Genomic DNA, 57,671 nt, shown 5'->3' with positions numbered 1-57,671 from the left:
GCCCGCTGAAGATGCGCGAGCAAGGTGTCGAGCGACAGCGCGCGCGGGTCGACATGCACTTGCAGCGAGCGGATGCCCGGCGTGAGATCGACGATGCCGGGCAGCCGGTGTGCATCGAGCCAGTTCATCAACGCATGCACGCGAAAGCGCAGGTTCAGGTCCAGCATGAGCGGGCCGTATTCGACCAGCACGTTCTGGTCGCCGGAGCGGCGGTAGACCACACCGGTGCCCCCGCCGGCTGATGGATCGCTGTAGAGAATGCAATCGTGAGCGTCGGGGGGTATCGTTGCTGCGGTTGCTGCGGTTGCTGCGGTTGCTGCGGTTGCTGCAGTCGCTGCAGTCGCTGCGGTTGCTGTCGGCGCCCCAGACGCCGTCAGCGCCGGTCGAGCGCGCACCGGTTCGAACTGCACCGTATCCCCCGGCCGCAGTTGCCCCAGCTTCCACAACTCATCCCCCACCACGGTCACCGGGCAGACGAAACCGCCGAGGCTCGGGCCGTCCGGACCGAGAATCACTGGCATGTCGCCCGTGAAATCGACGGCGCCGACCGCATACGCATTGTCGTGAATATTCGACGGATGCAGCCCCGCCTCGCCGCCGTCGGTGCGCGCCCATTGCGGCTTTGGACCGATCAGCCGGACGCCCGTGCGGCTCGAGTTGTAGTGAACCGTCCAGCGCGTGGCGTACAGCATCGCGATGTCGGCAGGCGTGAAGAAATCCGGCGCACCGTGCGGACCGTCGAGCACGCCGAGGGTCCAGTCATGCGTGAGCGCCGGCACGTGCGTGGGATCGAGCTGCGCGCCGGCTTCGCCATGGCCCGTTTCGGCGGCGAGATGCAGCACGTCGCCCTTACGCAAGGCACGCCCCGCGTGGCCGCCGAACTGACCCAGCGTGAAGGTCGCCTTGCTGCCGAGATAGTCCGGCACCTGCAAGCCGCCCTTGAGCGCGAGACAGGCGCGCATGCCCGCGCCGGTCACGCCGCCGAGCTTGAGCACCGAACCCGCCGCGGCGCGCGTGACCTGCCACGGCGTGACCGGCTGAGCGTCGAGTGTGGCGGCGAGCGGCGCGCCGCCCAGCACGAACAGCGTCGCGGTGTTAAAGCGCAGCGTCGCGCCGACCATCGCGCATTCGAGTCCCGCCGCGTCGGCCGGGTTGCCGAGCAGTTCGTTGGCGAGCCGGAATGAGAGATCGTCCATTGGACCGGAGGGCGGCACGCCGATGTCCCAGTAGCCGACCCGTCCCGGCGTCTGCTGCACCGTGGTCTGCACGCCGCCGTCGAGCACGTCGATGGTGTGCGGTGCAAACATGAAACGCGTCAGGAAGGCGGTGGTCTGCTCGCCTCGCGCGAAGGTCGCCGAACCGGCGATGGCGCGCAGATAGTCGAGGTTCGTCTCGATGCCGTACAACTGGGTTTGATCGAGCGCGGCGCACATGGCGGCGAGCGCGGCATCGCGTGTTGCGCCTTTAACGATGATCTTCGCGAGCAGCGGATCGTAGAACGCGCTGACTTCGGTGCCTGCATCGACCCATGTGTCGACCCGCGCATCGGTGGCGAACGCGACATGCGTCAGCACGCCCGCGCTCGGTTGGAACTGCTTGTGCGGATCTTCGGCGTACAGACGAACCTGGATGCTCGCCCCACTGGGCGTCGGCGCCAGCGTGTCGAGCGGCGCAAGCCCACCCTCGGCCTGACGAATCATCCACTCGACCAGGTCGATACCCGTCACCTCCTCCGTGACGCAATGCTCGACCTGCAGCCGCGTGTTCACTTCGAGGAAATAGAAGCGCCGCGTGTCGGCGTCGAAGACGAACTCGACCGTGCCGGCGGATTCGTATTTCACGGCCTGCGCGAGGCGCACGGCGCTTGCGTGCAATGACGTGCGTTCCGCTTGCGTCAGCCCCGGTGCGGGTGTCTCCTCGATCACCTTCTGATTGCGCCGCTGCACCGAGCAGTCGCGCTCGCCGAGCGCGATCGCGCCGCCCCGGCCGTCGCCGAAAATCTGCACTTCGATATGGCGCGCGTTGTCGACGAACTTCTCGATGTAGACGCCCCCGTTCGCGAAATTGGCCTCGCCGAGCCGCGCCACCGACGCGAACACGCTCTCCAGTTGCGCCGCGTCGCGGCACAGCGACATGCCGATGCCGCCGCCGCCCGCGGTGCTTTTCAGCATCACGGGATAGCCGATCGATTCGGCCTCGCTCAACGCGATGGTCACGTCGGGCAGCAAGCCGGTGCCCGGCAGTAACGTCACGTCGTTGGCGCGTGCCAGCTCGCGTGCGGTGTGCTTCAGGCCGAATTCACGCATCTGTGCGGGGCGCGGTCCGATGAAGCGGATGCCCGCGTCTTCGCATGTCTGCGCAAAAGCCGCATTCTCCGAGAGAAAACCGTAGCCGGGATGCACGGCATTCGCGCCGGTCGCGCGCGCCGCCTCCAGAATCGCCGTGCCGTTCAGATAGCTGCCGGCGGCCACCGCCGGGCCGATGCAGACCGCTTCGTCGGCGAGCATCACGTGCATGGCGTGGCGATCGGCTTCCGAATAGACCGCCACCGACGCGATACCGAGACGCTTGAGCGTGCGAATCACGCGGCAGGCGATTTCGCCGCGATTGGCAATCAGGACTTTGTCGAATCTCATTGGGCGTCCCAGATAGTCAGCCGCACGGGCGTCGGGTTGTAGCCGTTGCAGGGATTGTTCAGCTGCGGACAGTTCGAGATCAGCACCGTCACGTCCATCTCGGCGCGCATCTCGACGTATTTGCCCGGCGCCGAGATACCGTCTTCGAAGGTCAGTTTGCCGAGCGGCGTCACCGGCACATTCATGAAGAAGTTGATATTGCTGACGATGTCGCGCTTGCTCAGTTGCGTGCCCACGCCGCACGTGCAGTGCGTAATCGCATGCAGAAAGCTGTCGCGGCAGCTGTGCATGTGGCGTTTGTCGAGCGCATAGCGCACGGTGTTGCTCTCGGCCGCACAGGCGCCGCCGAGCGTATCGTGGCGCCCGCAAGTGTCCGCGACGATGCTCAGCATCGGCTTGCCGAGGTTCGACATCAGCACGCTGCCGGCGGACAGATAGAGGTTGCGCTGCGCGCGAATCGTGTCCTGCGCGCTGTAGCGTTCGAGTGGATCGGCGCTGTTGTAGAACAGCGTGTCGACGGCCTGATTGCCTTCCAGGTCGAGAATGCGGAACAACTGGCCGCGCTTGACTTCATGCAGCCACGGCTCGCCGGACGGCAGCGTGAGGTCGTACACCGCGTGACGGAAGTCGAGTGTGCTTTCGATGACAGGCATCGCGGGTCTCCTTAAACGAACAGACGATCGGTGTTGACGAAGCCGCGCCCGTTCTCGGGACAGGCCGAGCGGCAAGGATCGTCGGCCGGTACGGAGGCATCGGCGGCATAGGCCCGGTACGCGATCAGCCTGACGGGCTTCGGTTCGTATTCGGAGGACGGGTTCAGCGGATGCGGTGCGCTCGAAAACGCGGCGAGCGTGTCCATTTCGAAACGCAGATCGAAGGCCGCGCCGGCAGCGGAGTGTTCTGCCACGAAGTCGAGCGAGCCATCCTCACCGATCGCGAGCTTGCTGAAAAAGTTGATATTGGCGACGAGATCGCGCGTGCCCAGACCGTGCTTGGCCAATTCGAGCAACAGGCTGTCGCGTCCGTTGCGGACCATCGCATTGCGATGCTGCTGATAGCGGGCCGCGCCGTACTTGCCGGCGAACAGTTCGGCATCGCCGAGGCCGCCTAGCGGATCGTGCCAGCCCAGCGTGTCGGCGGTGATCGACGCCATCACGCGGCCCATATCCGAATAGAGCACGTGGCCGCGTGTCAGATGCGCGGTGTGCTGCGCCTTCAACGTATCGGCCATGTTGTAGCGTTCGAGCGGTTCGTCGTGCCGGTAGAACACGGCAGCCAGATTGGCCCCGCCTTCAGGATCGACGATGCGCAGCGCAATACCGCGGCGCAGCACGCCGGACCAATGTGTACCGGCGGGAATCACGGTTTCCCACAGCACGTGCGGGATCGGTGCGAGATCGACTGGGGTTTGCGTCGACATGGAGGCTCCAGGTATCGGTTGGGAAAAAGCATGAGAGGGCGATTGACCGACATCGCGACCTCCCGGGCTTTTATCCCTCCGTGGAGCCTCGCCGGCGCCTTGGAAGAAGGTGAACGGCAAGACCGGATTGCTCTCGGACCAGACATCGTGTGCGCGCTTTGAAGCCTTCTGGAAGTCTTTAAAGCGGTACGACCGGAACCCTAGCGATCCTGAAGATGATGCAAATTACTTCGCACCTCTCGCTACATGACTAAGCGAGTTGTGTGCCAGCGCGGCGTCGCGAATGCCGCAAGCGCATCGTGGCAAGGCATTGAATGCCGTCGGCCTCACCAGGCGGCGGCCGGCAGTCGATCGGATTGATGACGCACGCACCACGTGCGAGGGCGAATCGGCACCAGTTGAATGCGCAAGGCACCATGATTGGGCCGCGTGCCCGCCGGTCTGACGCTGCGCAGGGGCCTCGCGCGGTGGCATGCTGTGTGCGTGACATGGCGCCTACGCTCATCACCTCCACCATCCGACCATGCTCACGTTTGCCACGCTTCGCCGCACGCTCTACACGCTGATGTCGGCACGTTTCATCGAACTGCAAAAGCAACGGCGCCGCTCGTGAACGAGGCGGCGCTATGGTCTTCGGCGTGTCGTGCTTTCCGCAAAGTTCTACTGAACACCATCCTGCTCAGCGCATCGCACGGTTCAACTGGCATATTTCTCGCTAGATAAATCGCCGAGAGGTGCGGCAGCGTCGCATCTTAGGGATGCTAGGGTTCCGGTTCGCAAGAATGTCTGGTCCGAGAGCAGCCCGGTGCGCCGGTTCGTTCGATTCGAGCTTGACTCGAAGGCGAACGCCGGCCGCACTACACGGCGGGACAAAAGCCCGGGAGATTGGCGATAGCGATGCCTATCGTGCCTCTCCGTGGCCGGCGTTTGTCTCCCGCAGGTGTTCGCGCAGTGTCCGCACCGTTCGGATTCTCGCGGGAACCGGTCATGTTGTTTTGTCGCGCAGTCGCCGCGCGATCCAACTCAACTATCGCAATTGACCGGTCTCCTGGAGAAAACGATGAAACGCTTCGAATCCGCCCGTACGTCCCCTATCGCCCTCATCTCGCCTAGCCGTCTTCGCTCGTCACGCCGCGTGCGTGGCGCGCTCGCCGGCGCTGCCGCCGCGCTTGCGATTGGCTTCGCGGGCTTCGCCGCCGCGCCCGCACAAGCGGCCACGCCCCTCGCCATCGGCTATAGCGACTGGCCCGGCTTCGTCGCGTTCCAGATTGCCATCGACAAAGGCTGGTTCAAGGAGGCCGGCGTGGATGTCAATTTCCAGTGGTTCGACTACTCCGCCTCGCTCGACGCCTTCTCCGCCGGCAAGCTCGACGCGGTCGGCGCGACCAACGGCGATGCGCTGGTCACCGGTGCAAGCGGCGCCAAAAACGTGATGATCCTCCTGACCGACTACTCGAGCGGCAACGACATGATCGTCGCCAAGCCGCCCATTCGCACGGTGGCCGGACTCAAGGGCAAGAAGGTCGGTGTCGAAATGGGTCTGGTCGATCACCTGCTGCTGGACACGGCGCTCGAAAAACATGCGCTGAAGGAATCGGACATCACGCTCGTCAACGCGAAGACGAACGAGTTGCCGCAGGTGCTGGCGTCGTCCGGCGACGTGGCCGCGGTCGGCGCATGGCAGCCGAACGCGGGCGAAGCGCTCAAGCGCGTGCCGGGCGCGCGCCCGATCTTCACCTCGGCCGACGCACCGGGCCTGATCTACGACGCGATCACCGTCAATCCGGTCAGCCTGCAATCGCGCAAATCCGATTGGGCCAAGGTGATCAAGGTCTGGTATCGCTGCGTGGCCTACATCAACGATCCGAAGACGCAACCGGATGCCGTCAAGATCATGTCGGCGCGCGTCGGCCTGACGCCGGCCCAGTATCTGCCCTTGCTGAAAGGCACACACCTGCTCGACGCCACCGCGGCGAGGAAGGCCTTCGTCAAGGGTGACGGACTGGACTCGGTGTACGGTTCGAGCGTGAACGCGGACAAGTTCAACGTGCGCAACGCGGTCTACAAGCAATCGCAGAACGTGAGCGCCTATCTCGATCCGGCGCTGACCAATGCACCATAAGTCACGTCGGCCGGGCGTCGATAGCCATACACGGTAAGATGGGTGGCAGCACGCTCCGCCGCTGCGGACATGCGATTCGTTGCGGCGACGGAGGACGGCAACAAGGAGGCAATCGTGTATAAAAACCGCTCTTGCTATCACGTCCTGCTCGCGCTGGCGCCCGTGCTGGCGCTGCTTTTGTCGCTTCTGCTGCTGGCCCAGCCGCGCTCCGTGCTGGCCAGCGAAGACAGCGCCAACGCCAGCGCGGAAGCCGCGGGCCAACGGGCCCGCTTTGCGACGGAACTCTGCGGAGTATCCGCTCAGGACACGGACGAGTACAAGGAAAAGCTCAGAAAGCTCCTCACCGATGCCAGCCAGTTCGACACGCGCTGGCAGGCGGGTTGGCGCCGCGGGGATAGCGATGCGATGCAGATGCGCTCGCTGCAACTCAACTCCCCTGAGGAATTCGCGGCGCGGGTCAAAAGCAATTGCGAACGCATCAAATGGCAGGCCGACAACTTGCTGCACGCCCACACACCCAAGTAACCCGCCGCGCGAAGCTGTTATTCTTCTCTCTCCCGGCCATCGCCGGATCGCCTGCCGCCTCCGGGCGGCATTCCAGGCGGCGCGCTCACGCGCCCCGGCATCAGCGAGACAGGAACCTGCATGTTCGGTTTTTTGCGCGGCTATTTTTCAAACGACCTGGCCATCGACCTCGGCACGTCGAACACGCTGATCTACATGCGTGGCAAGGGCATCGTGCTGGACGAACCTTCGGTGGTCTCGATTCGTCAGGAAGGCGGCCCGAACGGCAAGAAGATCATTCTGGCCGTCGGTCATGAAGCCAAACAGATGCTCGGCAAGGTGCCGGGCAACATCGAGGCGATCCGTCCGATGAAAGACGGCGTGATCGCCGACTTCAACATCACCCAGCAGATGATCAAGCGCTTCATCCAGATGGCGCACGAAACGCGGATGTTCGCGCCGTCGCCGCGCATCATCATCTGCGTGCCGTGCGGGTCGACCCAGGTCGAACGGCGCGCGATCAAGGAAGCCGCCCATAGCGCGGGTGCCTCGCAGGTTTACCTGATCGAAGAACCGATGGCCGCGGCGACCGGCTCCGGCCTGCCGGTGTCGGAAGCAACCGGCTCGATGGTGGTCGATATCGGCGGCGGCACGACCGAAGTGGGCGTGATCTCGCTTGGCGGCATCGTCTATAAAGGCTCGGTGCGCGTGGGCGGCGACAAGTTCGACGATGCGATCGTCAACTACATTCGCCGCAACTACGGGATGCTGATCGGCGAACAGACCGCCGAAGCCATCAAAAAGGAAATCGGCTCCGCGTTTCCGGGCTCCGAGGTCAAGGAGATGGAAGTCAAGGGCCGCAATATGTCCGAAGGCATTCCGCGCAGCTTCACGGTGTCCAGCAACGAGATTCTCGAAGCGCTCACCGATCCGCTGAACCAGATCGTCTCGGCGGTAAAGATCGCGCTGGAGCAAACGCCGCCGGAACTGGGCGCCGACATCGCCGAGCGCGGCATCATGCTCGCGGGCGGTGGTGCGTTGCTGCGCGATCTGGACCGCCTGCTCGCGGAAGAAACCGGCCTGCCGGTGTTTGTCGCCGAGGCCCCGCTGACCTGTGTGGTGCGCGGCTCCGGGATGGCGCTCGAGCGGATGGATAAGTTTGGCGGGGCGTTTTCGTATGAGTGAGTGACGATGGCGTGGCGGCTGCTTTGCCACGCATCTCGCTACGCGCGTCGCCGCGCGCTCAGGTCGCTCAGGACACGAACGGCAACTTGCTATCGCGCGCCGCGGCTAGCATGGAAAGCGTAATCTTGCGCACTTCCAGCTTGCTTTGCGTGATATGCGCGCGCAGCAGGATGATCGCTTCCGTCACCCGGTTGCGTTCGATCAGGTTGAGCATGGTGGAATGCTCGTCGTAGGTGGCGCTGGTGCGGTGCGGTTTGAGGAAGTCCAGTCGACGCACGATGCGGATGCGCTCGGTCACTTCGTTATGCACGCGCAGCATCTCCGCATTACCGGTTGCGGCGACCAGTTGGCGGTGGAAATTCTCGTCCATGCCGAACATCTTCACCGGATCGCTTTCGCGCAATTCGGGCTCGACGCACCATATCGCTTTCAGCGCTTCAACGGCCGCATGCGCGACGTCGCCGCCCGCCCCCACGCGTTCGACGGCCGCCACTTCCAGCACGATGCGCAAATCGTAGAGCTGATCGAGCTGGTCGAAATTGATCGGCGACACTTTCCAGCCACGCCGGAAGCCGACTTCCAGATAGCCCTCGCGTTGCAAACGAAACAGGCCGTCGCGCATCGGCGTGCGCGACACGCCGTAGTGCTGCGCGATACCGTTTTCGGAAAAACGGTCGCCGGGAAACAGGCGGAAGCTGAAGATATCGTTCTTCAGCTGCTGGTACACCTGCTCGGCGAGCGGATTGGCGGCGGCCGGTATGCCCGGCGTCATGACATCGACGTCCTGGTCGAGCGATAGCGAGCGTTGGCGTTCAGTTGACATTCAGGCTGTCGAGATAAGCGAGCCAGCCGCCGAACGAGGTGATGTTCATTGCGCCACTGCCGTCGCCGACTGCCGACGGTTCGCAAATGAAACCTTTCACTGTGAGGCCGCTGGCGAGTTGCACGGTGCCGATGCCGAGCGGCGCGGGCACGTCGGCGACGAATTTGCCGAAGGTGCGCAGCGGCATTTCCCAGACTTCCACGGCGATGGCTGCGCCCTGCCGATCGGTGCCGCGCACAAGACCTGGTTTCGGCGGCTGCGTGTTGGCAAGCGCGTAAAGCGAGTAACCGGAGGCGGTCTGGGTCGCCCTGACAAAACGCGCTCCCGCCTCCTGAAGTTGCCAGTTCAACGGCTGGCCACGCAGATGCGCGCCGACCACGGCGAGCTCGACAGTCGGTTCCTGAAACGGCAGCGGTTCGATCGTGCTTGCGGCGGCCGTCGTTTTCCTTTCGGCCACGGCCGCAGCGTCGCGCTCGTTCTCGCTCAGCGCCTCGGTGGCGCTTGCGAACAGCGCCTGGATTCGCGCGCCCAACTCGGCGAGACGCTGGTCCGCGCCGCTCGGCCCGATCAGCGTGACACCGGCCGGCAAGCCGTCATGGCGGCGCCGGCACGGCACGGCCAGCGCGCACAGATCGAGCAGATTGACGAAGTTCGTGTAGTAGCCCAGCTGACTGTTCAACTCGACCGGATTGGCCTCTACGTCGACGATCAACGGATGCGTCGGCGTGGTCGGGACGATCAGGATGTCGATCGTCTCGAAGAGCTGTTCGGCGTGGCGCTTCAGATCGGCGAGTGCGTACTGGCCGTTGAACGCGTCGGCGGCGCTGTAGCGATCCGCTTTGCCGATCACCGTTGCGACGACCGGATTGATCGCTTCGTGATGCGTCTCGAAGAAGGCACCGAGCGCGGCGCGCCTTTCCGCCACCCAGGGGCCGTCGTAGAGCAGCGCGGATACCTGCCTGAGCGGCTGGAAGTCGATCGGCGTGGGATCGAGATGCAGATGGGTCGAGAGCGTATCGAGTGCAGCGGAAAACGCCTGATTCGCCGCTGCGTCGCCGTAGAACTCGACCTGATCCGGCACACCGATCCGCAGCGTGCCGCGCTGGAGACCGAGACCGGGGATCTTGCGCGAATGACCGTCGAGCGGATCGAAGCATGCGATTTCGCGGAATACGCGCCACGCATCGTCGACGTCGTGCGCGAACACCGAGATCGTGTCGAGGCTGCGGCAGGCCGGCACCACACCGCGCTTGCTGACGAGTCCAAGCGACGGCTTCAGGCCGACGAGCCCGTTGAACCCGGCCGGCACGCGCCCTGATCCAGCCGTATCGGTGCCGAGCGAAAAAGCGACGCAACCCGCAGCCACCGCAACCGCCGACCCGGAACTCGACCCGCCCGACACGCGCTCCGGAAACTCGGTGTGGCGCACCGCGCCATATGGCGAACGCGTGCCGACGAGACCGGTCGCGAACTGGTCGAGATTCGTCTTGCCGATCAGGATCGCGCCGGCATCGATGAGACGTTGTACGGCGAATGCCGACGTGTCCGGCGTATAGCTGAAAGGCTCGCAAGCGGCGGTGGTCGGCAGGCCGGCGACGTCGATATTGTCCTTAACCGCGAACGGCACGCCGAACAGCGGCATGCGTTCGAACACCGCGCTGCCCTGCTCGGCGTAAAGCGTTTCGAGCGTATGCGCGCGGGCCAGCACGTCTGCTGCGGGAACACGCAGGATCCAGACTTCCGGCCGGTCGAATTCGGCGATGCGGGCAATCGCCGACGTCACCACTTCAGTGGGCGTAAGACGGTTGGCGGCGTAAGCCGCGAGAAGACTGCGAACCTTCAGGGGCGAAGAAATAGGCACTGTTTTTTCCTTGAGTTCAATCTTGAATACAAGTTTGGACTCAAATTAGCAGGAGCCATGCCACATGCGTTCCGAGCTTGCCTGAACCGGCAGTCGTAGCTGTCGGGACTGGCTTTGCGGCGATTCATCGGCACGTCCGTCCGGAAGCCTCGTTGCTCGTCGCTCAATGCCTCGTGGTGCAGCGCTCCCCAACTCGGGGCTCGCGCGCCCCGCATTCGCGCTCCGCAACCTGCCCTGCATCCCGCCCGTCTGCGAGCCGGGTCGCGATCTCCAGGACCGGCTGACACGGCTCACCCGCGGCGCCGATCGCACGGCGGCCTTGCACTCCGATTTCTTTCGACGCCGCGCGCGAACTTATACTCGCTACTCCGACGACCTCCATCGCAGCTCATTCCCCGTAGCGGAGTATCGATGCACGACACGCGACTCGCCCGATCGAGCGCCGGCATGGTCACCAGTCCTCATGCGTTGGCAAGCGAGGCGGGCCGCGACGTCTTGCGTGCCGGCGGCAATGCGATCGAAGCCGCGATCGCGATCGGCGCAGCGCTCTGCGTGACGTATCCGCATTTCACCGGACTCGGTGGCGACGCATTCTGGGTGATCGGCGATCGGCAAGGAACGGTGCGCACGGTGTCGGGCATCGGCCAGGCCGCGCAGCAACTGCCTGCGTTCAGCGGCGCGATTCCAGTGCGCGGCGCCGCCTCGGCACTGACCACGGCCGCGACCGTCGATACGTGGCATCAGGCGTATGAAATCAGCAAGAACGCGTGGGGCGGCGCGCAATCGTGGTCGTCGCTGTTCGACCGTGCGCTCGACTACGCAATCGACGGTTTTCCCGTCACGCCCTCGCAGCATTTCTGGCAAAGCATGCGGGCGGACGACCTGCACGCCCTGCCCGGCTTTGCCGCGACTTTCGCGCCACACGGCCGCATTCCCGCCATTGCCGAGCGTTTCATGCAGCCCGCGTTGGCGAAGAGCATCGAGCGCATTGCCCGCTACGGCGCCCGCGAGTTTTACGATGGCGAACTTGCCGAGCGCATAGCGCGCGGTTTGCGCGACGCCGGCTCGCCGCTCACGTTGACCGATCTGACGCGAACGCACGCGCGTAATGAAGCGCCGTTGCGCGTCGCTTATCGTGGCGGCGAACTGGTCAGCATGCGGCCGCCGACACAAGGCGTGACGACGCTGCAGATCATGGGCATCCTGGATCGTTTCGACGTCGCGCGGATTGCCGAGGGCAGCACCGATTACTACCACCTGCTGGTGGAAGCCGTGAAATGCGCGTTCGTGGACCGCGACCGCTTCGTCTCCGATCCTGAGTTCAACGCCGTGCCGGTAGACGACATGCTGTCACCCACCACACTCGATGCGCATGCACGCTCGATCAATCTCCATGCGGCGCGCGCATGGCCCCACGTGTTTCGCCCGGGCGACACGGTGTTTATCGGCGCAACGGATAGCGAGGGCCGCAGCGCCAGCGTTTTGCAAACGGTGTACTTCGACTGGGGTAGCGGCGTGGTGGCGGGCGACACGGGAATTCTCTGGCACAACCGCGGTGCGTCGTTCAGCACGAATCCCGCGCATCATAACCTCGTGCAATCGTGCAAGCGGCCCTTCCACACGCTCAACCCCGGCATGTATCTGAAGGACGGCCGGCCACATCTGCTGTTCGGCACGCAAGGCGCGGACGGTCAGCCGCAAACGCTGGCTGCGATTCTCACGCGCCTGATCGACTATGGGATGGACCCGCTCACCGCCCTCTCCCGTCCGCGCTTTCTGCTCGGCAAGACCTTCTCCGATACGCGCGATGCGTTGAAGCTCGAAGAAGACGCCGGCGCCGACGTGTTCGCCGGACTCGCTGCGCGCGGGCATGAGGTGAGTGCTATTGCGGTGCAGAGTCCACTGGCGGGCCATCCGGGCGTGATCCGCATCGAGGCGGACGGCGCGGCTTCCGGTGCGCACGATCCACGTAGCGATGGTCGTGCGCTCGGGGTTTAGAGGGTGTCAGGCATTTTTGTAAGGGCCGCAAAGTGGACAGGCATAAGCACGGAGAATACGACGAAGTGCAAACTAGCCAGGATTTCGGGCAACTGCTCGTAGTCTCTGGCCAGCCGACGGAAGCGGCTGAGCGCAGCCGAAGCTGCGCTCGACTACCCAGCGGCGCGGCAGCAGCACGAAGCCCTTTCTTCGACGTCGAATCCTTCAGCTTGCTGAAAGCGTCCTTTCGAACGCGTACGGATGAGTCGTTGGCCGTAGCGGCCGGCCATGCTCATAGGTCCGTTTTGGCCGTCTACACGGGGCACGAACTCTGCCACAGTCGTCGGTAGGTTCGCCTGAACTGAAATCCGTCTGCATGTCCATAATCTGACGCCAACGAATCAGTCCAGCTATTTGATCAGCACCTCGTCGTTCGGGAAGTATTTCTGGATTAGAGCGCGCAGTGTGCCGTCGCCCTTGATTTTTGCGATCGCGGCGTTCAGGCTTGACTTCAGCTGGGTGTCCCCTTTGCGCAGTCCGAAGGCAACGCCGAAGCCCAGGATTTTTGGATCGATCAAGGGTTTGCCGACAAAGGCGAAACCATGGCCGTCAGGTTTGGACAGGAACCCGTCCTGCCCAGCCGGCGCGCTAACCAGCGTTGCATCGATACGGGTTGTAGCAAGATCGTTGTAGACCTGGTTCTGGTCCTGATAGGAAACAACCGTGACGCCATAGGGTGCCCAACGAGTCTTTGCGTACATTTCCTGAGTCGATCCCTGAAGGACGCCTACTCGCTTGCCCTGCAAAGATTCCACGCTAGACTGCAATCCGCTGTCAGATCTGGCAATCAAACGATCGGCATTTGAATAAATCAGGTCGCTGAAGTCGATCACCTGGAGACGTTCGTTCGTCACGTGCATCGAAGAATTGATTGCATCGAACTTTCTCGCTTCTAGCGCTGGAATCAATCCGTCGAACGAATTTTCCACCCATTTGCATTTTATTCGCGCGGCCGCGCACACAGCGTTGCCGACGTCGATATCAAAGCCTTTCAGCGTTCCGTCGGTTCCTTTATATTCAAAGGGCGGATATTGCGCTTCCAGACCAAAGCGGATCGTACCTGCCGTGTCGGCGAAAGCATAGTTAGCAGCTGTCAGCGTAATGGCGGTGACAACCAAATGAATTAATTTCATAGCAGATTCCTACATAGTGATAGACGACGAATCCCTGAAAATATCGGGTACCCAAAGCTTCCGAATAGAAATATTCCGCAAACCGGATTTCGAGTTGATCCTGGTGTCGTCACAGGTGGCACAAGCGGCCCATGACTCAACGGGGGTGTAAGCACTTCGCGCAACGCACTACCCAGACCGCCAGTTGAAAACATGACACGAATTGAGGAACACGCTGGACAGTGGTACTTCCAGACGACAAGCTACTCCCGCTGAGAAATCTATCCGGGGGCTACGTCGCCAGATTCTTGTAGGGGAATTTCTTCTGCTTCGCGAGGCGGGTCCAGTATGCGAACGAGTCGTTCACAATAGATGGCAGCATCAATACGCGCCGTCCTTCAATGGCAAGATCCGGATCAATCTCCTGAATTGTGCCAGCCGCCATAGCCCGCAAAACCGCATCGGCAGCGTGCTCAAGCGATATCGCGCGATAGACCGTGTCCTCGATAGATGAGCCGACACAAATATGGCCGTGGTTCACGAGAATAGCCGCGTGAAGTTCACCCAAAGCCTCACTGATGAGGCGCCCTTCCTCGTCTCCAAACGGTACGCCTGGCCAACGTGCGAGGAACCCGCAGTCGTTGTAGAACATGCAGGAATCCATGTGCGCAATCGGCAGCGGCTTGCCGAGCATGGAGAACGCGGTTATGGCTGGCGGGTGGGTGTGGACGATCGCCTTGATGTCGGGGCGATTCCGATATACCCATAGATGAAAGCGGACAGCCGGATTGGGTTTTCCGTTACCCTCCAGAACGACCATGTTATCGTCGATCAGGAGGAGGTCATCCGACGTAATCTCGCCAAAACCGGAACCAAGGCGCGTTGTCCACCAACCCACCCCCATTTCGTTCCGACACGATACCTGGCCGGCTGTATTTATCGCGTGCCCTTGCGAAGCAAGGATATGGCAAGCGTCAATCAGAGTACCAGGATTTCCTGAGGTATTGTGCAAGTCTTCAATTGAACAGATCTCTTCGCATGACCGCATGTCTGCATTTCCTGAAGTCTGACGTTTTACACCCGTAAGATCATTACCTTCCGGTGCGAGTGAAGTGATCGTACGAAATTGACGCCAGCGAAGGTAGGCATTTTCAGGAATAGCAGACTTAACGAAGGTTTATCGGGCGTCCCCACGCCGAGCAAACGCTATCGCTTCCCGAAGAGCGTCGGTTTGAATCGAATCCCTGCGATGGATAGCAACGATGCGGTTAGTCGTGTAGTCGTTTCCGAGTGGCATCCGGCACAATCCACGGTCTTCGACATGGCTCCGTGGAACGTCATCGGGCATGACGGTTAGCCCCTGGCCAAGCTTGACGAGTTGCAACATGAGTTCAAGTGAATCGCACTCGATCGCCGGAGCAAGTGGGCCGCCTGAAGCACGTTCCAGCGCACGACGCAAAACAAATTGCCGGGGCGGCAGGATCAATCGGTCGGACAAGGCATGAAGAGACTCGGACGACACCTTTCCGGCGTCAGAATCGTCAGGACGCGAAACGATCACAAGCCGCTCTGCATAGAGCGGGACCGCCTCGACATCGATCGAATCGACAACCGAGTCGTATACAAAGCCCAAGTCGACCTTTCCACGTTGCACCGCCTCTACGACGTCGAGTGCGCTACTGTGATTTACGGAGAGGTGTATCTTCGGATAGACATCGCGGATATGACAAACCAGATCGGGCAACAGATTCAGCATGTGAACTGTCGCAATCCGCAGCGATCCGCTCTGTTTTCCCTGCTCGGTGTAGAACCGTTGGACAGTTGCGTCGATGGCATCGAATGCGCTACCGATTTCGTCGTACAACTGGCGCCCTTGCGGCGTGAGCGCCATGCCACGACCATGCCGGGTAAACAGCGTTTGTCCGAGTTCGGACTCAAGCGCGCGAATCTGTCTGCTAAGCGCCGGTTGCGACACCCCAACCAGATCCGCGGCGCGACGCAAGGATATCGACCGTGCAACGATGACGAACAATCTAAGTTGGTGATCAGTGTAGTTATTTTGCACGTTTGATCAGTCTCCAGGCGGTGGCCACTATCAATGAATAGATCTCGCCAGATTTGAAATCGGGACCATGGTGTGTCAAACGACGACCCTAGTCTCCATGGCGGTGTCACCACGCCGGCTTCACGACGACCACAGCGTCGGAGAATCGCTCCCAAGCATATCTGCATAGACTTCGAATGATCCTAGGTCTGAGTGGCGTAGCCGGTAATGCCGAGCAACTGGCCGAGGCTCTTCTCGCCGCGCATCCGCGACGTTTCGACCCGCTGCTGGATATCGCGAAGATGCGCTTCCATATGGGCCATTGCGCCGGCGGCATCGCGCGCCTCGATGCAATCGACGATCGCCGCATGCTCCGCGTGCTCGCACGGCGCATGCCCCGGCGGTTCATACACGCCGACAATCAGCGAGCAGCGCGACACCAGCTCCTTCAGATAGTTTTGCAGAATCGAGTTGCCCGCAAGCGCGGCGATGCGCATATGAAAGCCGCTCGCTAGCGTGGCCCACGAAGGCTGGTCGAAACGATGCATCGCCTCGTGCTCACTCGCCAGTTGCTGGCGCAGCGCCTCGATGTCTTTCGCACTCGCACGCTGCACGGCCAACTCGACCAGCATGCGTTCGACGGAACGCCGCGCCTCGAAGATCTCGCGCGTTTCCTCCGGCGTCGGCTCGGCGATCACCGCGCCCTTGTTGGGACGCAGCACGACGATGCCGTCGTAGGCCAGCTTTTCCAGCACCCGCCGCACGACCGCGCGGCCCACGCCGAACAGTTGGCACAACTCGGGCTCCGGCAGCTTCGTGCCGGGCGTCAACCGATGGTTCAGCACGCCGTCGAAGATCGACTGATAGATAAGCGCATCGACGTCCGCTTCGTCATTCGGCGTTCTTCTGGCGGTGACGGTGCCGGCTTTCCGAGTCGTGCTCATGCGATCTCGGGGCGCAGCATGCCGCCCCGCTCCAGTTCGTCCATATGACGCGCGATTGCGCCTGGCGTCGTCACCCATACATCGCCTTTTGCTCGCGCCGCGGCGATATGGCCGAGCGCGCGGCGCAGATGCCGCAGCCGATAGGGCTGCCCGACCAGATAAGGATGCAGCGCGATGCCCATCACCAGCGCCTGTGGCTGCGTGCCGCGATTGGCCTGTTCGAGCATCTCGTCGAACTGATCGACGATCATGTCGGCAAACGCGCGGCCGTCCATATGGCGGCCTACCATCATCGGCAGATCGTTGAGTTCCTGCGGGTACGGAATCGACCATAGCGGGCCGCCGCGTGTGGCCATGCGTACCGGGCGATCGTCGTGACACCAGTTCAGCGTGTAGCGATACCCGGTCTCCACCAGCAGATCGGGCGTCAGGTGCGATTCGGAGATCCAGGGCGAGAGCCAGCCCTGCGGCGGCGTGCCGGACGTTTCAGCGATCCGCTCGCGGCAATGCAGAAGCAGTTCACGTTCGCCGTTTTCGTCGAGATCGCTCTGCCGATGCGCATTGGTGTGCCCATGGCCGATCAGTTCGTCGCCACGCGCCACGCATGCCGCGATCAATTCCGGGCAATGGTCGTAGAGCGCGGTATTGATGAGCATGCCCGCGGGCATGTCCAATTGATCGAACAGTTCGATGCAGCGCCATGCACCCACACGGTTGCCGTATTCGCGCCAGCTATGGTTCAGCACATCCGGTTGCGGCGAAATCGGGCCGAGCGCGGCGCCCAGTCCCTCGCCAAACGCAAAGTGCTCAATATTGAAGCCGAGATAGACCGCGAGTCCGCAATCGCCGGGCCAGCGGAACGCGTCGCTGTCGGTGATCGGGCGATACGCAAATCGGCCATGCGTGGCGATCGATTGACGGGCGCGATTCTCTGCTGCGGGCATGTTCCGTGAGTCGTTCATGTAAAGAAGCCGTGAGTGACGACAAGCGCTGCGCCGCGTCCCGCATGAACCGAGTTGGCCGGATCATGCCCCGGGACGGACCGAAGACGCACCGCGATTGCGCAAAAAAATCTCCTGGATCGCTGACGATCGACGTCGCGGATCGTTTGCAATATGTGCGCCAACTCGTCGACGTTAAGCACACCGGCGCGTTTGCAATCGGTGAACGTCGCGACGCAGCGGATGGCACATGTCTTGCATTTGGATGGTTTCGCCATGGCGCCGCGTGTAGTTTTGCGGGCACCCGCTCTTCGCCGTTCACGAGGACATCCACTTCATGATTCAGCCTGCTTCAACGGTGCTCGAAACCACGGCCGCCGATATCGAACTGGTGCACGTGTCGAAGCAGTACGGCGACTCGCTTGCCGTCGACGCCATCGATCTGCGGATCGCCGGCGGCCAGTACTGCTGTCTGCTCGGGCCGTCGGGATGCGGCAAGACCTCGACCTTGCGCATGATCGCTGGGCATGAATCGGTCAGCGAGGGTGACATTCTGATCGCGGGGCGCAATGTTACGCGCGAGGAGCCCGCTGCCCGCGGAACCGCGATGGTGTTTCAGAACTATGCGCTGTTCCCGCATCTGAGCGCGGTCGATAACGTTGCGTTCAGCCTCAAAATGCGCGGCATCGCGAAGGATGTGCGCCGCAAGCGCGCCGGCGAACTGCTGGAACTGGTCGCGATGTCCGCGTATGCCGAACGCAAGCCGGCGCAACTGTCCGGCGGCCAGCAGCAACGGGTGGCGCTCGCGCGCGCATTGCTCAATCAACCGGGTTGTCTATTGCTCGACGAGCCGCTATCCGCGCTCGACCCTTTCCTGCGCGTGCAGATGCGTGCCGAGCTCAAGCGTTGGCAGAAAGAACTCGGCATCACGTTCGTGCACGTCACGCATTCGCAGGAAGAAGCGATGGCGCTTGCCGATCTGGTGGTCGTGATGAGCCATGGGCACATCGAACAAAGCGGCACACCGCACGAAGTCTTCAACCGCCCGCGTACTGAATTCGTCGCGCGGTTTCTCGGCGGTCACAACGTCTTCAATACGAACGGCCGCTCGTTTACCGTGCGCGCCGATCATCTGCGCGTGGTGCCGCACGGCGTCACACCCGTCCAGACGGCAACCGGCGAGAGCGGCCTGCCCCGGATCGGCGGCGTGCCTTGCAAGGTGCGCGAAGCGGAATACCAGGGCACCCATTTACGCATGACGCTCGATCCGCTGGACGGATCGCCGGAACTGATTTCGCTGGTGAGCGACGGCGACTACGACCCCGCGCGGCTCGGTCCCGACGCGCGCGTGGTGGTCTGGTGGAACGAGCAGGACGCGCATCCGCTGGCGGCCTGAGCGGGCGCGGTGAATGGTGTGGCATGACCTGGCAGCGAGGAAAACGTCTGCACGACATGCGTGAACCAGGCTTCAACCGAACGACAAACAAGCATCGATTAAAGATCAAGCGAACGTCAACTGAGGAGAAAGCAATGAGTGAAGCGAACGAGAGCCCGGCAGCAGCCGCATCCGATCTGAAGGAAAAAGGCCTGTCGCGCCGCACGTTCATCAAGGGCGCCGTGGCGGCGGCCGGCATTGCCGGTTTTCCGTATGTGCATGCGCAGGAGAAGATCACGTTGCGCTACCTCGGTACGGCGGTGAATCAGAGCGCCGACATCGCGAAGAAATTCAAGGAAGACACGGGCATCGAGATTCAATACGTGCCGGTGACGACTGACGATGTGGCCAAGCGCATCATCACACAGCCCAACTCGTTCGACATTGTCGACACGGAATATTTCGCGCTCAAGAAGCTGATTCCGGCCGGTACGCTCGCAGGTCTGGACGCGAAACGCATCAAGCTCGCCGACAGGATCACCCCGGTGCTGACGCGCGGTGAAGTGAACGGCAAGAAGATCGGCGATCAGGGCACCGCGCCGAAGAAGGTCATGTTTCTGACCGGCCCGCGCTCCACCGAATTCTCCGCTACGCCGACCGAATGGATGACGCTGATCCCCACGACATACAACGCGGACACGCTCGGCATCCGTCCCGACCTCATCAAGCGGCCGATCGACAGTTGGGCCGAACTGCTCAATCCGCAATTCAAGGGCAAGGCCGCGCTGTTGAACATTCCGGCGATCGGCATCATGGATTCGGCGATGGCGATCGAAGCGATGGGTCATGTGAAATATGGCGACAAAGGCAACATGACCAAGGCCGAAATCGACCAGACCATCAAGATCCTGATCGAAGCCAAGCGTGCCGGCCAATTCCGCGCGTTCTGGAAGGACTTCAACGAAAGCGTGAACCTGATGGCGTCGGGCGAGGTGGTGATCCAGTCGATGTGGTCGCCGGCTGTGACCAAAGTGCGCACCATGGGCGTCGCCTGTAAATTCCAGCCGCTCAAGGAAGGTTATCGCTCGTGGGCGTCGGGTTTCGGTTTTCCGCGCTCGCTGCAAGGCAAGAAACTCGACGCCGCGTACGAGTTCGTCAACTGGTTCCAGGACGGCTGGGCCGGCGCTTACCTGATGCGCCAGGGCTATTACTCGGGCGTGCTCGAGACCGCGAAAACGCACATGCAGCCCTACGAATGGGACTACTGGATCGAAGGCAAAGCGGCCACGCAGGACATCAAGGCACCCGACGGCCAGTTGCTCGAAAAAGCCGGCACCGTGCGCGACGGCGGTTCGTACAACCAGCGCATGGGCGCGATTGCCTGCTGGAACGCGGTGATGGACGAGAACATCTACATGGTTCAGAAGTGGAACGAGTTCATCGCGGCTTGAACGGGCCCATGGCAACGATCGATCTTTCCTCTCACGCGCAGGATGAGCCCGCAAAACACCGGCGCGCGCCGGCCTGGTTGCAGGCGACGCCGCTTTCGCTCACGTTCCTGCTGTTTTTCATCGTGCCGTTGGTCATCACGTTGATCGTCAGTTTCTGGGACTTCAACGAATACCAGATCATTCCGGCTTTCACGCTGAAAAACTACGCGGCGATTTTCAATGGCTGTTCGTCGATGACGGACGTCTGCGTGACCTTCAAGACGTACTGGTCGACGCTCAGGTTTTGCGCGATCGTGTGGGCCGTGACCTTGCTGCTGGGGTTTTCGATCGCGTACTTCCTTGCGTTCCACGTGCGCACGACGAGCATGCAGACAATATTGTTCCTTGTCTGCACGATTCCGTTCTGGACGTCGAACGTGATCCGCATGATCTCGTGGATGCCGTTGCTCGGCCGTAACGGACTCGTCAATCAGGCGCTGCTGGGCGCGCATCTGATCGATCAACCGCTCGAATGGTTGCTGTATTCGAACTTCTCCGTCGTGCTGGCGTTCGTGCATCTCTACACGTTCTTCATGATCGTGCCGATTTTCAACGCGATGATGCGGATCGACCGCTCGTTGCTCGAAGCGGCGCGCGATGCCGGCGCAAGCGGCTGGCAGGTGATTTGCGACGTGGTCTTGCCGCTGTCGAAGACCGGCATCGTGATCGGCTCGATCTTCGTGATCACGATCGTGATGGGCGATTTCCTGACCGTCGGCGTGATGGGCGGCCAGCAGATCGCATCGGTCGGCAAGATCATTCAGGTGCAGACCGGTTACCTGCAATTTCCCGCCGCGGCGGCCAACGCGATCATTCTGCTGGCTGTGGTGTTGATGATCGTATGGGGTTTGACGCGGGTGGTCGACATCCGCAAGGAGCTGTGACGATGCAGGCCATTCGCCTCAAACATCGGGAGCGCCGGCCGGCCAGCTTTTACTGGCTCGCGCTGCTGTTCGGCCTGTTCGTGCTGTTTCTGTATGGACCGGTCATTACGATCTTCATTCTCTCGTTTCAGGGACCCGAGGGCGGACTGACGTTTCCGATGCGTGGCGTGTCGTTGCACTGGTTTGCGGTACTGCGCGACGGCGTCGGCGATGTCGATATCTGGGCCGCCTTTGGGCGATCGGTGCGGCTCGCGCTGGCGGTGACCGTGTTGACGGTGCTGTTCTCCGTGGCGGCCGGGTTGGCGTTTCGCCGCCGGTTTCGCGGAGCTACGGCGGTCTTTTACGTGTCGGTTGCCAGTCTGATCATGCCGTCGATTATCGTTTCGCTTGGGATCGGGTTGACGTTCCGTTTGCTTGACAACGGCGTGAAGTACCTCGCTTCCGCGTGGGGGTATCAGTCGTTTGCCGACAGCTATACGACGTCGATGGGTTTGTTCACGTCGGCGCTGGGGGCGCATTTGACGTGGACGCTGCCGTTCGGTTTGCTTGTGATGTTTGCTGTTTTCAACCGCTTCAATCCTGCTTATGAAGAGGCTTCGCGGGATCTGGGCGCCACGCCGTGGCAGAGCTTCCGGCATGTTGTTCTGCCGATCATCGGGCCTTCTGTCGTTGGCGTCGCGATGTTTGGGTTCACGCTTTCATGGGATGAGATTGCGCGTACCTCGCAGGCGATTGGGGATCAGAATACCTTGCCGCTCGAGTTGCAGGGGCTTACCACGTCGGTGACGACGCCTGTCATTTATGCGCTTGGGACGATGACTACGGTTTTGTCTTTTACTGTTATGGTTTTTTGTTTGCTCGCGGTGCGGGGGTTGGGGAGGCGGCGGGTGATTTAAGGTTGTGTTTTTTGCCTGCTCGGCGTTTGTGTTTTTTGCTTCTGGGGGTTGGTGTTTTTGCTTGATCTGGGTTTTGGGCTGTGTGGCGATGGTTTTGGGCTTTCCTTGATCTGGCTGCCTGTTTTGTGCTTCTTGTCCTTGTGCCTACGGCTTTGGGCTTTCCTTGAATTGCTAGTGGTCTATTAGTGTCGCCCCTGTGCGGGGCAGGCACTTACTTCTCTTTGCCGCCGCAAAGAGAAGTAAGCAAGAGAAAGCGGCTCAAACCGCTAATTCTAAGTGGGCGCCGTAGCTCGCACACGGTAGTGGTGCATCTGGAATCCGTGCTCGCGCCCCTGCATGCGCCAGTGACAAGGGGTTCATCAGCTCCCACTCCGCACTGCGTGCGTCGCGGACGGGTCTGCCAGGGAAACCAGGGGCTTCGGTTCAAGTCAGTGGAGCCATCGGCTTTGCCTCGGCGACGCACCAAAGCGACAGGGGTGGAACAACCGGCCACTGCGCCGAAGGAGGCGTCAGCGCTAAAACGCAGCGATCGGTTTTGTGAAGTACGCTTCGGCGCGCGCAGCGCCGCCGGAAGTATGACGCCCTTGTCACACGCGCAGGCAGGGGCACTAACACAGATTCCAGATGCACCACTACCCGTTGTGCGCTACGGCGCCCGCTTAGCAGGATCGGTGTGAGCCGCTTTCTCTTGCTTACTTCTCTTTGCGGCGGCAAAGAGAAGTAAGTGCCTGCCCCGCACAGGGGCGAACGCTAATAGACCACTAACAATACAAGGAAAGCCCAACACCGTAAGCCCACAAACAAAGCACTCAAAAACAATCAAGCACACAAAAAAACCGCCGCACGGCAAAAACAAAACCATTCCACCAACCCTTCTAAGAATCAACAAAATACTTCGTTGCCGGCACCGGCCCCCTCCCGTACCGTTCCCAGATTGCGCCCGGGCGCCCGCCCCGCTTTGGAGAACTCATGCCAGCATCCGAACCATACCCAACCACAAATCCCATAACAGCAGACGCCGCCGACCTGTTCGGCGAAACCGAACTAACCCACCGCTTCGCACCCATATTCGCCCGCATCGCCGAAGGCGCCGTGGAACGCGAACAGAATCGGGAACTGGCCTACGCGCCAGTGGAATGGTTGCGCGAAGCCGGCTACACCAAACTACGCGTGCCAAAGCGCTACGGCGGCGAAGGCATCTCACTGAAGGCGTTCTTCAAGTTAGTCACGCGCCTGGGCGAAGCCGACTCAAACCTTCCGCAAATCCTCCGCGTACACGGCGGATTCATCGAATCGCTGCTGGAAAACGGCGACGAACCGCTGCGCGACCGGTGGCTCACGCGTATCGCACAAGGTCAAATCGTCGGCGGCGCCATTTCCGAACGCACCGGCGTCACCAACAACAGCGTACGTCTCATCCAAACCAACGGCGCGTGGCATCTCGACGGCGAGAAGTACTACACCACGGGCACGCTCTACGCCGACTGGGTCGACGTTACCGCGCACGATGGCGAAAGCGACCTCCGCATACTCGTCAAAACCGATGCGCCAGGCCTCGCCCGCATCGACGATTGGGACGGCTTCGGGCAGCGTCTCACCGGCAGCGGTACGGCACGCTTCGATCACGTGCCGGTCTCGCACGACAATCTGTACCGCCGCTACAACGCCTCAGAACCACGCCGCAACAGTCTGCTTACCGCGTACTATCAGGCACTGCATGTCGCGAACCTTGCCGGTATCAGCCGCGCCGCGCTACGCGATGCGGTGGCCTTCACGCAGGGCAAAACGAGAACCTTCGGCATCCCAGGCGAATCGAGCCCGCGCGAGAATCCATTGGTGCATCGTGTGGTCGGCCGGCTTGCGAGCCTTGCTTACTCGACACAAAGCATCTGCGCTTCGCTGGCCAGCGCGATCGATGATGTGTCAGTCGCGCGGCAGGAAGGCCGCACCGACGAGCAGACCTATGTGCGTCTCGACATCCAGACTTTCCAGGCGCAGCAGATCGTCATCGAGCAAACCCTGCAAGCGGCGACCTTGCTGTTCGAAGTGGGTGGCGCCTCGGCAACCAGCGAAACGCGCCGCTTCGATCGCTACTGGCGCAACGCGCGCGTGCTGGCATCGCACAATCCGGCGATCATCCGCGAAGCCGCTATCGGTGACTTTTATCTGAACGGCACGGCGCACAAGGAGAGGTTTGGCGTAGCGCGGACTCCGGATGTGTCCGCGGTGTCCGCTCATCGGTAGATAGCACGCAGAACACGGCGTCCGCCCATGCCGCGGCGCCCGGTACGCTGAAAGCAACTAAGGCCGCTCACGCGGCCTTAGAACGTGTTGTCCGACAGGAGTCCGGTTTGACGTTGGAAACCACGGGTTCGTCGAATCACTTCGCCGATGGCGTCCAGATGCGGATATCCGTCGCCTTCAAGGTGGCCGGAATGAGCCCGGCCGCGCGATAGGTGTCGGCAATGCGCTGCTGTTCGGCCAACTGGTCGCGTTTCACCGGCACGATGTCGTAGCTGCGGCGGCTGTTGGCCAACTCGACAGTCGGTTCCGGAATGTTGCCCCACACTGGACCGAGAATCTGTGCGGCTTCCTGGGGATGCGCCTTGACCCACTTGCCCGTCGTGTTCAATTCGTCGAACACGATGCGCAGCACGTCTGGATGCTTATCGGCGAAGGCGGTTGTCGCGGTGTAAAAGCGGTTGTATTGCGCGACACCTCCGCTGCCGTCCGCGATCACGCGAGCGTGCGCTTCACGCTGCTGCGCAGCGAGGAACGGATCCCAGATGGCCCATGCGTCGATATTGCCGCCGCGAAAAGCGGCGAGCGCGTCGGGCGCCTCCAGATAGCGCACCTGTATGTCGTTGATCGTCAGACCGGCTTGTGCCAAAACGCTCAGCAACAGGAAGTTGCAGCCCGAGCCCTTCGACACCGCCACGCGTTTGCCCTTCAGATCCGCCACCGAATGAATCGGCGAATCCGGCGGCACGATGATCGCCTGGGCAGTCGGCGCGGAAGTTTCTTCAGCGTAGTAGGTCAACGGTGCATTGGCAGCCTGCGTAAAGAGCGCGAAGGCATCCGCGACGTCCGCATGCAGATCGACGCTGCCCGCGTTCAGCGACTGCAACAGGCCGGTCGAAAACTCGTGCCAGCTCACGTCGTAGCCGAGTGCATTGAGTTTCTTCTCGAGAGCGCCGGTTCGCTTCAACAGAATGAACAGCGTCGATGAACGCTGGTAGCTGATCGACACCGTTTCGTTGGCGCATGCCACGTCGGCCGACAGCACGCCGCCGATCAACGTCAGGTATACGCAGAGGTATCGCAGGCTTCGGGTGCCGGAGAAAAAAGCGAGGGGCATCGATCGGGATCCAGGTGGTGTGGGGAGGCGTAATCGCTGAATATATAAAAGAACGGCATGCGGCCAAAGACCGATTTCATCGATCGATATGGGCAGAAATTGGAACGCGTGGCGGCGGCATCGCTCATCATTCGAGGTTTGATGCGAGCTGAAGCGCACGCTTTCACCGTGGAGATTTCCGCGTTATGTCGACACTCCCTCCCCGCTTCGGCGTCTGGGCGCTGGTTCATGGCAGCCGCGCCGCGCTGCAGGACCCCGATGAACCATACGACGCGTCGTGGGCGCGAAACAAAGCCCTCGTTCTCGACGCCGAGCGGCTTGGCTACGACGCCGTGCTGGTCGCGCAACATACGATCAATCCGCACAATCCCGACTTCGATCAGCTCGAAGCGTGGACCGCCTCGGCCGCGCTCGCGGCGTTGACCGAACGCATCGAGATCATCGCCGCCATCAAGCCGTATCTGTATCACCCGGTGGTGTTGGCAAAGATGGCGCAGCAGATCGAACACATCAGCGGCGGGCGCTTCGCGATCAACCTGGTCAACGCGTGGAATCGTCCCGAACTGGAGCGCGCGGGCATCGGCTTTGCGGAGCACGACGCGCGCTATGCGTACGGGCGCGAGTGGATCACGGTGGTGGATTCCCTGCTGCGCGGCGAACGTACGCGTTTTCGCGGCGAGCATTTTAATTTGGATGACTATCTATTGCGCCCCGCGGATCCGTTTCGCAACCGTCCGCGCATCTATGTCGGCGGCGAGTCGGAACCGGCGCGGCAACTGGTCGCCGACAAGGGCGACGTGTGGTTCATCAATGGCCAGCCACTGGATGACGTCAAAGCGTTGATCGCAGATGTTTCGGGACGCAAGCGCCCCGCGCCGCACGAACCGTTGCGTTTTGGTTTGTCGGCCTTCGTCATCGCTCGCGATTCCGACGAGGCCGCCGATCGGCACCTCGCCCATCTGTTCGCACTGGCCGCAAAAGATGCCCCGCTACGTGAGCAGCAGAAACCGAACATCGACCCGAAGGCGGTGATGTTCCAGACCTTCGCGCAAACGCCGCGGGTGGGTTCGAACGGCGGCACAGCGGCTGGACTGGTCGGCAGCTACGACACGGTCGCGCGGCGGATCGCCGGCTTTCATCGGGCCGGGATCGAGTTGTTCATGCTGCAATTCCAGCCGTTCGAGACCGACATGCGCGTTTTTGCCGAAGAAGTCATTCCGCGGGTGCGTCGCCTGCTTGGCTAGTCCGGGCGATTTCAGGGGCTTTAAGGAGCTTTAAGGGGCTTTCCGCCGCTTTCAGCGCGTCGCACTCATGTGGCACAGTATCGTCAGACGCATGCGCCACGTTTGCGATACTGGACAGACCTGATGAGCGACATGAAAAACCCGACCGCATATGAGCCCCCCGTCGACGAAGACCAGTTGCTGCTGAAGTGGATCCGGCGCGCGCGTGAATCCCAGATGAGCCATTACGACATGGCCGACCTGCTGTCGGCGCGAGACCGCAGCGTCGGCTGGCTGGTCACCGCATTGACCGCGTTCGTGGGGACCGCCGTGTTCGCATCGCTGAGTTCGACCGCCGTCTCTCCGGCGCTCAGGATCTTCGTGGGCTTCGTGAGCGTGGCGGCCGCCGTCTCCGCCGCGCTGCAGACGTTCCTCCGATACGCGGAGCGTGCGGAAAAGCATCGCGCGGCGGGTGCGCGCTATGGCGCGGTGCGGCGCAGGCTGGAAGCGATCTTCGCAGGCGACGCCGATGCCCGCAACGGCCACTATCTCACCGCGATCCGCGACGAACTCGACCGGCTCGCCGAGGATTCACCGAATGTGCCGCCGCGCATCTTCTATCGCACCCAGCGAACCTTGTCCGCCGAGCCGCGAAGAAGCCGCGATGCCTGAGCGGCCATGTCGCTCGCCTGAAAGCTACGGTGTGGCGGACACCGGCAACCTCATCGGCCGCGCGCGTTCTTCGGCCAGTTCAAGGCGCGCGACAAGATCGGCATGGCTCGATCCAGTTGGCTGCCGCTATCGTGGAATGTGGGGCGTCGTCAATGTTCTGTGTCGTTTGTAAAAGGCATTAACTTCAATTGAAACAACGTAGCGGCTGATGTATATGCGCGGAACCCGTGACGCATCATTTGCCCATTCGGTTTCAATTGCCAAGATCGGCCACAATGCCTGTGAAAGCACCGGAAAGCCTTTATGCGCCGCGCCTGGAGCACTCTTAAGCGTCACTTAAGGACACTGTGTGCACAATGCACGCTCGTGTAAATGCGCTTATTCATGGGCAGGTTTTTCCGCCGCCCATTCGAAGCACGATATTCCCGTCCGGTCTTCCGGTGTTGACGTCTTTTCGGGCATTTGCATCCGCCCGATTATGGTATTGTCCGACCTGCGCTTTAAAGCGCATTGCCACACTCAATCGGGAAGCGCAATCGCTCCCTTAAAAAAAGATTATGGAAGTACAAAACGCCCGCCGTTGGGCACCACGGGGAACACGCGTCTGGCTCGCCGCAGCCGCCGCATTGGCGATCGCCAGCGGATTGCGCATGTTGCTCCATCCGATGCTGGGACCGATCATGCCGGGCACTGCGTTCTGTATCGCGGCAGCGCTGGTCGAGTATTTTTGCGGGCTGGCTCCGGCGCTCACGGTCATGCTGCTCGGCCTCGGTATCGCCGACTATCTGTTCGTCCCGCCCTACGCAACCATTGCCGTATTCGATCGCGCCGATCTGATCCTGCTGGTCTCGTATCCATTGGTGACCCTGATCGTCATCATTCTGATGGAACGCCTGCGCCGCTCGCAGTTTCGTGCGGAACTGATCGCATCCGTTGCACAGTCGCGCTATGAGATGCTGCTGCGTCACGACAACGAACGCATGCTGGCACGCCGCGCCGTCGACGAAACGCACCGGCTGCTGCGCCATCTGTCGCATCATCACAAGACCTTTATTTTCATTCAGGCACTCGAGCGCAACGCGCTGCAACCGGTGGACGACGTCAAGCCGCACGGCGTGCTGCCGCGTCTGCCCAACGAAATTGCGCCGGGACCGCGTTTTGCCGATGTCGATCCCGAAGACATCCAGCGGCTCAGCAAGGCACTGTGGCCCGGCAGCCATCGCGTGCGCCTGAAAATCGGCGACGGCGCGTCGCGGCTGACCGAGTGCGTGTGCGAACGGTTCACCACGCACGCCGGCGAATTTCTCGTGCTGCGGATCGGAACCTGATCCATGAACCAACCAACGAGTCTCTTCTTACCCGGCGACGATCATGCCGTGCTGATGCTGCACGGCCTGTCGAGCTCGCCGCTCGAACTACGGTTTCTCGCCCGCTATCTGAACACCGAGGGCTTCACCACCTGCGCGCCGGTCCTGCCGGGCTACAGCGCAGGCTCGGAAGAACGGGCAATGGAGGCGTGGCTCGAAGCCGCCGTGCGCGAGTACGACGCGCTGGCCGCGCGCTTTACCCGCGTCTCGATCTGCGGGTTGTCGATCGGTGCGGCCCTCGCGCTGGCGCTGGCGCATCGCCGTCCGGAGGCGCAGTCGCTCGTGTTGTTGTCGCTGACGCTCTCATACGACGGCTGGGCAATCCCCTGGTATCGTTTCCTGCTCAACTGGGCGTACTTCACGCCGATGCGCAAACGCTGGCGCTACCGCGAGGAAGCGCCGTTCGGCCTGCGCAACGAGGCGCTCAGAGCGAAGATTGCCCGCGCGATGCAGCGTAGCGACTTCAGCGAAGTCGGGCCGTCGACGATCTCATTGCCGGCATTGCATCAGGCGAGCCGCCTCGCCGCGAGCGTGCGCGCGCAGGTACGCGACATCAAGACCGATTGCCTGATCGTCCATGCCATCGACGACGAGACGTCGAGCCCTCGCAATGCCCGCTTTGTCGCCACGAATATCGGCGCTGCTTTCTTACGCACAATCTGGCTGGATGATTCGTATCACATGATTACGTCGGACAACGAGCGCGAAATCGTTGCGCGCGAAACCACCCTGTTTCTGCGCGAGAGCGAAGTCGTCCATGGCGGCGACGACAGCGGCAAGCAGCAGGTCGTCTCGAAGGCTTTGGCGCGACGCCTCAGGCAACTCGCGGCGCTCGGCAAGGAGCGCGCATGACGGCGCCCACCACGCTGAGATTCGGCAGCACCGTGCACGCGTCGCTGCGTACTCGTACGCCACGCAGGTTCGGCAGATCCGCGCGCCTGTCGCTGCTGCTCGCCGCTGCGTTGGGCCTTGGCAGTGCGCGCGCTGCGTACGCGGACGACGCAAGCGCGGGTGCGAGCGCGACGAGCGACGCCGGCACGGGCGCTGCAACAGGCACCGACACTGCCGCCGGCGCGGGCACTGCCACCTCCACCGCCGCAGCCACCGACAGCAAATGGAAAATCGGCGTGGGTCCTGGCGTGGTGATTACGCCCAAGTACCCGGGGTCCCGTCAGCTGACCGTATTCCCGTTCCCCGCGCTGGACATCTCATACGACGACCGGATCTTCTCACAGGGTCCCGACGTGCTCGGCGTCAATGTGCTGCGCGGTCCCGCCTATCACGTGGGCGCGGCTCTCAGTTTCGATTTCCAGAGCCGCAAGGAATCCGACGATCCGCGCCTGCATGGACTTGGCAATGTGAATGGCGGGCCCAAGCTGAAGCTTTTCGCCGACTACACGTGGTGGGCATTCACCGGGTCGGTAGCGTTGTACCAGGATATCGCCGGGAATCACCAGGGAACGACGGTCAGCACGGATTTCGTGGCGTCCGCGCCGGTTGGCGGCTGGTTGTTCTCGGTGGGCCCGGGCTTCACCTGGGCGAATGGCACCTATACGCGGACGTTCTTCGGCGTGTCCCGTCAGCAGAGCGCGGCGTCAGGATTGCCCACGTACAACACCAGCGCGGGGGTGCGGGACGTCCATATGAACGCCATGGTGACTTACGACTTTTCAAAGCACTGGAATGGATCGGTTTCCGCCACGTTCGGACGACTGGAGCACGACGCGGCGAATAGCCCGATTACCGAAAAAAGATTCGAGCTCAATACGCTCGCTTCAGTGAACTACAAGTTCTAGTTGCTGGTTTCTCGTGCGCTCGCGGCACGCGAGAAACCAGTAGCCAATCGCGGTTCACTCCCCCGCGCCCAGCTCTTCGACTTCGATCCCCAACTCCGCAGCCATGCGCCGCACCACGATCTGAAGCCGGCTCACCTCATTGGCAAGCCGCTTCTGTTCAGCCTTGACCGCCTCGAACGCGGACAGCGGCACGACTTCATCTTCTCCCCCCGGCTGGGCAAGATCGCTTGCGCTGACTTCGCCGCATAGCAGATGCATCCAGCGATTTTCGCGCTCGCCCGGCGTGCGGGCCAGCTTCACCACTCGCGGCGGATCGTTGGCAGCCAGTTCGTCGAGAAACGCCTCGACCGACGAGATGTCGGCAAATCCGTGCAGGCGCGCGCTGTTCAAGCGCAACTCGGCCGCGGTCTGCGGACCGCGCAGCAGCAGCGTGGTCAGTAACGCAGCCGACTGGCTCGGCAACCCCAACACCCGATTCATGTTGTGCTCGAAGCGCGGCACGCGGCTGCTGCTGCCTTCCATCACCAGGCTCAGCCGCTTCAATCCGTCGACGGCAGTCAGCACCTCGGCCTCCGTCGCGTTCATCACCGGCGCCCGGCCGGTTTTCTGATTGCAACCCAAGGTCAGCGCGTTCAGCGAAAGCGGATAACTGTCCGGTACGGTGTGCTGCTTTTCGACGAGCACGCCGAGCACGCGCCCCTCAAGCAAGGTCAAAGCGCGAATGGAAGGACGGGAAACAGCGTCGGGCGTGGAGTTCATAGCGGATGTCGCGGCATGCGCCGCCGGGTCTCGTGGAGGGTGTGCCTTACCGTTGCACAGCCGGGCGCGGGTTTTAGTTTGTGGGCACTATGATAAACGGCCCGGCCGCTCGTGGTGCACGAATCTCGGCGATGACCTCGCACGTGCGGTGCTCTGTGGCACGACCCGCGTTGCCGCAAGACGTGCTTCCCTGGACCATTCACCCGCCCATCCGCTCGCGCGTCCGGCGATAAGCACGCTTTCGCGCCAGCGTATTTTGTTTCGTTGACGAATTCCCATATTAGAGATAATTTCCCTAATATGGAAAACACATTCTCAGACGACAACGCCATCGACCGCCGTATTGCCCAGCGTCTGCGCGGGCTGCGCGCCGAGCGCAACTGGTCGCTCGACGAGCTTGCCAAGCTGAGCAATGTCAGCCGCGCCACCTTGTCGCGCCTCGAGAACGCCGCCGTCAGCCCCACGGCGAGCGTGCTGGGCAAGCTCTGCGTCGCCTACGGCTTGCCGATGTCGCGCCTCATGCACATGGTCGAGGAAGACTTTGCGCCGCTGGTGCCGCGCGACGCGCAGACGGTCTGGACCGATGCAAGCGTCGGCTTCCGGCGCCGTTCGGTGTCGCCGCCGGCCCAGGCGCTGAGCGGCGAGGCGCTGGAGTGCGAGCTCGACGCCGGCGCGCGCATCACGTATGAAGCGTCGCCGAGAGCCGGCCTCGAACATCACCTGATCCTGCTCGAAGGGCAGTTGCAGATCACCGTCGACGGCCGAAGCCACGACCTGCAACCCGGCGACTGCCTGCGCTATCAGTTGTTCGGTCCCAGCACTTTCGTCACGCCCGCGCACAGCGCGGCGCGCTACATCCTCTTCATCGTCTGAGTTCGAGCCACCATGAACGCGACTGCCATCACGACCTTTTCCGCCGACGACCTCGTTCGCCATCTGCCCGAACTCGGCGCGCTGCTGCATGCCTGCGTCCATGACGGCGCAAGCGTCGGATTTGTACTGCCGTATAGCGTCGAAGAGGGTGAGGCGTTCTGGAGCCGAAAGGTGCTGCCGTCGCTGCGCGCGGGCGCGTTGGTGCTGTTCGTCGCCCGGCATGGCGAGTCGATCGCCGGCACCGTGCAACTCGATCACGACACGATGCCGAATCAGCGCCATCGCGCCGAGGTGCGCAAGCTGCTGGTCCACCCCGGGTTCCGCCGTCAGGGTATTGCCAAAGCGCTGATGGTGGAACTGGAGCGCTGTGCGCACCAGTTGCAGCGCAGCCTGCTGACGCTCGATACGCGCACGGGCGACAAGGCGGAGCCACTCTATGCCGCGCTGGGTTATCAGACGGCCGGCGTGATCCCGCAGTTTTGCCGCGACACGCTGGAGGAGCGGCTTGATTCAACCACCATCATGTACAAGACGCTGTAAGCGTGACGTCGTCGGGCCGCCTGTGAAGTGCGCGCGCAGTGGCCGATCCTGACCGATGCGCCGTGATGGCGGCCGCGACGCAAACACAAGCAAGTCTTCAGCGTGCGGTTTAACGGCGCGAATCGAACGCGATCCGCACCGCCAGGCCGGCGAGCACGGTGCCCATCAGCCACCGTTGCACCAGCAGCCACACCGGCCGCCCGGCGAGAAACCCGGCGATCGAACCCGCCATGCTCGCAATCAGCGCGTTGATCGTGACGGCGATGACGATCTGCACGCAGCCCAGCGCGATCGACTGCGTGAGCACGCTGCCGTGCGCCGGTGAAATGAATTGCGGCAGCAGCGACAGATACATCACGGCGATCTTCGGATTCGCGAGGTTCGTGACGAGGCCCATGGTGAAGAGCTTGCGACGGCTGTCGTGCGGCAGGTCGCGCACCTGAAACGGCGAGCGGCCGCCCGGCTTGACCGCCTGCCACGCCAGATACAGCAGGTAAAGCGCGCCGCCAAAACGCAACGCGTCGTACGCATAGGGCACCGTCAACAGCAGCGCGGTGATGCCAAACGCCGCGCAAAACATGTAGAACACGTAGCCGAGCGCGACTCCGCCGAGCGACACGAGCCCCGCGCGCCGCCCCTGGCAGAGCGATCGCGAGATCAGATAGATCATGTTCGGGCCGGGTGTGAGCACCATGCCAAGCGAGACCAGGGCAAAGGCGAGCAGCGTTGTGGCAGCGGGCACGGCGTTCTCCAGTGTGAATTGAAATCGGGCAATGCGGTCAAATATAGCCGATGCCGTCGATCCAGTCCGCCAATCCCATACGAAACATCCGGATGAGTGGTTGAAAGGCGTTTATCGCATCTGACTACGCCCCTTTTCGTCCGGCTGATTGCGCGCTGCATGACAGGAAACACTTGCGGTGAGGATTTTTGCCCGGTATTGTCATGCCGTTCTGCAACGCAGCGCGGGAGAGATCGTCAGAAGATTGTGACGACGCCGACGGAGCAACCGCCCCGGAAACTCTCAGGCAAAAGGACCGCGCAGCCGGAACATCTGGAGAGCGGCGCCGTGCGCGCCCACCGAAGGGGATTCCCTGCATACCGCTTGCATCGCGCGTACGCTCACGGGAAGAAACTCTCAGGTACATGGACAGATGGGGCATCGACGCCGGTTTCGACACGAAATCGACACCGGTGATGCTCAACTACTCTGGACCATGTCATGTCACGAATCGCCATTATCGGCGCCGGCATTACCGGCGTCACGACTGCTCACGCCCTGGCGCAATGCGGCCACCACGTCACCGTGTTCGAACGTCATCGCTATGCGGCGATGGAGACCTCGTTCGCCAACGGCGGCCAGTTGTCCGCCAGCAATGCCGAAGTCTGGAACAGCGCGGCCACAGTGCTGAAGGGCTTGCGCTGGATGTTCACGCGCGACGCCCCGCTGCTGCTCAATCCAATGCCCACGTGGCACAAGTATTCGTGGATGGGCGAATTTTTGCGGCAGATTCCGCACTACCGCGCGAACACCGTCGAAACGGTGCGGCTCGCGATCGCGGCGCGCGAGCATCTGTTTTCGATCGCCGAGCGCGAAGGGATCGACTTCGATCTGGAGCGGCGCGGCATTTTGCATATCTACAAGACGCGCAAGGAATTCGATGCGGCCGGCAAGGTGAATGAATTGCTGCGCGAAGGTGGGCTGGAGCGGAATCCGGTGACGTCGAGCGAGTTGCATGCGATCGAGCCCACGTTGCACGGCAATTTTTTCGGCGGTTTTTTTACGCCTTCGGATTCCACCGGCGATATTCACAAGTTCACCCGAGGGTTGGCGCAGGCCTGCGTGCGGCATGGCGTGGAATTTCACTACGATGCGGACATTACGTCGATCGAGCAGCCGGCCGAGGGGCGATTTTCGTTGATGGTCAATCTGGAAGGCGAGTCGCAACGGTTTGCCTTCGAGCGGATCGTGGTGTGCGCCGGTGTGAAGAGCCGCGAGTTCGCGGCAATGCTTGGCGATCACGTGAACGTCTATCCGGTTAAGGGTTATTCGATCACCGTGTGCCTGGATGATGAAGCGAGTCAGCAGAACGCGCCGTGGGTAAGTCTGCTCGACGACAGCGCCAAGATCGTGACGAGCCGGCTTGGCGCGGATCGGTTCCGCGTGGCGGGGACTGCGGAGATCAATGGGTTCAATCGCGATATCCGCTCGGATCGGATTGCGCCTTTGGTCGACTGGACTCGACGGTATTTTCCCGAGGTGTCGACTTCGAAGGTGATTCCGTGGGCGGGGTTGCGGCCCATGCTGCCGAGTATGTTGCCGAAGGTCGGGCGCGGGAAACGGCGCGGCGTTTTCTATAACACCGGGCACGGGCATTTGGGGTGGACGTTGTCGGCGGCCACGGCGCAGGTTTTGGCGAATTCTATTCAATAGGTGCTTTTTTTGGCCGCAGGCACGGGTGGCTTTTGCCTGCGGCTTCCTCGTTGAAGCTAGCCGTTGAGGCGCGGCCGAGGGCGGAAAACTGATGAAATTGAAGGCCCACCTGGAAATCCGCCTCCTTGAGCGTTGCTAGTCATACCTTCTTAAAAACGCCTCATACGCGACCGTCGAGTTGAGAGCTTTCGCTGATTCGTTTTCCAATCGGGCAGCATCATCATCGTCGCTAATCGACACAAACAGAACAATCTGTTCCCTGTCCGGTCCCGTGCCAAAAAGGCCCTCGTTGTCGAGCAACTGTAGTGCCGCCACCATGTCGCCGTGCACCCTCTCGACGAAAGAAGGGAAATCCGCGTGTTCAAGTTCAGATCTAAGTCTTGCGGAAATTCCGTTTAAGTTGGAAGCCTTCCACGCTTCATATTTCCATTCGGACACACTCCATTTGAACTCCGGCGCTTCTTCGTCATCAGGAACCTCCATTTCCTTCCTGATCTGCAGCAGCGCTTCGATCGAGTTGGCGGCCGGCACGACGGTCATGGCACTGCTGTCGGTGTATAGCGCGTACGCGTAAAAATGCTCACCCGGTCGGGCAGATCGAAGATCCTCAAAACTTGCTCTTGCTGCGTGAGCAATGTCTCGCTGAAAATCGGAAAAGGTATCCATGGTTTTCTCCGTCCAATCGCTACTATTGATTGCTATTTCCGAAAATGGCCTGGCCAATTTTTTGTAACTCTGCCGTCATTGCGGCAGTCGCGTCTGGAGGCGACAAATCCTGTCGACTGATCGTTGCATCTGCCCTCTGTAGACCATCTGCCACTGCCTTTGCGTTTGCAACGGAGTGGCCGGCATTCGGTGCCCACATGAGCGCCCCTTGATCATATACAGGGTCAATCCCATACTTCTCCGCGATCGCCCGACTCCTCGCCAATTGCGCCTGCATTCTTGGATTGTTAGCAAATTCGCCCTTGAAGATAATGTGATGCGCATGAGGATTTTCCATCCCTTCAGGAGGATTTGTTCCGGACAACTTCTTGAAATAGGTGCCCCAACATTCGGCTAACCCGTTTGGATCACAAAACTGTATCGGATCGTGAACGTATGCATGGGTACGCCAACCGCCATTCAGACCGATTGGATCAACGCTCAGGTAGTGTCCCGTTGAAGGATCATAATAGCGGTTGAGGTTGTAGTGGAGATCATCTTCCTCGTCTGCCCACTGGCCCGGAAAGCGCAGCGACAAATCAAATCCACCGTTTTCGTTCGACTCAGTGATCAATCGTCCCCACAGCGTATGGTCTACTTTACGGACCAGATGTCCTTGTTCATCAAAAATAGCGCCTGGCAACCCGATGGGGTTGGAGATTACTGGGTATATACCGGCATCCGTCTCTTGCGCCAACGGCACAAAGTCGCCCGGGGAGATATGCCATGTCGTCGCGCTTCCTACGGTGCCATTCTTTTCGTGCCACCGCTCGGCAAGCCTCGACCCATCCCACAGAAATCTCACCGCTTCAAGTGTACCGGCAGCGCGCTTCTCCACCCGCCGATTAAACGCGTCGTACCGATAAGTCCAAACCCCTCTTTCCGGTGTACGCACCTTCACCAGCCGGTTCAACCCATCCCACGTGTATTGCCAGGTCTTAGGCCTGAAGCCAGGCTGCTCAACCGTCTTTTCGATCGTCCGCCCGCGCGCATCGTAACGATAGCGTGCGTAACCGACGCGTTCCGGGAGTCCTCCTGGCAGGTAACGGCGAACGTCGGTTGGCCCCTGCCGGCCATGCGCTGCAATGTTGAGGTTCGCGTCATAGCGGTAATGCTCCGGTGGCTGACGGAGGCTATGTACGGACGCTATCTGTCCACGTACGTCACGTTGATACGTCACGCTGTCGGAGTCAGTATCTGCACGCTCCAACTGTCCGGCCGCATCGTACGAATACAGCTGACGCGTGAGTTGTTCCAATGCTTGAACCGGGTTCGACTGTATCTCGTCGAACGCCGATCGCGGCCCCGCGACCTGCCGACGCACACGGCCCAACGCATCGTATTGCCGCTGCATGACGAACTCACCAGCCTGCCGGCCTGTTTCGCGCCCCTGACTGTCGCGCAGGATCGACATCGGACCGACCTTGGTCAGTCCGCCGAACTGGTCGTATTCATACTGCGTCTGCCGATGCGGCGTTATTCGCGCACTGCGTCGACCTTCGGCGTCGTACGCGTGCTTCAGGAGATCACCGTGCTGGTCCTCTCCAATCAGACGCCCCTTTTCGTCATAGCTGAGGCGGGTTACGTGGGCGGACTCTCCTCGCACTTCGGCCATAGCGAGCCGACCCGCATCGTCGTAGGTGTAGGCCAACTCTACGTCGCCGGCATCGACCGTTGCCAATCGACCAGACGGGTCGTACCCATAGCGCCATTTACCCCCGTCCGGCAGCGTCTTTACAAGCAGACGCCCGACAGCATCCCGTTCGTAGTGCGTCGTGCGGCCGCCCCAGTCGATCTCAGTGATGAGCCGACCTGCGCCGTCGTAACGATATTCCCACGTCTCGTACAGCGCATTAACGACCTTCGTCAGCCTCGTAGCATGGTCGTACTCAAATCGGGTAATGTGGCCGGCAGCATCAATCGACGCCGTAACAAGATCAAACGGTCCGTACTCGCGCCGGGTAACGCGACCGAGTTGATCGCTCTGCTCGACGAGCAGACCTTCGGTGTTGTACCGCGCACGGACAACGGCGCCCTCCGGCTGGACAATCTTTGCGACCGCGCCACGTGGATTCTCAGCACCCGCCGAATGGTCATACCGGGTGACGTTGCCGTCAGGATCGACTTCTTCGAGGAGACGCCCAAGGACATCAAATACTGTACGGAATTCCGCGCCGGTCGGCAGTCGAGCCGTGATCAGCCGTAGCCGCGCGTCGTAGTCGAAACGCATTTCCCCACCGCCATCGAGGATGCGCAAGAGTTCGCCGCGCTCTCCGTATCGATAACGCTTATTCCTCCCGTCGGGTCCCGTGCGAGCTATCAAGCGCTGCAGATGGTCGTATTCAAACTTCGTGCGTACTCCATCAGGTAGCACGACCGCGGTCATCAGTCGGCTGTCGTCATATTCAAACCATGTCGTGTGGCCGCCTGGTTCCTCGACAGACACGAGATTGCCCGTATCGTCGTAGAGAAATTGGGTGCGTCGACCGAGCGCATCCGCCTGCGCCAACAGCCGTCCGAATCCCCACTCCCGTACGGTGGTGTGGCCGAGTGGATTTGTCTCAACAGTGACCAGACCGTCTGCGTTGTAGTCGTAGACCCACTCGCCGTCACCGTCGATGACGCGCGTGCGACCGTCCTCGTAGACGAATTGCCCGGTGTGATACCCCTGCCTCGTACCCGTTTCGACAACACGGCCAACCTCGTCGTACAGGTAGCGGACGTCGGTCTGATCGGTGTCGCACCAAGCCGTCATCCATCCATTGCGGTCGTACGTGTAATTGAAATGACCGTGCCGGAAGCTCGCGACGCGTGCCAGCATCTCCCCGTCATATCCGTATTCGACGAGCGTTCGCGGCTTGCCCGAACCGTCGTAAAGAACAATCTGGTCGACCTCGCGCTTCGCACCGCGATACAGAATATCGAGCCTGTAACCGTCCGTATGCACCAGTCCGTCGAGACGGCCGTCCGCGTCGTATGCAAAGGTGCAAGCATTGCCGTTCAGGTCCTCGATCCGCTCGAGCCTCGAAGTTTGAGCTTCGGCAAGCGGCGCAAATACCAATACCTGTCGTGTCTCGTAGTCGAAAATCCGCGGCTCGTCCCGCTTGCCGATCAGGCGATAGCGAGGCTCGCGCAGGTTGATGCCGTCGAGACCGACTTCCGGCGCAACGAAGGTGATCGTCTGTCCAACCGCGTCATGGAATCGCACGAGGTGTCCGTCGTCGAACGACAGGCGCTGCGACCAATTGTTTGACCACTTGGGGCCCAGAAGCCCTTTGTCTTCCGAACGCGTGCGGTAACGCCGCGTGAACTGCAAGGGCAACACACCCGGAATTGAAATGTCGGTGCGGACGTCGACCACCTCGCCGGTCGCTACATCGACCGGGTCTTCCTTGCACGTGGAGACTTCGTCTTTTTTTCCCGACACCTCAGCAGATCGGGTTGGCTCCCGTTTCGGAAGTGCATCTCCGAGCATGCCACCTAGCTTTGCGCCAAGCAGACCGCCAAGCAAACCCGCGAAGAACTCTTCACCGGCGGTAAGCTCGGGATTCTTCGGTCCGTATTGTCCCGTCGTTCGGTCAACCCAAACGCTTTTACGACCCGAATTGACCTTGGCACTGCAATGAGTCGAATGGCCGATACGCACCAGCGGCAGGCTGTTGATCGTGATGGTCTTGCTGCCTTCGACCAGCGGCTCAGGAGAATTCGAATGTTTGGAGCATGACGTAACATCGGTGACGCGGGCGGCGGCTTTTCCCTCAAACGTGACGTTTCCTGATCCGCGCGTGATCTTCCCGCAGTTGCTACCCATACTCTGACTCGCCGACGCGAGTGCGCTGCCCAGGCTCAGCCCACCGGCCATGCAGACGCCAACGATAAGTGCCCCTGCAAGTCCCCCGGTCGCCACCGTCGCGGCGACCATTGCTCCAATGGCGATGCCCACCGCGAGCCCAGCCATCATTCCGAGGAAACCGGACGAGTGTGCAATATCGTCGCCGACGCACGCCGGGTGAGGATCACCGCGACCGATGGTCAGGCCGAGCGCATCACCAACTTTCGTCACACCCTCGGCGATCGCTCCAGTGACGCCCAGCTTGCCCAACGCCCATGACCCCGCCAGAGCAACGACCGCGGGAACCGCAGCAAGCGCAGCGGCACCAGCCGCCGCCGCCCCGGTCGCGCCGGCTCCAATGGCTGCCGAACCTGCAGCGTACGCGCCGTAACCAACATCGGCGCCGAGCATCCCATAGTTCGCCCCGTCGACCCATTCCACTTGCCGCTGCTTGACGGCTTCGCCATCCTCCAGTGTCTGCAGATGAGTCAGTCGTTCGCTGGCGCTACCAGTTGGCTCGCCGCTGCTAACGGGCATGTCGTTGTCCTGGTCAGCCATGGTCCTGCGGTGTTCGGTTCGGCTCGTTAAGCGAGAAACTCTGGATCATCGCGTGTACCTGAGTTTTCTGCGTTTCGCTTATCGCGCCCGGAGCAGTAAACGTCAGCATGAGGACCCGCTTGCCATACTCGACCATCGTAAGCAGTTGCTGGATCGGCTTACCGTTATTGAGCCATCTGAATTCGTGCGTGTAGGCAGCGCGGCCTGACACCTCGGACTCCGCGCCGGCAACTAGCTCGTAACCCGCGACCTGTTTCGAGAGTTTCTGAATTTCGTTGGCTGTGTACTCGTGAAATTTCATCCCCCACGGCAGACTCTCCCGGGTCACGACAAAGCTCACGCCTTCCGTTCCCGTGGCCGCCGACACAAACACGTTCATGGTCTTGTCATGCCAGTCGGCCGGCAACGACAGTGAGCCTTCGTGTATCTGATACATGTTGTTCTTCCAGTGAAACGGACGTTTGTATGAATCGGGAATCAGCCGTTGTCGGGATTGATGTGTGTGTTGCCGGCCTGAACCTTGATCTGCCCGTCGTCGATGTGGATCACGGACGAACCCTTGTATATTTCAATCGCGTCCGCCGTCATATGGATCGACGTCCCGCCGTCCCCACCCACCTTGATCCACAACTCCTTTGCCTCGATCGTGTGCACGCCGGCGGGAGTCTGCTGGGTCGTATTGCCCTGCGTAACGGCGTCCTGCAGATTGCCGACCGACACAGTCGTAAGGTGGTCGCCCCTGGCCACCGCGATCGAGCGGTCGCCCTTCAGCACCTGAGTGCTCTGGGCGTTTTCCACCACAGTATTCATGTCCTTCTGCGCGTGCATGAAGAACTCCTGCGCACCGTTCACGTCCGAGAAGCGCAGTTCGTTCGAACCCTCTCCCTTGTGCGTCTGGCTCTTGAGGCCCATCGTCTGGCCACTGCTGCCGTGGTAGGGGTTGCCTGACTCGCCGTTGAACACGCGCCCGACGATGACGGGGTTGTCGGGGTCGCCCTCGTTGAATGCCACGATCACTTCCTGGCCGATGCGGGGGATCGCGGAGCCGCCCCAACCTTTCCCGGCCCACGGCTGCGACACGCGTACCCACATCGAATCGGAGCCGTCCAGCTTGCCGCGCCGGTCCCACATGAAGTGAAGCTTCACGCGGCTGCCGTCCGTGTAGATTTCCTCGCCCTTCGGACCGACCACGATCGCCGCCTGGGTGCCGTGCATGTAAGGCTTGGGCGTGCGCCGCTCAGGGCGGAACGGCACCTCGAAAGGCAGGCAAGTAAAGGTGTTGCGGTAAGGCATGTCGGCGTCGTGCCGCGTGTAGTCGTTCACCGCCTGGTGCCGCACGTGCAGGATCACGAAATCCTTGTTGTACGTCGCCACCGGGTGGTTCACCAGCGTGAAGCGGCCAACGGCGGTCATGCGAGAGGCATAGCCACTCCCCGTGAACCGACGCGCCTGCGCCTCTTCGGCCTCCATCGCGTAGCGGGCGTAGCGCTCGCCGTCGTTGCCGTGGTCGTAGAGCGAGTGATACTCGTATCGCTCCGTGCTGCCGATGTTCGGATTCTTCAACGTAGCGCTTGGCACTTCGACGTGCATCAGCGGCGACGACGGCGCGTTGTAATTGAAGTCACGAAAAGTGACTTTCCCCACGCGGAAACTGAATGCTTCGTCCCAGCGATCGATACCGTTCAACTCGCTGGCCGCGCTGTCCGCGTAGTAAGGGATCGCCTTCAGATTGTCGATCGGCGCAAACACGGAATTCGTGTCGCCGATCACGAGCACGTGCTTGTCTTTTTCATAGCGAAAGGTCCAGAACAGGCCTTCCTGTTCCATCAAACGCGCGCAGAAGTTGTAGTACGACTCCTGGTACATCACCACGTACTCGAGCTGCGGGCGCTCGCTCTGGATGTTGAACTCGAAATCCGAAAATCCCAGTTCCTTGAAGATCGAAGTCAGAATGTCCTGGACGGTCTCGTTCTGGAAAATCCGGCAGTCCGTCGAACGGGTGAGAAACCAGAACCACGGCACCACCGTCATTTCGTAACGGGTGACAGTGCCGGAATTACCCACACGGCTGAACGATGCCGCATATCCATGAAAATAGCGCTGATTGCCTGCGGGAGACGCTACGATCGCAGCCGGAATATTCGCATTCGCGCCTTGCGGGTCGAGTGTGAGCTTCACGCGCTGGCCGACGATCTTCTCAATTTCGATATTATTCCGGTGGGATAGCAGATCGAGATGAATTTCCGGAAGCTGGCTGACGAATTCATCCGCAACCAGCGCGCTGACAAGCAGCACGCCGGCGCCGAGCGGTGTTTCGATTTTGATAAAGCGGTTGTCCTGGGTCAGTTGCGGCCGTGCACCGGACATACCGTTGATCGAATCCGCAATCGAGGCCGGTGTCCGCCCGAGCAACGACATGCCCGTCTGCGCAAGCTGCACAGCGCGTGCGGCACCGCCCATCAGGCCCGCACCGGGCGCGCCGGTGAGCGAACCCACCTGGCCGGCGAGACCGGCAATCGAGCCGATGTCGCCGAGCGCGCCGCCCGCACCCAACGATCCGATGGGACTGCCACCGGCACCTTTACCGCTAACGCTTCCAGTTGATGCAAAACTCATGATTTACCCCGCCAGGTTATTGGGGAGTCTTATCGCCGATAAAAGCGATACACCGGAGGTTTCTTTTTCAGGAGTTAATCTGACATCGCACGAAGGCGGTCACTATATCAAGGTCTTGTGAATTAACGAACGCGCTGTCGAAATTTTTAACATTTTCATAATCCATTCACATTGAACGCGCTATTGATTGAATACTTGCGGCGATTTTAGGGGCGGTATCAAAAGACGATATTCCCATGCGCAATCAAAGGCAAAATCATCCGCATCTGTTAGTGTTCCCTGATCCCGGCGCCTCGATGGAGCTCATATGCGTAAATCCCGCCAGGCCGCGCACAGCGCGGGCCATACCGGCAACACGCGCCTGAGTGATGGACAGGTCGCGGCGGAAGCCAGAATGCGGCTGACGTGGGATGCCGCCGTGCCTAAAGACGCGATAAAAATAAAGGTCTTGCACGGCCGCATCACGCTGTCAGGTGAACTTTGCCGTGAGCAGCAAAGAATTGCGGCACTCGAAGATGTCACCCGTCTGTTCGGCGTAACCGGCGTCTCCGACCGCACCACGATCAAAGCAAGCTAGCCTCGCCCGGAACCGGGCTGCGACAGCCTCCGGCAATCGGTCCCGCCCGGCGAAGCCGCACAGGCGCCGCAAAAAGCAGAAAAGCTAAGCGCCCCCTGCCGTCCCGCCGCTCAGAAGCAGATTGACGTCGAGATCGGCCAGCTCCCCAATCCTCTCAATCGTCACATCCGCGGGCGGATTGCTCGAGATTTCTTTTGGATCGAAAGCGTAGTGCCCCTGGCGCGGAAAAACCGTCGTCAGCGCCTCCCCCCAGGCTTTCTTCATGGCGGTCAAAATCCGCAATTTGTCATCCACCATCACATAGTGCCGGGCCGGATAGCACGCCATCACCTGATCGAGCATCTGCTCCTTATGGATGTAGATCAGAACCCGTCCCTCGACCTCGTCCCACAAACCCGAGCGGGCGATCTTGCGCGGCTGGAATACCACGTCGCCGTCGGACAGAATCACCGCTGGCCCGCGCTGCGACACATGTTTGATCGCATCCAGTGCTCCCGGGTACAAGCGGTTTGCAAACGGATACTCGATCAGGAACGACGCCATCAACAACAGGCGCGTGTCCCGAGGGTGCTCCTGCCGATAGCGCTGCAACGCGCCAAGGTAATCGGCGTAGCCAAGCTCCGCGCGCAAGGCTTCAAAAATTTCCCAGTAACGCGCGCTGTTCTGCTCGCCGAACGCCCGCACCATGTGCGCACGCAAGTCCGCCAGCACATGATCGTTGTCCAGCAACGTGTTGTCGCAATCGAATAGAAAGACAACGTCGTGAGGCGTGGTATTGGAGGCTTGCATTGCGGCTCCCCTGAATTAGCGTGTGTGTCCATCGGCCGGCGTGGCCGCTTTCTCGACGTGACCGCCGAAGTCGTGCCGCATGGCCGACAACACACGGTTCGCAAAATCCGCGTCGCCGCGAGAGCTGAAACGCGCGAATAGCGCCGCGCTCAGCACCGGCGTCGGCACGCCTTCGTCGATCGCCGCCGCCACCGTCCAGCGCCCTTCGCCGGAATCCGATACGCGCCCGGCGTAGTTTTGCAGATCGGCGTCGCTGCAAAGCGATCCTGCGATCAGATCCAGCAGCCACGAACCGATCACACTGCCACGCCGCCATACCTCGGTGACCTCGGCGAGATTGAGTTCGTATTGGTAAAGCTCGGGGCGGCGCAGTGGCGACGTTTCGGCATCGGCCTCGCGCGCGTGTTTGCCGGCGTCGGCGTGACGCAGAATGTTCAGGCCTTCGGCATACGCGGCCATCATGCCGTATTCGATACCGTTGTGAACCATCTTCACGAAGTGTCCCGCGCCCTGCGGGCCGCAATGCAGGAAGCCCTGATCGGCCGTGCTGACGCCGGCTGCGCGGCCCGGCGTGGCCGGCGCCGCGCCCGCACCCGGCGCTAGCGTCGAGAAAATCGGTTCGAGCCGTTTCACGACCTCTGTCTCGCCGCCGATCATCAGACAGTAGCCGCGCTCGCGTCCCGCGACACCGCCGCTCGTGCCCACGTCCACATAATGAAGCCCACGTTGGGCAAGATCGGCGCCGCGGCGAATGTCGTCGTGATAATAGGAGTTGCCGCCGTCGATCACGATGTCGCCGGGTTCGAGCAGGGGCACGAGGTTCTCGAGTGTCTTGTCGACCACCGCTGCGGGCACCATCAGCCACACTGCGCGCGGTTTTTGCAGTTGCGCGACCAGATCCTCCAGCGATGCCGCACCCGCGACGCCGTCCTGTTTCAGCTTGTCCACCGCGGCCGGTTGCACGTCGTACGCGATGCATTGCAGACCGCCCTTCGTCAGGCGCCGCACCATGTCCGCGCCCATGCGTCCCAATCCAATCATGCCCAGTTGCCCCAGTTGCCCCAGTTGCATATCTCGCTCCGGAAAGTGTCTCGTTGCGCTGCGCGATCTGGCGCGATGTACTGCGGCCATGCGGTGCGCTTCTCATGCGGCGGGTGGCTCTCCTAACTGTAGTTGCGTTTCGCGTGATCCGACAGAAAGACGGTAGCCGCCTCGCATCGTCCATGCAGTGAATCGGGCATCCCGTCCGCATCGAACGACGATACGCCTCTTTGCAGAGGTTTTGCATAGCCTGGAGTTCCGGACGTGCGTCGACGCAAGCCGTAGCTGATCTGCCTGCTTCGATTTAGCTAACCGCCTTCTTACATTTCTGGCACAGGATAAAGTGGGACGCTTTGGCAGCCGCTTTTGGGCATTGAATCGGTGAGCGGCGCGGCGAACACGCCGCCGCGTGCGAACTGCGCGCCCTATTGCCGCCGTGCCTGGACCTTGTCGTACTGCGCGAGCGCAAAACGCCGCACCGCGCGCCACATGATCGGATAACGATAGCCCGGCACGGCAAACAGCACCAGCGCGCAAAGCGCCAGCAATCCGCAGAACAGGAACGTGCCGCGATAGCTGAATGCCTCGACCAGCAAACCCGACAACACCCCGGAGAGAATCGAGCCGACTCGCGCTGCGTTGAAGAATAGCGCCGTCGCGCGGCCCGGCGCCTGCGGCATCAGATCCTGCACGTAGACCATGCCGAGGCACGAGGTCACCGCGACCACGAATGCGTTGAGGATCTGCATCGGGATCAGCACGTGGACGGTCCCCGCCAGCGACATCGCGATGAAATACAGCGCGTGAACCGCCGCGCAGGCGGCCAGCCAGTTCGGCTTGTGCAACGTCGACGACTTGGCGCCGAGCGCGAGCATCATCGGAATCTCCGTCAGGGCGCCGAGACCGAGCATGACCGACACGTCCAGATGCGTGCCGTTCAGGCCGTGCACGATGTAGAGCGGCAGCACGATCATGGTGGCGTTCGCGGCGAGACCGAGCAAGGTGAGCGCGGCCACCGCACGACGGATGTCGTTCTGCGAGGCGACGTCAGGCAAGTGCTCGTGCGCCTCTTCGCCGGGTGCGGTCAGCGGCGGCACGGTGATCGAGGCCGACGGTTCCGAGGCCGTGTCTTCCACCGTGTGATCGCCCAGATGGCCTTGCGGCTCCCGCATGCGCCAGACGATAGTGGCGCAGGCCGCGAAACTTGCCGCCGCGAACAGGAAGAGCCCGTAGAAGCCGGCGCCGGCCAGCACCAGTGCGCCCACCGACGGACCGAACACCCATGCCGCCGAGAGAATGGTCCGCAAGGTGGCGCTGGCAAACGCACGTTCCGCGGGATCCTGCACCGGCAGCGCCGCACGGCTGAACGAAAACACCATGGAGATGGCCGAGCCGCCCGCGCCGATGAAGACAATGCCGACCGCCAGCAACAGCCGGTAGTCACGCACTACGCATAGACAGAGATAGCCGAGCGCGGCGGCCACCAGCGCCGCCAGCAGCAACGGCCGATGCCGTCCGCTCGCATCGCTCCAGCGGCCCGCGAAGGTGCTGGCGAGCACCCCACTGGCGGCGATCAGCGTCATGAAGATGCCGAGCCTGAGCGGTGTCATGCCGGCGCGCTCTACGCCGAACAGCGAGAGATACGGAGCGGTGAACGACATCGCCACACCGAGCATGAGCGTGGCGGCGGCCAGCGGCTTGAAGCCAGGGATGCGCAGCAGGTCGAAAAAACGGGCGGTTTTCAACACGAGTGGCGGTGGGTCAGGGAAAGCGAGCCTGCGACGCGCAATGTGCGGTGCGGACTTCGTGGCCGGAACAACCGGGGCATTATCGGCTTAGCTTGCGGGCGCGTAAACCTGCGCCCCCGCGTCCCAAATTTATGTCGCGCGTCGTTGCGGATGAACTGGCGGCTGCACGACAACATAGCCGCGCTGTTCGAGCGTCCATCTGTGCCACTGGTTGCCATAAGCACCGCAGGCGACGCCAAACAGCACCGACAGCACCAGTCCAATCGTGCCGATCGTTTCACCCCACAAGCCCGAGAAAAACAGCAACGTGTTGACCGCCAGCATGACGAAAGTGGCAAACCACATTCGCTTCGACATGGCCCAGACGAAGCCCAGCAGCAATGCGCCCCAACTGAAGCCAGTGCCGACGGCGACGGTTTCGTCCTTGCCGGGGTGCCGAAGGTAGATCTTTTCTGCCATGTCCTTTCCTGAGCGCGGTGGCGCCTCGAGAGCGAATCATGACGTTTAACACGTCACGCTGGCAAGAATATGAGTTTGTGTGAGATTCAGAACCGCGCGAGTCAGGATGCATTGGCTCTGGCGGCCTCCCTGACGACCGCGACCATAGCTGCTACTCTTACAAAAATCGACACGCAGCGAAACGCCGCAAACGCCGCAACAGCGGAAGATCCTGCCGGCACAGTCAAGAAAGCATCGGAGCATCCATTCATGGCAACCCAACCAGCCTATTCCCCCAAAGCGCCCGCACGAGCCGACGTCGACGCCTTCCCTGGCGTCACGGTCATAGAATTCGGCACGGACTGGTGCGGCTATTGCCAGGGTGCACAAGCATCGATCGCGAAAGCGTTCGAACCGCATGCCGGCATCAGGCATCTGAAAATCGAAGACGGGCCAGGCCGTCCGCTGGGCCGGTCCTTCAAGGTGAAACTCTGGCCCACGCTGATCTTCATGCGCGACGGCGCCGAAGTCGCACGCCTTGTGCGTCCCACCAGCGCCACGGAGATTTCAGAAGCCTTTGCATCGGTTTGAAGCCGGCGCTGTCGAACGAAAATAGTCAGACGCCGGCAACCGTTGTCGACGTACGTTTGCTGCAAGGCCTCATCCGCAAACCGGATTAATGGGAGCACACCTCATGGACACCCGTAGCGAGCTGCAAGCCACCGTCAATGCAATGGTCCAACCCGGCAAAGGTCTTCTCGCCGCCGACGAAAGCGGCCCGACCATCGCCAAACGCTTCAAGACGATCGGCCTCGAATCCAGCGAGGAAAACCGGCGCGCCTATCGCAACCTGCTGCTCACCACGCCGGGTCTCGGCGAATTCGTGAGCGGCGTGATCCTCTATGAAGAAACCCTCGGCCAGAAAGCGGACGACGGTACGCCTTTTCCGCAACTGGCCGCGAAAAACGGCATCGTGCCAGGCATCAAGGTGGACCTCGGCAAGATTGCGCTTGCACTCGCGCCGGGTGATGAAATCACCGAAGGTCTCGACGGCCTCGCCAGGCGTTTCGTCGATTACAAGCGGCAAGGCGCGCGCTTCGCGAAATGGCGCGCGGTCTACAACATCACGGCGAGCTTGCCGAGCCGCCTCGCCATCGAGGCGAATGCCGATTCCCTCGCGCGCTACGCGGCGATCTCGCAGGAAGCGGGCATCGTGCCGATCGTCGAGCCGGAGGTGTTGATGGACGGCGATCACACCATCGCACGCAGCGCAGACGTGACCGAGGCCGTGTTGCACGAAGTCTTTCATGCACTGCACCGGCATCGCGTGGTGCTCGAACACATTCTGCTCAAGCCGAGCATGGTGCTGGCTGGCGCTGAACATGCGCAGCAATCGTCGGCCTCGGACATCGCGGCGCACACCGTGCGGATACTTAAGCGCACGGTGCCGTCGGCGGTGCCAGGGATCGTGTTTCTGTCCGGCGGGCAAACGCCGGAAGAGGCAACGGCCAATCTCGACGCCATGAATCGCCTCGGACCGCGGCCGTGGAACCTGAGCTTCTCGTATGGCCGCGCGTTACAGGAACCGCCGCTGCAAGCGTGGAAGGGGCAGGCAAGCAACGTCAAGGAAGCCCAGCAGGCATTACTCAAGCGCGCCCGGCTGAACGGCGCGGCGGCGCTCGGCAGGTACGAGGCGTCGCAGGAAAAGAGCTAGCCTCGCGGCGAGCGCTGCATGCAAGCGTCGCGAACAATGCGCTTTGTGCCTAGGGTTCTTGCTTACTGTGGCCCCGCGGTATGCAACGCGGTGGCCGACTCGAGCACGCGCAAAAGCCGCTCCGGAGTCAGCGGTTTGGCGCAATGCGCGTCGAAGCCGGCGGCCTTGGCGCGCGCCCGGTCTTCGCGCGAAGCAAATGCGGTACAGGCCACCAGCAGCATGTCCGACGTCAACGGGTTGGCCCGCAGACGGCGAGCCAGCTCGAGGCCATCGAGGCCCGGCATCTTGATGTCGAGAAGAACCGCGAACGGCCGCCACTCACAGGCCATGCCGCAGACGGCGAACGGATCGTCCAGCGCGCGGCATTCGAAGCCGTCGGCGTTCAGCAGCATCTGCAACGCTTCGGCCGCTTCCCGGTAATCGTCGACCACGAGCACGCGGCGGTTTGATGCCATCGCATACTGAATAGTCCGCCAAACCACGACGTCATCGCTCTCGTCCACTCTGTCTTCGAACGTCACCCTGGTCTCCCTGGCTTCTTTATGGTGCTGCTTTTGGGCATCGAGGAACATGCGTGCAAGATTCGCTCCTACCGCGCGGCAAGCGCTTATCGCTCGCCGGGTAGTTGCTTCGGTTTTCGCGACGCCGCACCGGCTCCTCCGCCACACACACGCGCTACCTCACCACCATAGCGCACTGAGCGAACTGCCGCTTCCTGATTTATGCTGTCTTGACGCCTCCCGACACATCGTGCGCAAGCGCGGAATATTGCGTTGAAATATGGATGAAACGCACTTCCGCCGTGCATGCGGCCCTTGCCGCGTGCATTGCGCATAACTTCGTAGCGACCTCGGCATCATCGACCCGTTGTATACGGGCGAATATAATCGTGGCGAGTTGGGGAAAACACGCAAACGTCAGTTGAAGAAAAACGCGAAATTTTGTCGGAAAACGGCATCGCATCGAGAAACCCGCTTGCGGGTTATCCCGGACACCTGAACTGATATCGTCGCAGCGAACCGGCCATGCCAGCGAAGCGAATGGCTTTTCCGTGGCGCCGCGCAGCCCCGGCCTCGCAGCGAGACTGCTGTAACATTCCGCCTTCATACGTGATGCTTGCGCGCCGCAACGCGAAAGCATCTGTCACCGCGCAACAACTCACGCAGAACTTTCTCACCACCGCCGGAGACTGCTGCCCATGCTGGATGAAGCCCAGGTCGTCAACGCCCTCGCTGCGCGCGACATCGCGCCCGATGCGAACCAGCGCGAGGCAATCGCGGCGCTCGTCACGTTGCTCGGCTCCAATCGGCGACGCGCGAAGTCCGGCACCCTGCTCGCGCATCAGGGCGTCTATTGTCACGGGCTGCCTGGACGCGGCAAAAGCCTGGTGGTCGATACGGTGTTCGAGTTGGCCAGCTGCCGGAAGCGGCGCCTGCACTTCCACGAATTCCTGCGCGAAATGAACCGGCGTCTGGTGAGTGAGCCACGCGGCGACGACCGGCTCGGATCGGTCTCGCGACAATGGCTCGATGGCGTGGCGCTGCTGTGCTTCGATGAATTTCACGTGCACGATATCGCCGACGCATTCCTGATGGGGCGGTTTCTCGATACCGCGCTCGGCCTGGGCACGCGCATCGTGCTGACCTCGAACTATGCGCCGGACGGCCTGCTCTGCGACCCGGAGTTTCACGAGCGTTTCCTGCCGACGATCGAGCAGATCAAACGGTGCTTCAACGTGATTCACTTCGACGGCGCGCGCGATTATCGTTTCGACGGCGAACAGGCGTCGCTGCCGCATTTCTTCGCCCCGCTCGACGTGGCCACCGACGACGCGCTGCTGCAAATTTTCGTGCGCTATGAAGGCAGCGAAACGTTGGAACCGGCCACGGTCAGCGCGGCAGGCCGTCCGCTCGCCGTGCGCGCGGCAGGCGCCGCATTGCTATGGGCAAACTTTGAGAGCCTGTGTGTGGCGAGCCGTTCGCATCTCGACTATCTCGACCTCGCGGAACAATGGCATGGTCTGATTCTCGACGAGCTGCACACCGAGTGGCTCACTCGAGCCCATACGTTGCAGCGGCTCATATGGCTGGTCGATATCTTCTACGACCGCAAACACGCGTTGTTCATCGCGTCCGATCGACCGATCGAGGCGGCGCTCAGCGGACTCGAAGGCGCGCACGATCTGTCGAGAACGCTCAGCCGGCTTGCCGAAATGCGATCGCGCGGCTATCGCAGCACGCTCGACAACACGGCCGGCGAGACTGGCTTTGCAGAAGCGCAGACGATCGCCGAGCCGTAATGGCGGCGTAAAGCGGTATATAGCTGCCTAAAACGACGTATAGCAGCGCTAACGACCGTCTGCAAACACACACCCTACGCCTTGCCGCTCCCGCCCTTCACCCGCGCAATCTGCTGCTTCGCCGCGTCGTACACGCGCTCCGGCGTGAAGCCGAACTTCTTCTTCAGATCGGCGAGCGGCGCGGAGGCGCCGAACGTATGCATCACCACCTGCGCGCCGAGCCGTCCGACATAGCGGTCCCAACCCAGCGTGGCCGCCTGCTCGACGGCCACGCGCGCATCCACATCGGGCGGCAGCACGGCATCCCGATAGGCCGCGTCCTGTTGCTCGAAGATGTCCCACGACGGCATCGATACCACGCGTGCCGCAATCCCTTCGCTACTGAGCTTCTCGTAGACGTCGGCGCATAGCGACAGCTCGCTGCCCGTGCCGAGCAGAATCACTTCAGGCTTCTGCCCGACAGGCGCATCGGCGAGCACATAAGCGCCCTTCTGCACGCCTTTCGCCGACGCATAGCGCGTGCGGTCCAGAGTCGGCAGCGCCTGACGCGACACGATGATGCACGACGGCCGCCGCGGATGCGACATCGCCACTCGCCAGGCCTCGGCAACCTCATTCGCATCGCCCGGACGCAGCACCGTCAGTCCCGGCACGCCACGCAGCGAAGCCAGTTGCTCGATCGGCTGATGGGTCGGACCATCCTCGCCGACGCCGATCGAATCGTGCGTGAACACGTAGATCGCCGGTACCTCCATGATCGCGGAAAGGCGAATCGGCGGTTTCATGTAGTCGCTAAAAATCAGGAAGGTCGAACCGAACGGCCGCATGTTCGACAACGCGAGCCCGTTCACCGCCGCCCCCATTCCGTGCTCGCGAATCCCGAAGTGCAGGTTGCATCCACCATAGTTGCCCGATTCGAAGCTGCCGGCACCTTCGAATTTCAGATTGGTTTTGGTGGACGGCGCGAGATCGGCCGCACCGCCGATCATCCAGGGCACGCGTGCGGCAATGGCGTTCAGTACCTTGCCCGACGAGTCGCGCGAGGCAAGGCCTTTCGGATCGGCATCGAAGGCGGGGATGTCGCTGTCCCAACCCTGCGGCAATTCGTGCGCCTCCATCTGTGCGAATTCACGCGACAGGTCCGGGTATTGCTTCCTGTATGTATCGTACCGGGCCTGCCATTCCGCGCGCGCCGTCTTGCCACGCGCGCCGATACCCTGCGCAAAGCGTTCGTGCACGCCGTCCGGCACGTAGAAGAATTTGTCTTCGGGCCAGCCATAGAACTTCTTGGTCAGCGCCACTTCTTCGACACCCAATGCCTCGCCATGCGCGGCAGACGTGTCCTGCTTGTGCGGCGCGCCCCAAGCGATGATGCTATGGACCACGATCAGCGTCGGCCTATCCGTGACGCTTTTTGCCTCGACCAGCGCGGCCTCCAGCGCCGCGGTGTCGTTCGCATCGTTCACATGCAGCGTGTGCCAGTTGTAGCCGCGGAAACGGCTCTCCACGTCGTCGCTGTACGCGAGGTCGGTGTGGCCCTCGATGGTGATGCGGTTGCTGTCGTAGATCCAGATCAGATTCGACAGCTTCAGATGCCCCGCCAGCGAAGCGGCTTCGTGCGAGATGCCTTCCATCATGTCGCCGTCGCCGCATAGCGCATAGACGCGGTAATCGAACAGCGGTGCATCGGGCTGGTTGAAGTGGCTTTCGTGCCAGCGTGCCGCCATCGCCATGCCGACGCTATTGCCCAGCCCCTGGCCGAGCGGGCCGGTGGTCGTTTCCACACCGGTGGTCAAGCGGAATTCGGGGTGGCCAGGCGTCTTGCTGTCGATCTGGCGGAAATGTTCGATGTCGTCGAGCGAGACGGCGGGCGAACCGGTCGGCTTGCCATGCTCGTCCACGGCCTTCACGTTCGCCAGATGCAGCAGCGAGTACAACAGCATCGACGCGTGCCCCACCGAGAGCACGAAGCGGTCCCGATTCGGCCACAGCGGCTCGTCCGGATCGTAGCGAAGGTGGTTTTGCCACAGATGGTAGGCGACCGGCGCCAATGCCATCGGCGTGCCGGGGTGACCGGAATTGGCCTTTTGCACTGCGTCCATCGACAGCGTGCGAATCGTGTTGATGCACAACTGATCGAGGGCGGGATCGTTTTGCATGGGACACTCCTTGTTCGGCGGTTGGAGGCATCGCCGGGACGCGCACTGTATCGGTGGGTCGGCGACCGGTGTTCGTCTGGAAAAACGTGCAAGAACGTGGAAGAACGCATGAGGACCACAAGGCTCATCGATGATGCGCCGATGCGCGCGAATCTGCACGGCGCGTTACATCCTGTGCCGCGTCGTGCCGTGCTGTGCCGTGCCGATGATTGGCGACCGTTCTTTCAAGCGGCTTGCGATTCTGTCCGGCGCGCTACTTCTCCGGCATTGCGCGGGATTCGGGGGCCGCAATACGAATACGTACTGCAGACGCTGCGATGCCTGTCGTATCGCCCACCTGTTTTTAATGCTGTTTGCTGTGTTGCCAACGTTGCTGCCGGGCATGCCGCCAAAGCCGCGTTAAAACTGATGCAGCATCCCGACATACGCGCCGGTTTGCGATTCACCGGTAAGTGGGCTCGTGTTATTGGTGGCATCGCGCGGCGACGCTTCAAGCGAGAAATTCGAGTTGCTGCCGTTGCGCACGTAGCCCACCGTGCCGTACACGAAGGTACGCTTCGACAGGTTATAGGTCGTGCCGAGCAGGTACATCATCGCGTGGCCGGACGGGTCGTGCGCGGCATCGCCGCCGCCGTCGCCGACCTTGATGTAATAGCCGCCCGCCGTCACCGCCCAGCGCGACTGGATGTTGTACGTCGCGCCGAGCCAGTAGTGATCGGCACTATCGGCCACGCCCACCGGTGAATCCGGCGCCGAGTAATGCGTATACGCGCCCTGGATCTTCCACGCATCGAAATGCACATTCGCACCGGCGAAATATTCGCGCGAAGCCTGGAAGATATTGCTGAAGCGCCCGTTGCTGTCACGCAGTTCGTCGTAGATGCCGCGCACGTCGAAGAGCGGCGAGTGATAGGTCAGCATGATGCCGTCGGAGCGGCCAAACTCGCCTGACGCACCGCGGTTGAATGCGCCGGCCTGATTGCCCAACGCGTATTGCGCCTGCACGTCGAAGCCCCAGAACACCGGGCTGTGATACTCGACGTTGTTGCTGGTCTGCTGCCAGTTGCGCCCACGCACGAGCGACGCCGACGAAAATGCCTGCTGCACGAACGGATCGAATTCCCACACGCCGTCGCTATCGATAAACAGATTGCGCCCGGCTTGCAGCGTGCCCAACTGATCGCTCTTCAGGCCGACGAAGGCACGCCGTGACCACAACCGTCCGCCGCTCGTCGTGCCATTCATGATCTGCAGACCGGTTTCGAGGTTGAAGATCGCACTCAGGCCGCCGCCCAGATCTTCATTGCCTTTGAGGCCCAGCATACTGGTGCCCCAATCGCCGCCTTCAGCACTCCAGCGGCTCGAACTGCCGCCCGCGCCATTGTCGATGTGATTCAGATATTCCAGACCGCCGTCGAGACGGCCATATAACGACACGCTCGTCTGACCGTATGCCAGCGGACTTGCCACCGCCAGGGCGGCCATTAGTTTCGTATGGAGTCTCATTGTTTTGCCGTGAGTTTCTTCTGTCGAGAATAGAATGTTGCAAAACTACACGCTTCGCGCACGAACTATAGGTAATGGATGCTTCATAGCCTGTCCGTTTGACGCAATAAACTTTTGCTGACAGCGCGCCCGGCCTTGAAAATCCACAGTTGAATCGGCGTGCTTCAAAGGAAAATCGACGTGCCTCAAAGGAAACCCTTGCCGAGGGAATCGAAAGGTACTGACGATAAGATAGTCGGTCATTCGGCCTCAGCCAAATCGAAACGCATCAATCGTCTTTGACCATCATTCATATTTGCCACTCGCCATGAACGCGCCTGAACTGACCGAAGACGAAAACCTTGGCCTTTACCAACGTGTGACGGAAAGCGGTGCGGAATGGTGGCGCGTCAGCGTGGCGGACCGGCCGGAGAGCTATCGGCTCGAGCATGGCGTCGATGACGGCAGCAGCGCCGGATCCGTCGATATCGATCTGGTGGTCGACGCGGAGAACCTCCGCGCGAAACTGAAGAAGTGGCGCCGCGAAGGCTTTGCGATCGATACGCCCGACGCAGCGGACGCAACAGGCACGGCCGGCCGGGTGGCCTTCATGCCGGAGCTGCAGCGCGTTGCGACGCTCGCCTCGGCGGCGAAGCGGCGTCCGCAGGCGGAGGGCGCGGGCGGAACCGTGCGCGTCGGCCGTGTCGACGTGCCCTGCGGCGTCGAGACGCCGCTCGTGCCGCGCGTCAATCCTGCCTATCTGTTTTCCGAGCGCTTTAACGACATCGTCGAGGACATCGTGGAGAACCGGCGTGTCATGCTGATCGGCCACACCGGCGCCGGCAAGACCAGCCTGATCGAACAGGTTGCCGCGCGCTCGCATCACGGCGTGCTGCGCTCGAACATGAACGGGCAAACCACCGTCGGCGATTTTGTCGGTTTCTGGACGGTCAAGGGTGGCGAGACGATCTGGGTGGACGGCGTGCTGCCCACGGCGATGCGCGAAGGCTTATGGCTGATCGTCGACGAAATCGATTTCGCCGAGCCGTCGATTCTGGCCGCCCTCACCGCCGTGCTCGAACCGCATGGCCGTCTCGTGCTGAAGGAAAAAGGCAACGAGATCGTCGCGCCGCATCCCGCGTTCCGGTTGTTCGCCACGGCCAATGCGGTCGGCGCGATGAGCCAGTTCCGTCATCTGTATCAGGGCGCGAATCTGATGAACGAGGCGTTTCTCGATCGCTGGCGCGTCTACATGCTCGACTATCTGACGCCCGCCGAAGAAGCCGACGTGCTGATGCGCACCCTCGCCCCGCATATGACACGCGCGCTCGCCGCGACCCTCGCCGCGATTGCCGCCGACTGCCGCGCGGCGTTCGCCCGCGAAGACCTGTCGAGCGCATTCTCCACGCGGCGCCTGCTCGACTGGGCCGAGCTGATGCTGCGCACCGGCGACCCCGAACGCGCCGCCGGTCCCGCGATCTACGCGAAGGTCAGCCCCGAAGACGCGGCGCTGATTCGCGGTATCGTTCGCCATCACATTGCGCCGGCCGCCTGACGCCGCCTGTCGGTAAAAGTGAGCACGATACGCACGATGACCGCCATGCATGCCCTGCGCGACACCCGAGGCTTCGCGTTTGAATCGACGCTCAGCAAGGTGGCGCGCGTGCTGACCGGACAATACGGCGTGACAGTCGCCTTCAGCCCGGATGGGCCGCGCGTGGAGCCCGGCCGCATTGTGATTCCCGACTACGAGTTGAGCGGCGGCATCGAGCGCGACGTGCTGACCGGCTATCTGGATCTGCTGGTGGCACGCGCCAAACATTCGTCGCTCGCGCAGATGAACGCGCTGCCACCCGGCGTGGCCGCGAATCTCGCGCAGGTGATCGAGGACCGACGCGTTTGTTCACAACTGCTCGACGAGTATCCCGGCGCGCGCTGGTTCATCGGCAAACTGCGCGGGCATGCCGCCGAGCAGGCGCGGCAACGCTGGCCGAAACTCCATTGGCGCGACCGGCTGGTCTGGCTGGTGGAGCGCACGCTGTGGGACGAAACGCCGACCCGGACCGAAGCGGGTCATTCCCTGCTGGCCGCGCTGCACGCCGCGCAGGACCTGCTGGACGAGTCGCGCGAAAGCCGTTCGACCGCGCAAAGCATCGCGGCGGCGCAGGCCCTGGTGGCGCGCGTGCGGGCCTTGTCCGCAGGCGATGTCAACAGCATGGTGTTCACCGCGGATCCGGTCGAGGACATCGACACGCAAACTTCCGCCGCTTCGTGCGCACCGTTCGACGATGACGATGCGGTCTTCCCCGATCGGAACAGCGCAGCCTCGCCGCCGTCCGACAGAAGCGGTGGCGCACAAGCGGAAAACGCGGTGGGCATGGGGCAATCGCTGGCCGATGCACAGCGACCGTCTG

General features: G+C 61.8%; 47 protein-coding genes, 1 pseudogene and 3 riboswitches (2 of these 51 only partly in view). Of the genes and pseudogenes, 23 read left to right on the top strand and 25 right to left on the bottom strand.

Annotated features, from left to right (window positions below; translation table 11 throughout):
* The 3 genes in view from uca to DSC91_RS06680 are tightly spaced (at most 11 nt apart) and all read right to left on the bottom strand, a layout consistent with a single transcriptional unit that may run on beyond the window.
* A protein-coding gene (gene uca / locus DSC91_RS06690; RefSeq protein WP_115777400.1) for an urea carboxylase crosses the window boundary here: on the bottom strand, positions 1–2,636 show its 5' portion. Its footprint begins 1,042 nt before the window's first position; the window shows 2,636 of its 3,678 coding nt (coding positions 1–2,636); it begins with the start codon at positions 2,634–2,636; its stop codon lies off the left edge, out of view.
* Entirely contained in the window at positions 2,633–3,289 is a 657-nt protein-coding gene (locus DSC91_RS06685; protein WP_115777399.1) for an urea amidolyase associated protein UAAP2, read from the bottom strand. Before DSC91_RS06685 ends, uca begins: the two co-directional genes overlap by 4 nt.
* Positions 3,290–3,300: 11 nt before the next feature.
* On the bottom strand, positions 3,301–4,056 hold the full coding sequence (locus DSC91_RS06680; protein ID WP_115777398.1) for an urea amidolyase associated protein UAAP1: 756 nt from the start codon (positions 4,054–4,056) through the stop codon (positions 3,301–3,303).
* Positions 4,057–4,113: 57 nt separating this feature from the next.
* Positions 4,114–4,271: riboswitch (guanidine-I (ykkC/yxkD leader) on the bottom strand.
* 535 nt (positions 4,272–4,806) lie between these two features.
* Positions 4,807–4,942, top strand: a riboswitch (guanidine-I (ykkC/yxkD leader).
* A 174-nt stretch (positions 4,943–5,116) separates the two neighbouring features.
* On the opposite strand from DSC91_RS06680, the gene DSC91_RS06675 reads away from it, so the two are divergent.
* The 3 genes from DSC91_RS06675 (at position 5,117) to DSC91_RS06665 (ending at position 7,867) form a co-directional block, all read left to right on the top strand.
* Complete coding sequence (locus tag DSC91_RS06675; protein ID WP_115777397.1) at positions 5,117–6,178, top strand: ABC transporter substrate-binding protein; 1,062 nt, start codon at positions 5,117–5,119, stop codon at positions 6,176–6,178.
* A gap of 42 nt (positions 6,179–6,220) precedes the next feature.
* Positions 6,221–6,703, top strand: coding sequence for a hypothetical protein (locus tag DSC91_RS06670; RefSeq protein WP_229758225.1), 483 nt, complete (start codon positions 6,221–6,223; stop codon positions 6,701–6,703).
* Positions 6,704–6,823: 120 nt separating this feature from the next.
* The gene (locus tag DSC91_RS06665) at positions 6,824–7,867 is read left to right on the top strand and encodes a rod shape-determining protein (protein ID WP_115777396.1); all 1,044 of its coding nucleotides are present in this window, start codon (positions 6,824–6,826) and stop codon (positions 7,865–7,867) included.
* A gap of 67 nt (positions 7,868–7,934) precedes the next feature.
* Here the strand turns inward: DSC91_RS06665 and DSC91_RS06660 are convergent, their stop codons facing one another.
* Together DSC91_RS06660 and atzF are read right to left on the bottom strand one after the other, a co-directional pair.
* On the bottom strand, positions 7,935–8,639 hold the full coding sequence (locus DSC91_RS06660; RefSeq protein ID WP_115779726.1) for a GntR family transcriptional regulator: 705 nt from the start codon (positions 8,637–8,639) through the stop codon (positions 7,935–7,937).
* A 40-nt stretch (positions 8,640–8,679) separates the two neighbouring features.
* Positions 8,680–10,551: an allophanate hydrolase gene (atzF, locus tag DSC91_RS06655; protein WP_167470493.1), complete on the bottom strand. Its 1,872-nt coding sequence runs from the start codon at positions 10,549–10,551 to the stop codon at positions 8,680–8,682.
* Between the two features lie 411 nt (positions 10,552–10,962).
* On the opposite strand from atzF, the gene DSC91_RS06645 reads away from it, so the two are divergent.
* Positions 10,963–12,549, top strand: a complete 1,587-nt coding sequence (locus DSC91_RS06645) for a gamma-glutamyltransferase family protein (RefSeq protein ID WP_115777394.1) — start codon at positions 10,963–10,965, stop codon at positions 12,547–12,549.
* Here DSC91_RS06645 and DSC91_RS06640 read toward each other — a convergent pair.
* From DSC91_RS06640 to DSC91_RS06615, 6 genes and pseudogenes are all read right to left on the bottom strand, one after another.
* Positions 12,546–12,738: pseudogene (locus DSC91_RS06640) on the bottom strand (transposase); the annotation flags it as partial. The gene DSC91_RS06645 and the pseudogene DSC91_RS06640 overlap by 4 nt on opposite strands.
* 200 nt (positions 12,739–12,938) lie before the next feature.
* Positions 12,939–13,721: a transporter substrate-binding domain-containing protein gene (locus tag DSC91_RS06635; RefSeq protein WP_115777393.1), complete on the bottom strand. Its 783-nt coding sequence runs from the start codon at positions 13,719–13,721 to the stop codon at positions 12,939–12,941.
* Between the two features lie 271 nt (positions 13,722–13,992).
* Positions 13,993–14,748 (bottom strand): aldolase, encoded by a 756-nt coding sequence (locus DSC91_RS06630; RefSeq protein ID WP_115777392.1) that lies wholly within the window; start codon positions 14,746–14,748, stop codon positions 13,993–13,995.
* A 129-nt stretch (positions 14,749–14,877) separates the two neighbouring features.
* Entirely contained in the window at positions 14,878–15,765 is an 888-nt protein-coding gene (locus DSC91_RS06625) for a LysR family transcriptional regulator (protein WP_115777391.1), read from the bottom strand.
* Positions 15,766–15,947: 182 nt separating this feature from the next.
* The gene (locus DSC91_RS06620) at positions 15,948–16,688 is read right to left on the bottom strand and encodes a GntR family transcriptional regulator (RefSeq protein ID WP_115777390.1); all 741 of its coding nucleotides are present in this window, start codon (positions 16,686–16,688) and stop codon (positions 15,948–15,950) included.
* Entirely contained in the window at positions 16,685–17,650 is a 966-nt protein-coding gene (locus DSC91_RS06615; protein WP_115777389.1) for a polysaccharide deacetylase family protein, read from the bottom strand. The genes DSC91_RS06620 and DSC91_RS06615 overlap by 4 nt, the downstream gene beginning before the upstream one ends.
* Before the next feature lie 316 nt (positions 17,651–17,966).
* Between DSC91_RS06615 and DSC91_RS06610 the strand changes: the two genes are divergently transcribed.
* The 5 genes from DSC91_RS06610 to DSC91_RS06590 all read left to right on the top strand — a co-directional run bounded on the left by DSC91_RS06610 (position 17,967) and on the right by DSC91_RS06590 (position 24,518).
* Positions 17,967–19,025: an ABC transporter ATP-binding protein gene (locus tag DSC91_RS06610; RefSeq protein ID WP_115777388.1), complete on the top strand. Its 1,059-nt coding sequence runs from the start codon at positions 17,967–17,969 to the stop codon at positions 19,023–19,025.
* 134 nt (positions 19,026–19,159) lie between these two features.
* Positions 19,160–20,455 (top strand): ABC transporter substrate-binding protein, encoded by a 1,296-nt coding sequence (locus DSC91_RS06605; protein ID WP_115777387.1) that lies wholly within the window; start codon positions 19,160–19,162, stop codon positions 20,453–20,455.
* Between the two features lie 8 nt (positions 20,456–20,463).
* The gene (locus DSC91_RS06600; RefSeq protein WP_115777386.1) at positions 20,464–21,378 is read left to right on the top strand and encodes an ABC transporter permease; all 915 of its coding nucleotides are present in this window, start codon (positions 20,464–20,466) and stop codon (positions 21,376–21,378) included.
* A 2-nt stretch (positions 21,379–21,380) separates the two neighbouring features.
* Entirely contained in the window at positions 21,381–22,274 is an 894-nt protein-coding gene (locus DSC91_RS06595; protein ID WP_115777385.1) for an ABC transporter permease, read from the top strand.
* Between the two features lie 969 nt (positions 22,275–23,243).
* Positions 23,244–24,518, top strand: coding sequence for an acyl-CoA dehydrogenase family protein (locus DSC91_RS06590; RefSeq protein WP_115777384.1), 1,275 nt, complete (start codon positions 23,244–23,246; stop codon positions 24,516–24,518).
* A 136-nt stretch (positions 24,519–24,654) separates the two neighbouring features.
* Here DSC91_RS06590 and DSC91_RS06585 read toward each other — a convergent pair whose 3' ends face one another.
* Positions 24,655–25,632, bottom strand: a complete 978-nt coding sequence (locus DSC91_RS06585) for an aliphatic sulfonate ABC transporter substrate-binding protein (protein WP_115777383.1) — start codon at positions 25,630–25,632, stop codon at positions 24,655–24,657.
* Positions 25,633–25,817: 185 nt separating this feature from the next.
* Here DSC91_RS06585 and DSC91_RS06580 point away from each other — a divergent pair, with 185 nt between their 5' ends.
* The 5 genes from DSC91_RS06580 (at position 25,818) to DSC91_RS06560 (ending at position 30,690) form a co-directional block, all read left to right on the top strand.
* A complete protein-coding gene (locus tag DSC91_RS06580) occupies positions 25,818–26,876 on the top strand; it encodes an LLM class flavin-dependent oxidoreductase (protein ID WP_115777382.1) in 1,059 nt (352 codons plus the stop codon).
* Positions 26,877–27,008: 132 nt separating this feature from the next.
* The gene (locus DSC91_RS06575) at positions 27,009–27,527 is read left to right on the top strand and encodes an SLATT domain-containing protein (RefSeq protein WP_115779724.1); all 519 of its coding nucleotides are present in this window, start codon (positions 27,009–27,011) and stop codon (positions 27,525–27,527) included.
* 557 nt (positions 27,528–28,084) lie between these two features.
* Positions 28,085–28,855 (top strand): DUF4118 domain-containing protein, encoded by a 771-nt coding sequence (locus DSC91_RS06570; protein ID WP_115777381.1) that lies wholly within the window; start codon positions 28,085–28,087, stop codon positions 28,853–28,855.
* 3 nt (positions 28,856–28,858) lie between these two features.
* Positions 28,859–29,746, top strand: coding sequence for an alpha/beta hydrolase (locus DSC91_RS06565; RefSeq protein WP_115777380.1), 888 nt, complete (start codon positions 28,859–28,861; stop codon positions 29,744–29,746).
* Complete coding sequence (locus DSC91_RS06560) at positions 29,743–30,690, top strand: MipA/OmpV family protein (RefSeq protein ID WP_244218023.1); 948 nt, start codon at positions 29,743–29,745, stop codon at positions 30,688–30,690. Before DSC91_RS06565 ends, DSC91_RS06560 begins: the two co-directional genes overlap by 4 nt.
* A gap of 54 nt (positions 30,691–30,744) precedes the next feature.
* Here DSC91_RS06560 and DSC91_RS06555 read toward each other — a convergent pair whose 3' ends face one another.
* Complete coding sequence (locus DSC91_RS06555; RefSeq protein ID WP_115777379.1) at positions 30,745–31,449, bottom strand: YceH family protein; 705 nt, start codon at positions 31,447–31,449, stop codon at positions 30,745–30,747.
* A gap of 300 nt (positions 31,450–31,749) precedes the next feature.
* On the opposite strand from DSC91_RS06555, the gene DSC91_RS06550 reads away from it, so the two are divergent.
* Together DSC91_RS06550 and DSC91_RS06545 are read left to right on the top strand one after the other, a co-directional pair.
* Positions 31,750–32,322 (top strand): helix-turn-helix domain-containing protein, encoded by a 573-nt coding sequence (locus DSC91_RS06550; protein ID WP_115777378.1) that lies wholly within the window; start codon positions 31,750–31,752, stop codon positions 32,320–32,322.
* A 12-nt stretch (positions 32,323–32,334) separates the two neighbouring features.
* A complete protein-coding gene (locus DSC91_RS06545) occupies positions 32,335–32,862 on the top strand; it encodes a GNAT family N-acetyltransferase (RefSeq protein ID WP_115777377.1) in 528 nt (175 codons plus the stop codon).
* 109 nt (positions 32,863–32,971) lie between these two features.
* Here DSC91_RS06545 and DSC91_RS06540 read toward each other — a convergent pair whose 3' ends face one another.
* Positions 32,972–33,604, bottom strand: a complete 633-nt coding sequence (locus DSC91_RS06540) for a LysE family translocator (protein WP_115777376.1) — start codon at positions 33,602–33,604, stop codon at positions 32,972–32,974.
* Between the two features lie 214 nt (positions 33,605–33,818).
* Positions 33,819–33,912, top strand: a riboswitch (glycine riboswitch).
* A gap of 172 nt (positions 33,913–34,084) precedes the next feature.
* On the opposite strand from DSC91_RS06540, the gene DSC91_RS06535 reads away from it, so the two are divergent.
* Positions 34,085–35,296 (top strand): D-amino acid dehydrogenase, encoded by a 1,212-nt coding sequence (locus tag DSC91_RS06535; RefSeq protein ID WP_115777375.1) that lies wholly within the window; start codon positions 34,085–34,087, stop codon positions 35,294–35,296.
* A gap of 135 nt (positions 35,297–35,431) precedes the next feature.
* On the opposite strand, the gene DSC91_RS06530 is transcribed toward DSC91_RS06535, so the two are convergent.
* The 4 genes from DSC91_RS06530 to DSC91_RS06515 are packed head-to-tail and all read right to left on the bottom strand — an operon-like array spanning position 35,432 to position 43,007.
* Positions 35,432–35,962 (bottom strand): DUF4303 domain-containing protein, encoded by a 531-nt coding sequence (locus DSC91_RS06530; RefSeq protein ID WP_115777374.1) that lies wholly within the window; start codon positions 35,960–35,962, stop codon positions 35,432–35,434.
* A gap of 22 nt (positions 35,963–35,984) precedes the next feature.
* Complete coding sequence (locus tag DSC91_RS06525; RefSeq protein WP_115777373.1) at positions 35,985–40,391, bottom strand: DUF6531 domain-containing protein; 4,407 nt, start codon at positions 40,389–40,391, stop codon at positions 35,985–35,987.
* Positions 40,384–40,827: a DUF1795 domain-containing protein gene (locus DSC91_RS06520; protein ID WP_115777372.1), complete on the bottom strand. Its 444-nt coding sequence runs from the start codon at positions 40,825–40,827 to the stop codon at positions 40,384–40,386. Before DSC91_RS06520 ends, DSC91_RS06525 begins: the two co-directional genes overlap by 8 nt.
* 41 nt (positions 40,828–40,868) lie before the next feature.
* The gene (locus tag DSC91_RS06515; RefSeq protein WP_115777371.1) at positions 40,869–43,007 is read right to left on the bottom strand and encodes a type VI secretion system Vgr family protein; all 2,139 of its coding nucleotides are present in this window, start codon (positions 43,005–43,007) and stop codon (positions 40,869–40,871) included.
* 307 nt (positions 43,008–43,314) lie between these two features.
* Here DSC91_RS06515 and DSC91_RS06510 point away from each other — a divergent pair, with 307 nt between their 5' ends.
* The gene (locus DSC91_RS06510; RefSeq protein WP_115777370.1) at positions 43,315–43,584 is read left to right on the top strand and encodes a BON domain-containing protein; all 270 of its coding nucleotides are present in this window, start codon (positions 43,315–43,317) and stop codon (positions 43,582–43,584) included.
* A gap of 84 nt (positions 43,585–43,668) precedes the next feature.
* Here the strand turns inward: DSC91_RS06510 and DSC91_RS06505 are convergent, their stop codons facing one another.
* The 4 genes from DSC91_RS06505 to DSC91_RS06490 form a co-directional block, all read right to left on the bottom strand.
* Positions 43,669–44,373: an HAD family hydrolase gene (locus tag DSC91_RS06505; protein WP_115777369.1), complete on the bottom strand. Its 705-nt coding sequence runs from the start codon at positions 44,371–44,373 to the stop codon at positions 43,669–43,671.
* Positions 44,374–44,388: 15 nt separating this feature from the next.
* Entirely contained in the window at positions 44,389–45,444 is a 1,056-nt protein-coding gene (gene gnd, locus DSC91_RS06500) for a phosphogluconate dehydrogenase (NAD(+)-dependent, decarboxylating) (RefSeq protein WP_115777368.1), read from the bottom strand.
* A 395-nt stretch (positions 45,445–45,839) separates the two neighbouring features.
* On the bottom strand, positions 45,840–47,162 hold the full coding sequence (locus DSC91_RS06495; protein ID WP_115777367.1) for a sugar efflux transporter: 1,323 nt from the start codon (positions 47,160–47,162) through the stop codon (positions 45,840–45,842).
* Positions 47,163–47,291: 129 nt separating this feature from the next.
* Positions 47,292–47,621 carry a DUF2628 domain-containing protein gene (locus tag DSC91_RS06490; RefSeq protein WP_115777366.1) on the bottom strand — a complete coding sequence of 110 codons (330 nt, stop codon included), beginning with the start codon at positions 47,619–47,621 and terminating at the stop codon, positions 47,292–47,294.
* A 249-nt stretch (positions 47,622–47,870) separates the two neighbouring features.
* On the opposite strand from DSC91_RS06490, the gene DSC91_RS06485 reads away from it, so the two are divergent.
* A complete protein-coding gene (locus DSC91_RS06485; protein ID WP_115777365.1) occupies positions 47,871–48,191 on the top strand; it encodes a thioredoxin family protein in 321 nt (106 codons plus the stop codon).
* 103 nt (positions 48,192–48,294) lie between these two features.
* Positions 48,295–49,314, top strand: coding sequence for a class I fructose-bisphosphate aldolase (locus tag DSC91_RS06480; protein WP_115777364.1), 1,020 nt, complete (start codon positions 48,295–48,297; stop codon positions 49,312–49,314).
* 62 nt (positions 49,315–49,376) lie between these two features.
* Here the strand turns inward: DSC91_RS06480 and DSC91_RS06475 are convergent, their stop codons facing one another.
* Positions 49,377–49,886 (bottom strand): response regulator, encoded by a 510-nt coding sequence (locus DSC91_RS06475; protein ID WP_115777363.1) that lies wholly within the window; start codon positions 49,884–49,886, stop codon positions 49,377–49,379.
* A 626-nt stretch (positions 49,887–50,512) separates the two neighbouring features.
* On the opposite strand from DSC91_RS06475, the gene zapE reads away from it, so the two are divergent.
* A complete protein-coding gene (gene zapE, locus DSC91_RS06465) occupies positions 50,513–51,613 on the top strand; it encodes a cell division protein ZapE (protein ID WP_115777361.1) in 1,101 nt (366 codons plus the stop codon).
* Positions 51,614–51,687: 74 nt separating this feature from the next.
* On the opposite strand, the gene tkt is transcribed toward zapE, so the two are convergent.
* Positions 51,688–53,772 (bottom strand): transketolase, encoded by a 2,085-nt coding sequence (tkt, locus tag DSC91_RS06460; RefSeq protein WP_115777360.1) that lies wholly within the window; start codon positions 53,770–53,772, stop codon positions 51,688–51,690.
* A 399-nt stretch (positions 53,773–54,171) separates the two neighbouring features.
* Positions 54,172–55,278 (bottom strand): porin, encoded by a 1,107-nt coding sequence (locus DSC91_RS06450; protein ID WP_115777358.1) that lies wholly within the window; start codon positions 55,276–55,278, stop codon positions 54,172–54,174.
* Positions 55,279–55,585: 307 nt separating this feature from the next.
* Here DSC91_RS06450 and DSC91_RS06445 point away from each other — a divergent pair, with 307 nt between their 5' ends.
* Positions 55,586–56,812, top strand: a complete 1,227-nt coding sequence (locus DSC91_RS06445) for an AAA family ATPase (RefSeq protein ID WP_115777357.1) — start codon at positions 55,586–55,588, stop codon at positions 56,810–56,812.
* A 36-nt stretch (positions 56,813–56,848) separates the two neighbouring features.
* On the top strand, positions 56,849–57,671 hold the beginning of the coding sequence (locus DSC91_RS06440) for a cobaltochelatase CobT-related protein (RefSeq protein WP_115777356.1). The gene runs 929 nt beyond the window's last position; the window shows 823 of its 1,752 coding nt (coding positions 1–823); its start codon is at positions 56,849–56,851; the stop codon falls past the right edge of the window.

Source organism: Paraburkholderia caffeinilytica, assembly GCF_003368325.1.
In the GTDB taxonomy this organism is placed as follows: Bacteria; Pseudomonadota; Gammaproteobacteria; order Burkholderiales; family Burkholderiaceae; genus Paraburkholderia; species Paraburkholderia caffeinilytica.
Note: the sequence above shows the minus strand (reverse complement) of the source record. Positions and strands in the feature narration are given on the sequence as shown.

What these genes read in the sequence shown, in the direction of transcription:
- tkt (WP_115777360.1), bottom strand. Translation starts at nt 53,772, where the DNA reads ATGCAAAACGATCCCGCCCTCGATCAGTTGTGCATCAACACGATTCGC.
- DSC91_RS06525 (WP_115777373.1), bottom strand. Translation starts at nt 40,391, where the DNA reads ATGGCTGACCAGGACAACGACATGCCCGTTAGCAGCGGCGAGCCAACT.
- DSC91_RS06590 (WP_115777384.1), top strand. Translation starts at nt 23,244, where the DNA reads ATGCCAGCATCCGAACCATACCCAACCACAAATCCCATAACAGCAGAC.
- DSC91_RS06665 (WP_115777396.1), top strand. Translation starts at nt 6,824, where the DNA reads ATGTTCGGTTTTTTGCGCGGCTATTTTTCAAACGACCTGGCCATCGAC.
- DSC91_RS06550 (WP_115777378.1), top strand. Translation starts at nt 31,750, where the DNA reads ATGGAAAACACATTCTCAGACGACAACGCCATCGACCGCCGTATTGCC.
- DSC91_RS06575 (WP_115779724.1), top strand. Translation starts at nt 27,009, where the DNA reads ATGAAAAACCCGACCGCATATGAGCCCCCCGTCGACGAAGACCAGTTG.
- DSC91_RS06505 (WP_115777369.1), bottom strand. Translation starts at nt 44,373, where the DNA reads ATGCAAGCCTCCAATACCACGCCTCACGACGTTGTCTTTCTATTCGAT.
- DSC91_RS06605 (WP_115777387.1), top strand. Translation starts at nt 19,160, where the DNA reads ATGAGTGAAGCGAACGAGAGCCCGGCAGCAGCCGCATCCGATCTGAAG.
- DSC91_RS06680 (WP_115777398.1), bottom strand. Translation starts at nt 4,056, where the DNA reads ATGTCGACGCAAACCCCAGTCGATCTCGCACCGATCCCGCACGTGCTG.
- DSC91_RS06565 (WP_115777380.1), top strand. Translation starts at nt 28,859, where the DNA reads ATGAACCAACCAACGAGTCTCTTCTTACCCGGCGACGATCATGCCGTG.
- DSC91_RS06560 (WP_244218023.1), top strand. Translation starts at nt 29,743, where the DNA reads ATGACGGCGCCCACCACGCTGAGATTCGGCAGCACCGTGCACGCGTCG.
- zapE (WP_115777361.1), top strand. Translation starts at nt 50,513, where the DNA reads ATGCTGGATGAAGCCCAGGTCGTCAACGCCCTCGCTGCGCGCGACATC.
- DSC91_RS06535 (WP_115777375.1), top strand. Translation starts at nt 34,085, where the DNA reads ATGTCACGAATCGCCATTATCGGCGCCGGCATTACCGGCGTCACGACT.
- DSC91_RS06595 (WP_115777385.1), top strand. Translation starts at nt 21,381, where the DNA reads ATGCAGGCCATTCGCCTCAAACATCGGGAGCGCCGGCCGGCCAGCTTT.
- DSC91_RS06450 (WP_115777358.1), bottom strand. Translation starts at nt 55,278, where the DNA reads ATGAGACTCCATACGAAACTAATGGCCGCCCTGGCGGTGGCAAGTCCG.
- DSC91_RS06610 (WP_115777388.1), top strand. Translation starts at nt 17,967, where the DNA reads ATGATTCAGCCTGCTTCAACGGTGCTCGAAACCACGGCCGCCGATATC.
- DSC91_RS06645 (WP_115777394.1), top strand. Translation starts at nt 10,963, where the DNA reads ATGCACGACACGCGACTCGCCCGATCGAGCGCCGGCATGGTCACCAGT.
- DSC91_RS06485 (WP_115777365.1), top strand. Translation starts at nt 47,871, where the DNA reads ATGGCAACCCAACCAGCCTATTCCCCCAAAGCGCCCGCACGAGCCGAC.
- DSC91_RS06585 (WP_115777383.1), bottom strand. Translation starts at nt 25,632, where the DNA reads ATGCCCCTCGCTTTTTTCTCCGGCACCCGAAGCCTGCGATACCTCTGC.
- DSC91_RS06445 (WP_115777357.1), top strand. Translation starts at nt 55,586, where the DNA reads ATGAACGCGCCTGAACTGACCGAAGACGAAAACCTTGGCCTTTACCAA.
- gnd (WP_115777368.1), bottom strand. Translation starts at nt 45,444, where the DNA reads ATGCAACTGGGGCAACTGGGGCAACTGGGCATGATTGGATTGGGACGC.
- DSC91_RS06480 (WP_115777364.1), top strand. Translation starts at nt 48,295, where the DNA reads ATGGACACCCGTAGCGAGCTGCAAGCCACCGTCAATGCAATGGTCCAA.
- DSC91_RS06530 (WP_115777374.1), bottom strand. Translation starts at nt 35,962, where the DNA reads ATGGATACCTTTTCCGATTTTCAGCGAGACATTGCTCACGCAGCAAGA.
- DSC91_RS06600 (WP_115777386.1), top strand. Translation starts at nt 20,464, where the DNA reads ATGGCAACGATCGATCTTTCCTCTCACGCGCAGGATGAGCCCGCAAAA.
- DSC91_RS06620 (WP_115777390.1), bottom strand. Translation starts at nt 16,688, where the DNA reads ATGAGCACGACTCGGAAAGCCGGCACCGTCACCGCCAGAAGAACGCCG.
- DSC91_RS06675 (WP_115777397.1), top strand. Translation starts at nt 5,117, where the DNA reads ATGAAACGCTTCGAATCCGCCCGTACGTCCCCTATCGCCCTCATCTCG.
- DSC91_RS06510 (WP_115777370.1), top strand. Translation starts at nt 43,315, where the DNA reads ATGCGTAAATCCCGCCAGGCCGCGCACAGCGCGGGCCATACCGGCAAC.
- DSC91_RS06555 (WP_115777379.1), bottom strand. Translation starts at nt 31,449, where the DNA reads ATGAACTCCACGCCCGACGCTGTTTCCCGTCCTTCCATTCGCGCTTTG.
- DSC91_RS06635 (WP_115777393.1), bottom strand. Translation starts at nt 13,721, where the DNA reads ATGAAATTAATTCATTTGGTTGTCACCGCCATTACGCTGACAGCTGCT.
- DSC91_RS06660 (WP_115779726.1), bottom strand. Translation starts at nt 8,639, where the DNA reads ATGACGCCGGGCATACCGGCCGCCGCCAATCCGCTCGCCGAGCAGGTG.
- DSC91_RS06475 (WP_115777363.1), bottom strand. Translation starts at nt 49,886, where the DNA reads ATGTTCCTCGATGCCCAAAAGCAGCACCATAAAGAAGCCAGGGAGACC.
- DSC91_RS06580 (WP_115777382.1), top strand. Translation starts at nt 25,818, where the DNA reads ATGTCGACACTCCCTCCCCGCTTCGGCGTCTGGGCGCTGGTTCATGGC.
- DSC91_RS06615 (WP_115777389.1), bottom strand. Translation starts at nt 17,650, where the DNA reads ATGAACGACTCACGGAACATGCCCGCAGCAGAGAATCGCGCCCGTCAA.
- DSC91_RS06545 (WP_115777377.1), top strand. Translation starts at nt 32,335, where the DNA reads ATGAACGCGACTGCCATCACGACCTTTTCCGCCGACGACCTCGTTCGC.
- DSC91_RS06490 (WP_115777366.1), bottom strand. Translation starts at nt 47,621, where the DNA reads ATGGCAGAAAAGATCTACCTTCGGCACCCCGGCAAGGACGAAACCGTC.
- DSC91_RS06570 (WP_115777381.1), top strand. Translation starts at nt 28,085, where the DNA reads ATGGAAGTACAAAACGCCCGCCGTTGGGCACCACGGGGAACACGCGTC.
- DSC91_RS06685 (WP_115777399.1), bottom strand. Translation starts at nt 3,289, where the DNA reads ATGCCTGTCATCGAAAGCACACTCGACTTCCGTCACGCGGTGTACGAC.
- DSC91_RS06630 (WP_115777392.1), bottom strand. Translation starts at nt 14,748, where the DNA reads ATGCGGTCATGCGAAGAGATCTGTTCAATTGAAGACTTGCACAATACC.
- DSC91_RS06520 (WP_115777372.1), bottom strand. Translation starts at nt 40,827, where the DNA reads ATGTATCAGATACACGAAGGCTCACTGTCGTTGCCGGCCGACTGGCAT.
- DSC91_RS06515 (WP_115777371.1), bottom strand. Translation starts at nt 43,007, where the DNA reads ATGAGTTTTGCATCAACTGGAAGCGTTAGCGGTAAAGGTGCCGGTGGC.